The organism is Pseudomonas putida (assembly GCF_002025705.1).
GTDB classification, from domain to species: Bacteria; Pseudomonadota; Gammaproteobacteria; order Pseudomonadales; family Pseudomonadaceae; genus Aquipseudomonas; species Aquipseudomonas putida_J.
In genome coordinates, this window is the sequence record NZ_CP018846.1 from 599,510 (window position 1) to 656,526 (window position 57,017).

The window sequence follows — 57,017 nt, forward strand, 5'->3', positions numbered from 1 at the left end:
GCGGTGCTGTTGCTGCTGGGTAGCTACTGGCTGATGAGCGACTGGCCCAGCGGCGCCATGATGACCCTGATCGCCACCGTCACCGTGGGCCTTTCGGCCGCCTCGCCGAACCCCAAGCGCATGTCGTTCCAGATGGCTTGCGGCACGGCGATCGGTGCCTTCATCGGCTTCTTCGAAACCTTCTTCGTGTTCCCCTGGATCGACGGCTTCCCGCTGTTGTGCATGGTCCTGGCACCTGTCTTCGTGCTCGGTGCGTTCCTGTCGTCGCGGCCGGCGTACGCCGGTTACGGCATCGGCCTGCTGGTGTTCTTCGCCATCGGCTCGGTGCCGAACAACCTGACTGTCTACGACCCGTACAGCTTCATCAACGACTACATCGGCATGGTGATCGGCATGTTTGTCTGCGCGGCAGCGGGGGCGATCATCCTGCCGCCGAACAGCCGCTGGCTGTGGAGCCGTCTGGAGCAGGAGCTGCGCGAGCAGGTGCTGTTCGCCATTAGTGGGCGCCTGCGCGGCATCGGTTCGGCCTTCGAAAGCCGTACCCGTGACCTGCTGCACCAGGCCTATGGCCTGGCTGCCGGCAAGCCGCAGGTGCAGAGCCAGCTGATGGGCTGGATGTTCACTGTGCTGGAGGTTGGCCACGCCATCATCGAGCTGCGCAAGGAGCAGGCCCGCGCGCCAATCCACCCGGCCTACGCCGAGTCGCAGCCATGGCGCCAGGCCATTCGCGTCATGGGCCGCGCCTTGGCCCGCCTGTTCCTGCAGCCCAACGCCAGCAACCACGAGCGCGCCCTGGTCGCGGTGGACCACGCCATCGCCCGTGTACAGGCCACCGATGAGCCCTTTGCCCGGCACTTCGACACCTCGGTGCTGCGCCGCGCGCAGAGCTACCTGCACTTCATCCGTTCTTCCCTGCTGGACCCACAGTCGCCGCTGGCACCGGCGAAAGGATTGCACCATGTTCCGTGAAAGCATGCCCCGTGAGATCGCCTTCCATGGCGTTTACATGCCCACCATGACCCTGATGTTCCTGTTTGCCCTGGGCCTGGCCTGGGGCCTGGACCGGTTCATCGCCAGCCATGATGGCTACCGCTTCTTCTGGCACCCGGCGCTGCTGCGCCTGAGCCTGTTCGTCTGCCTGTTCGGCGCCCTGGCGCTGTCGCTCTACTGGTGAGAATCCTTCGATGAAAAAGTTCTTCAGCCTGATCGCCACCCTGCTGGTGCTGACCGCTGCCGTGGTGATCGGTCGCCAGTTGTGGTTGCACTACATGACCACGCCGTGGACCCGCGACGGCCGCGTGCGTGCCGACATCATCAACGTCGCCGCCGATGTGCCCGGTTATGTGGTGGACGTGCCGGTCAAGGACAACCAGCGGGTGAAGAAGGGCGACCTGCTGATCCAGATCGACCCCGAGCACTACCAGCTGGCGGTCGACCAGGCCAAGGCCCTGGTTGCTTCGCGCAAGGCCACCTGGGAAATGCGCAAGGTCAACGCCAAGCGCCGCGCCGATATGGACAACCTGGTGATCTCGAAGGAAAACCGCGATGACGCCAGCAACATCGCCAACTCCGCCCTGGCCGATTACCAGCAGGCCCAGGCAGAGCTGGCGGCGGCCGAGCTGAACCTCAAGCGCACCCATATCGTCGCTACGGTGGACGGTTACGTGACCAACCTGAACATCCACAAGGGTGACTATGCGCGCACCGGCGAAGCGGTGATGGCAGTGGTCGACGAGAACTCGTTCTGGGTGTACGGCTTCTTCGAGGAAACCAAGTTGCCGCACGTGAAAGTAGGCGACCAGGCCGAGCTGCAGATGATGAGCGGCGAACGCATCAAGGGGCACGTGGAGAGCATCGCCCGCGGTATCTACGACCGCGACAACCCACAGAGCCGCGAGCTGATCGCCGATGTGAACCCGACGTTCAACTGGGTGCGCCTGGCACAGCGGGTGCCGGTGCGGATTCATATCGATGAGGTGCCGGACGGGTTTCTGCTGGCGGCGGGGACGACCTGTACGGTGGTGGTAAAGCCAAATGAGAGCTAACCGGAACTGATGTTGGGCCTACCTCTGTCGTTAGGAATTGGACTACAGCGAGGTAGGAAGGGGATGTCATGAGCTGATTTAGCTCGCGCTGCACAATGCCTTTTCGTGTCGCCAGCAAGCGCGATGCGCAAAAGCAATGGCCCCGCAATGCGGGGCCATTGATACGTACCTAGCGTCATCACCAGCATGACCATCAGATCTTCTGGGAGAGGGCGACATAGGGCTGCACTGCGAATGCTAATACCGGATCGACGAGTTGACACACCAAGACTGGCTTAGCCGCTAGGATGCATTTCCTCAGGCAGGGTCGAACGGGTTGGCTGTTCCTTCGCTGGGTATTAGTAAGCCACCCCCACCAGCACCGGCACCTCGACCCGATCAATGACCTTGGCGCTGATGGACGGGTCCAGCAGCCGCCCCAACCGCGACAGGTGGCGGTGGCCCATGATGATCAACTCGCAGTTCAGTGCCTGTGCCTTGCTGACGATCGCCTCGACCGGCTGCCCGGCGACCATGCAGCCTTGGCTGCTGAAACCGGCCTGTTGCAACTGTTGTACGGCCTCGGCCACGGCGCGATCGCCCAGGCGTTGCTCCTCGCAGGCGGCGGGATACTCCTCCAGTTCTTCAACGGTGTAGGGCGCGGGTTTGTCGTGCACGGCGAAGGTGGAGTCGATGGCCAGCAACACGTGCAGTTCGTGTTCGCCCGGGCGGCAGTAGCGGCGGGCGAGGGTGAGCAGGGCAGCGGAAGCGGGGGAGGCGTCGATGGCGATCAGGACGGGGCTGGGCATCTGGGATCCTTGTTTGCAGCTGAGGGGTTGCCTGTCCGGGCCTCTTCGCGGGCAAGCCCGCTCCCACAGGGAGTGCACAAAGTTGTGAGAATGTGAGGCTCCTGTGGAAGCGGGCTTGCCCGCGAAAGGGCCGGACCTGCCAATGCTTCATTTAAGGCCGAACACGGCCAGTGAATAAATGCCCCGCCACGCACGAGCGCATTGCGTCTGGTGCAATCGGCCAACCTGCTACCATCGCCTTTCCCCACAGCTGTAACGGAAAACGGCCATGCAACTCCCGGACATGAACCTGCTCGTCGCCCTCGATGCCTTACTCGATGAAGGTAGCGTGGTGGGCGCCGCGCAGCGCATGAACCTGAGCCCGGCGGCGATGAGCCGCACCTTGGGGCGTATCCGTGATGCCCTGGGCGACCCGATCCTCGTGCGTGCCGGCCGTGGCCTGGTACCGACGCCACGGGCGCTGGCCCTGCGCGAGCAGGTGGCGGCGCTGGTGGAGCAGGCCGGTGAAGTGTTCCGCAGCGCCGACGAAGTCGACTTGTCCAGGCTCGATCGCGCTTGCAACATTCGCACCAATGACCTGTTCATCGCCTTGTATGGCGCCCAGCTGTTGCGGCGCATGCATGAGCAGGCACCACGCACGGTGCTGCGTTTCGTGCCGGAAAGCCCCGGCGGTGATGACGACAGCGTGCTGCGCGATGGGCGTACCGACCTGATCATCAGCTCGACCGTCGACCTGGGCCCGGAGATCAAGGTGCAGAGCCTGTTCCAGACTTACTATGTAGGGCTGGCGCGGCGCGATCATCCGATCTTCGACCAACCCATCACACCGGACAGCTTTGCCAGTTATCCACAGATCAGCGTGTCCCGCCGTGGCCGGGCCAACGGGCCGATCGATGTCGAGCTGGCCAATTTCAAGGTGCAGCGGCGGGTGGCGCTGATTACCCCGAGTTTTCACTCGGCATTGTTCTCGCTGCCCGATTCCGACCTGATCCTGCCGATGCCGGCCAACATCCTCAACAGCGTGCACAAGCTCGGCCTGCCGTTACGCTCGTTCGAGATCCCGGTGCCGCTGGAGCGGGTGACAGTACTGCAGGCCTGGCACCCGCGCTTCCATAACGACCCCGCCCACCGCTGGTTGCGGCAGACCTTGAAGGCTTGCTGCAGCGTCGATCCTTGATACCGAGTCGCTTGCTTCGCGGGTAAATCCGCTCCCTCAGGGTCAGTGCGATGCATCAGGCCTGCACGATACCTGTGGGAGCGGGTTTACCCGCGAAGCAGGCAACTCGCTATCGAGGCCGATTGCGTCAGGCGCAATATAAAACTGCCGAGAAGTCAGTTTTCGTCAGCATTCGACCTTCTTAGACTTGCTCCAGTCGCAAATTTGTTGCTGGAGATGTCTGCCCATGAGTTCCCTGTCCGCCCCTTCTGCCGCGATTGCCGCCGCCCCCGCGCCGGCCGCGCCTGTGCAGACGGCGTTCGGCCTGCGGGTGGTGGTCGGGCTGTTCGGCGTGTTGCTGGCAGTGCTGTGTGCCGGCCTCAACGAGTCGGTGACCAAGATTTCCCTCGCCGACATCCGCGGCGCCATGGGTATTGGTGCCGATGAAGGGGCGTGGCTGCTGGCGGTGTATAGCGCAGCTTCCGTCTCGGCCATGGCCTTTGCCCCTTGGCTGGCCACCACCTTCTCCCTGCGCCGCTTCACCATGAGTGCGGTCGGCCTGTTCGCCGTGCTGGGTTTGCTGCAACCGTTCGCCCCCAACCTGCACAGCCTGATGCTGCTGCGCGTGCTCCAGGGCTTTGCCTCGGGTGCATTGCCGCCGATGCTGATGAGTGTGGCGCTGCGCTTCCTGCCTCCTGGTATCAAGGTCTACGGCCTGGCCTGTTATGCACTGACCGCCACCTTCGGGCCCAACCTTGGCACACCGCTGGCTGGCCTGTGGACCGAGTACGTCGGTTGGCAGTGGGCGTTCTGGCAAATCATCCTGCCCTGCGCGCTGGCCATGTTCTGTGTCGGTTGGGGCCTGCCGCAGGACCCGCTGCGCCTGGAGCGCTTCAAGCAATTCGACTGGCGTGGCGTGTTGCTCGGCCTGCCGGCCATCAGTTGCATCGTCCTCGGCCTGTCGCTGGGAGACCGCTGGGGCTGGTTCGATTCGCCGCTGATCTGCTGGTTGCTGGGCGGTGGCGTGCTGTTGCTGGTGCTGTTCATGTACAACGAATGGTCCGAACCTCTGCCGTTCTTCCAGCTGCGCATGCTGCAACGGCGCAACCTCAGTTTCGCCCTGGTGACCTTGGCCGGTGTGCTGATCGTGTTGTCCGGTGTGAGCAGCATTCCGTCGGCGTACCTGGCGCAGATCCAGGGCTACCGCCCGGCGCAGACCAGCCCGCTGATGATGCTGGTGGCCATGCCGCAGCTGATCGCGCTGCCGCTGACCGCAGCGCTGTGCAACATCCGTGCGGTGGACTGCCGCTGGGTGCTGGCCATCGGCCTGGCCATGCTGGCGGTGTCGTGCGTGGGCAGCAGCCTGCTGACCAGCGAGTGGATCCGCGGTGATTTCTACCCGTTCTACCTGCTCCAGGTTTTTGGCCAGCCAATGGCCGTGCTGCCGCTGCTGATGCTCTCCACCAACGGCATGACCCCGCAGGAAGGCCCGTTCGCCTCCAGCTGGTTCAACACCGTCAAAGGCCTGGCCGCGGTGATTGCCGGAGGCCTGCTGGACGCCTTGGGCACCCTGCGCCGGCATTTCCATTCCAACCACCTGGTGGACAGCCTGGGCAACGCCCCGCTGATCGACGGCAACGCCGTGGGCCTCGCCAAGCGCATGCACGACCAGGCGCTGGTGCTGACCTCGGCCGACCTGTACCTGGTCATGGCCTGCATCGCCGTGGCGTTGATCTGCCTGATTCCTTTCGTGCCTACCCGGGTCTATCCGCCGCGCGCGGTGGCCTGAACCCTGGATGAATTCGAGACACTGAACATGACCAACAACCGCAAAACCCTTCTCATCGGCTCGGTGCTCGCCGTCGCCGTGCTGGCCGGTATCGTCGGCCCCTGGTTGTTCGGCAGCGACCACCGGCAGAGCACCAACGATGCCTATGTGATTGCCGACTACACCGTGGTTGCGCCCAAGGTCGCGGGCTTCATCAAGGAAGTGCTGGTCGAAGACAACCAGCAGGTGCAGGCCGGCCAGCTGCTGGCGACCATCGATGCCCGAGACTACCAGGCCGCGCTGGATGCCGCCCAGGCGCAGCTGCTGGTGGCCAAGGCGCAGAGCGCCGATGCCCGCGCCACGCTCGGGCGCCAGGCCGCACTGATTGCCCAGGCCCAGGCGGCGGTGACGGCGGCCCAGGCTGAAGCAGCGTTCGCCGACCACGAGGTCAACCGCTACAGCCGCCTGGCCGAGCAGGGCGCTGGCACCGTGCAGAACGCCCAGCAGGCGCGCAGCCGGGTCGACCAGGCCCGCGCACGGCTGGCCAACGCCCAGGCGGCGCTGGTGGCAACACGCAAGCAGGTGGATATCCTCACGGCCCAGGTGGCCAGTGCCGATGGCCAGTTGAAGCGTGCCGAAGCCGGCCTGGAAAAGGCCCAGCTGGACCTGTCCTACACCCGCATCACCGCACCGGTCGACGGCATGGTCGGTGAGCGGGCATTGCGCGTCGGTGCCTTCGTCAACCCGGGCGCGCGCCTGTTGTCGGTGGTGCCGCTGCAGCATGCCTATGTGGTCGGCAACTTCCAGGAGACCCAGCTGACCCATGTGCAGCCGGGCCAGCCGGTGAGCATCAGTGTCGATACCTTCTCTGGTGAAACCCTCAAGGGCCATGTCGAGAGCATCGCCCCGGCCACCGGCGTGACCTTTGCTGCGGTGAAACCGGACAACGCCACCGGCAACTTCACCAAGGTGGTACAACGCATTCCGGTGAAGATCGTCTTCGATGATGGCCAGCCACTGCTCGAACGCCTGCGTGTGGGCATGTCGGTAGAAGCGACCATCGACACCCAGGGCGACAAGCTGGCCGGCAAAGAGGTGAGCGCACGATGAAACCTGCCGTACGCTTGAGTCCGCTGCTGCTGGCCGTGTTGCTCGCCGGCTGCACCCTCGGGCCGGACTTCCAGCGCCCGGGCAGCCAGGCGCCGCAGCAATGGGCAGCGCTGCAAGGTGAAGCCGCTGCGAGCCAGCCACAGGCCGAGCCGCTGGAGCTGCGCTGGTGGGAAACCTTCCACGATGCGCGCCTGAGTGCGTTGATCCAGCGCGTGGCCGACAACAACCTCGACTTGCAGATGGCCAGTGCACGCTTGCTGCAAAGCCGCGCCCTACGTAGCACGGTGGCAGCTGATGAAACGCCGTCGGTCGATGCCAATGTCGGTTACAGCCGCGCCCGCAACAGCGCCGAAGGCCTGAGCGACCCCTCTGGCCACGCCGGTAAATCGGCCTTCAACCTGTGGCAAGGCGACCTGGTCGCCGGCTGGGAACTGGACCTGTGGGGCCGGGTGCGGCGCCAGGTGGAGGCAGCCGATGCCAGCGTGGAAGTGGCCGAGAACGACCGCCGCGGCGTGCTGCTGGCGCTGCTCTCGGAAACTGCCGGCAACTACATCCAATTGCGTGCGGTGCAGCACACCCTGGACGTGACCCGCGACAACCTCAAGGTCGCCGAGCATAGTCTGAAGCTTTCCCAGGATCGGCAGGCCGAAGGTGTCGCCACGCGTCTGGACGTGGCCCAGGCCAGTGCCCAGATGGCCTCCATCGAAGCGCGCCTGCCGAGCCTGGAAGCCAGGCGCGATGACCTGATCAATGCCCTCAGCCTGCTCGCGGCCGAGCCGCCGCGCAGCCTGCAGGCAGCGTTGCTGCAGGGCGGCGAGCTGCCCGCGCCGCAGCAGACGTTCGCCATCGGGCTGCCGTCCGAGCTGGCCGAACGGCGCCCGGACATCCGCCAGGCCGAAGCGCGCCTGCATGCAGCCACCGCGAGCATTGGTGTGGCCAAGGCCGACTTCTATCCAAGCATCCGTCTGTCTGGCAGCGTCGGCTTCCAGTCCATGCAGCTGGCCGATTTCGGCGGCTGGGATTCGCGTCGTTTCGCTTTCGGCCCGCAGTTGTCGCTGCCGATCTTCGAGGGTGGCCGGCTCAAGGGCACCCTGGAACTGCGCGAGGCGCAGCAGCAGGAAGCGGCGCTGAACTATCGCAAGGTGGTGCTCGGTGCCTGGCACGAAATCGACGATGTGCTACGCCTGTACAACGCCAGCCAGTTGCGTCGCGACCACCTGGCCGAAGCGGTGCGACAGAACCGCATCGCTCTGGAGACCGCCCAGCGCCAGTATGTGGAAGGGGCGGTGGACTTTCTCAACGTGCTGACCGTGCAGGCTGCCTTGCTGGCCAGCGAAGAGCAGTGGATCGACAGCTCGGCGGCGGTGTCGCAGGCGCTGGTCGGGCTGTACAAGGCCTTGGGCGGTGGCTGGCAGGCATTTGACGAGCTGCCAGCGAAGCACGTGTAAAAAGCGGGGGCCGCTTGGCGGCCCATCGCCGGCAAGCCAGCTCCCACAGGTGCAACGCTGGCTTGCCGGCGGTGGGCTGCGGAGCAGGCCCGGCGATTTCTCAGACAGATGAGGAGGCACAGATGCACATTTCCTTGAACGGTAAGCGCGCCATCGTCAGCGGCTCCACCGCCGGCATCGGCCTGGCCATCGCAACAGGCCTGGCCGAGGCGGGCGCCGAGGTGGTACTCAACGGCCGTACCCAGGCCCGTGTCGACGAGGCGCTCAAGGCCGTGCGCGAGCGTTTGCCGCAAGCGCGCATCATCGGTATCGCCGCCGACCTGAGCACCCAAGAGGGCGCACAGCAGCTGTTCGACCAAGTGCCGCACACCGACATTCTGGTCAACAACCTCGGCATCTTCGAGCCCAAGCCGTTCTTCGAGATCATTGATGCCGACTGGCAGCGCTTCTTCGACGTCAACGTGCTTAGCGCCGTGCGCCTGTCGCGTCATTACGCCCAGGGCATGGCCGAGCGCACGTGGGGGCGGGTGATCTTCCTGTCCAGCGAGTCGGCGTTGCAGATCCCGACCGAGATGATTCACTACGGAATGACCAAGACGGCGTTGCTGGCAGTGTCCCGTGGGCTGGCCGAGACCCTGGCCGGTACCGGGGTGACCGTGAACGCGGTGCTGCCAGGGCCGACCCGCTCGGAAGGTGTGGGCGACTTCTTCGCCAAGCTGGCGCAGGAGCAAGGTGTTTCCGCCGATGAACTGGAGGCCAACTTCCTTGCCGAGCACCGGCCGACTTCGCTGATCAAGCGGCTGGCGACGGTGGAGGAGGTGGCCAACATGGTGGTCTATCTGGCCTCCATGCAGGCCAGCGCCACGACCGGAGCGGCATTGCGGGTGGATGGCGGGGTGCTGCGCTCCATCGCCTGACCGGTAGTCGCCTGTACCGGCCCTTTCGCGGGCAAGCCCGCTCCCACAGCTTGTGCGAGCGGGCTTGCCCGCGAAGAGGCCGACACCGATATCAAAGCGGGCGCAGCAGTCCGAAGCGCTTGCGCAACGCCCAGTCCAGCAGCCGTCGCGGCAGCAAGCGGGCCATCAACGGCAGCGCTGTGCTGCCATTGCCCAACCGCACCACCGCCGGCACTGGCGACTTGCCAACTGCTGCCAACACGCCTTGAGCAAATTCAGCTGCTGACGTCGGCTTGTCCTGCGAGGCCCGCGCCCGTGCCTGCACATGTTCGCGCAGCGGCCACCACGCCGAGTCCGCCGCCAGCACCTGTTCAGCCTGGCGCTGTGCATTGCTGGCGAATTGCGAGGCAATTGCCCCGGGCTGCACTTCCATCACCTGAATCCCGAATGGCGCCAGCTCCAGGCGCATGGCATCACTCAAGGCATGCACGGCGGCCTTGGACGCGCAGTACGCGCCGGCGAATGGCGTGACCAGCACGCCCGAGACACTGCCGATATTCACCACCAACCCGCGTGCGCGACGCAGCAGCGGGAACAGTGCGCGGGTGACGCCGACCACGGCGAAGACGTTGGTCTCGAACTGCTGGCGCAGGGCATCGACGCCGCCGTCGAGCAGCGGGCCCATGGCGCCGTAGCCGGCGTTGTTAACCAGCATGTCGAGGCGCCCGTGTTGCGCTTCCAGCTCATCGGCCAGGCGCTTGAGCGCTTCGCCATCGTTGACGTCCAGTTGCCGTGCAGTGAAGCCGGCGGAGGACAGTTGCTCGACATCGTCGGGCTTGCGGGCCGTGGCCCAGACTTCATGGCCGGCATCGCGGAAGGCGTCGGCCAGGGCGCGGCCGATGCCGCTGGAACAACCGGTGATCAGGACGGTGGGCATGGATGGGCCTGTATTCTGGGGACTTGAGGTTGCCTGCGGCGGCCCATTCGCGGGCAAGCCCGCTCCCACTGGTAGTGCACAATGCCCGAGGTCTGTGCGAATCCTGTGGGAGCGGGCTTGCCCGCGAATGGGCCGGAACAGGCGCTGTATTAATTGGCAAATGTACCTTGCAAGTGTTCCGCGCGGAATTCCAAGGTCTGCGGCCGGTAGCCCGAGCGCAGCGGTGGCAACGGCAGGCAGTCTTTCCATTCGGCGCCCGGCTGCAGCTCACCCGGCCCACGGTAGCGCGGTGCGTTGTAGGTGTTTTCCGCCAGGTTCACGGTATCGCCCGGCGCATACGCTGCAACGCGCCAGCGCAGTTCGGTCAGTGGCACCTGGTTGCCGTTCTTCATGCGCACTTGCAGGGCGCGGTCGGCGGGGCAGTGTTGCGGGGCGTAGGTCAGGCGCAGGTCCAGGCGTGCCAGTTGCGAGGCTTCACGGCTGTCTTGCCAGAACACCATCAGGGCCACCAGGCCCAGGCCGCAGACGGCGGCTACGGAGATGGGCAGGGCCTTGGCGGGATAGCGCAGCAGCAACACCAGCCAGGTAAGGATCAGAGCAGCGCCGATCAACATGAGTCGGTGACCTCAGGTACTCAGGTTAAGCCATCGTAGCGTTAAATTGACCCCGCTTGAAGGACAGTAAAGGCCTGGGTTCCTTCAGGCCTGTGCATGCTACCTGACTGGTAATTTTGCTAGTATCGGAATTCCTGCTCCAGTCATAGCCTGACATGCAGCGGTCAACTGCTGACTCATGGCGCAGTTTGACAACGCTTCAATCAGCGCAGGAGAAGTGAAAAATGATGTTGAAGCACACGAATACCGCACAACAAGCCTTTACCGGAAACATGCAGGCGAAGTTGACGTCGGGCGCAGAATTCAATGCCAGTTCCATTGGTTATCAACCCGAGTTTGGCATCATCGCGATCGATGACAAGGCGTTGAACGACGAACCTTTTATCTATATCGGTTTTCCTGATGCAATTGGTGTTGGCAGCCACCCGATCAAGCCTCAAGGCCAGGGCAGTGTATGGGCGTTTCTTGGCGTCCAGGGCAAAGGGCAGGCAAACACCGGGACGCTGGTAATCAAAGAGAAACCAGCACCCGGCGTTATCTCGGCGGAGTTCACGTTCGAGGGGGTGGGAGAAGATGGGCAAGCGTTCGAGGTAACTCAAGGTACTTTCATCATCCGCCCTCACGCCAAGCCACAGGGCATCGTTCCGGCATTCGCCGCATCGGCCAAGATCAGCCCAGTGCTTTCGGGTAACGCCGGTTTTGACGCTGATACGATCTCTGCGCGAACCAACGATGCAGGGCGGCACAGTATTCTGGTTACCCAGCAAAGTGGCCTGGCGGGAGGGCTGTCAGGGCTAGGCACCTACTTCTATATCAATAGTAATGGGGAAGGGAACGTATTCGCGGTCGTCAATCAAGGCCTTTATGCCTCCAGGGACAAGACCATCACCAACTTTGAATTTGAAGAAAATGTCCGACTGTCCTTCGACTTCAGTTACTCGTTCACGTGTAACGGGACTGATTACAAGGTGAGTGGCGGTCATCTCGAAATCGACTGGCGTCCCAAGTAATACGGGTTGCAATGAAAAGCCCCGCACCTGAGAAGGTAGCGGGGCTTTTGCCTGAAGCAGTTTCTTTACTGCGCGATGGTCTTCACCGAAACGCCGCGCTCGATCGGCGTCGACGTACGCCCGTAGACATCCTCGAAGCGCTCGATGTCGTCTTCGCCCAGGTAGCTGCCGGACTGCACCTCGATGATCTCCAGCGGGATCTTGCCCGGGTTGCGCAGGCGGTGGATTGAGGCGATCGGGATGTAGGTCGACTGGTTCTCGGTGAGCAGGAACACGTTCTCGTCACAGGTCACCTCGGCGGTGCCGGACACCACGATCCAGTGCTCGGCACGGTGGTGGTGCATCTGCAGCGACAGGCTGGCACCCGGCTTGACGGTGATGTGCTTGACCTGGAAGCGGCCGCCCATGTCCACCGAGTCGTACGAGCCCCACGGGCGATACACTTCCAGGTGGTTCTGGGTTTCGCTGCGGCCCTGCTCGTCGAGGGTCTTGACCATCTGCTTGACGCCCTGGACCTTGTCCTTGTGGGCGATCATCATCGCGTCCTTGGTCTCGACCACGACAATGTTCTCCAGGCCGATCACCGACACCAGCTTGCCGTTGCCGTGGATCATGCAGTTGCGGCTGTCCTGCACCACCACGTCGCCTTTGGTGACGTTGCCGTTATCGTCCTTCTCGTGCACGTCCCACAACGACGACCAGCAGCCCACGTCGCTCCAGCCGGCCGACATCGGCACCACGCAGGCGCGCTGGGTCTTTTCCATCACGGCGTAGTCGATGGAGTTGTCCGGGCAGCATTCGAAGGTGGCTTCATCGATGCTCAGCACATCGCCGTCTTCAGCACTGCGCTCCAGCGCCAGCACGCAGGTGTCGTAGATGTCCGCGTCGTGTTTCTTCAGCTCTTCGAGGAAGCGGCTGGCGCGGAACAGGAACATGCCGCTGTTCCAGAAGTAGCCACCGGCGGCGACGAATTCGGCGGCGCGCTTCTCGTCGGGCTTCTCGACGAACTGGGCGACCCGCGCCACACCTTCAGGCAGCAGCGCGTCCTGGCTGGAGCGGATATAGCCATAGCCGGTTTCCGGCTTGGTCGCCGGCACGCCGAACAGCACCATCTCACCGCGCTCGGCGGCCACGGTGGCCAGGGCCAGGGCGCGTTGCAGGGCCTTCTGGTCATCGATCACGTGGTCGGCAGGCAGCACCAGCATGAGCTCGTCACGGCCTTCGTTGACCAGCTTCATGGCCGCCATGGCCACCGCTGGCGCGGTATTGCGGCCGAACGGCTCCATCAGGATGCCCTGGGTTTCCAGCTTCAGGGCAGCGAGCTGCTCCTGGACGATGAACTTGTGGTCCTTGTTGCAGACCACGATCGGGGTGTCCATGCCGTCGAAGCGCAGGCGCTCGATGGTTTGCTGGAACAGGGTGTGTTCACCGGTCAATGCCAGGAACTGCTTGGGGAACTGCTTGCGCGACAGAGGCCACAGACGGGAACCGCTACCACCAGAAAGAATTACCGGGATCATCTTGTTTCTCCAATAGTCGTTATGAGGCAGGGGGATCAGTTGCTAGTCACGGGGCGAGTTACCCACACCGGCGACAAGTTGCTGCCGGAACCCGTTACGTACAGCACGGCAGCTTCGCCACGCTCCAGGGCGACCGGTTTCAGGTCGCTGACTTTCTTGTTGCCTTCGAACAAGGCCAGGTTGACCTTGACCGGATTGATTTCACGCTCGCCGCGGCCCTTGGTGGCCACCGATGGCACCACTTCGGTCTTGCCGTCGGCGGTCTTCAGGGTCACCGCCTGGTCGCTGAGGTTCTGCACCCGCACCAGGGCTTTCTGCTTGTTCTTGAACGGTGGTTCTTCGATCAGCTGCGGGGTGCCGCCGGCGTTGTTGACCAGGGTGTAGTACTTGTCTGCAGCCAGCTTGACCGGCACGCTCTTGCCGCCGACCTGAGCGGTGTAGTCGCCGCCCGGCAGGAAGCTGAAGTCGCTGCTGGCCTGGGCGCCAACCTGCTTGATCTGGGTGTTGCCGACGCTGGCTGCAGCCGGGGCGCTGGCGGCGTTGTACAGGCGCACGAAGGTCGAGCCTTTCGGCGCGCTCGGGCCATACAACGCGGCGTCGGCGCCGGCGAATGCCTGCATCGAAGCAAGGGAAAGGCCGGCCGCGAGGGTGAGGGCTTTGGCAATGGAAGTCTTGGTAGTCATGTGCGTTTCCTCTCTTTCTATCAGTGGTTCGTCCGGGTGGACGACAAGGCCAGGTTTTCTTCGGATTTATGGGAGTTCTTCAGCTGCGCGATCCACTGCGGATCGAAGCTGCTGAGGTCGTTGGTCATTGGCAGATAACGTTCGGGGAATTCCCACACCACCACTTGTGGTGCGGCGTTCTTGAAGGCATCGCTTTGCAGGTACTTGAGCATCGGCAACAGCGGGCCGTGGCCGTCTTCGGCGTAGTTGGCGACGTCACTGTGCAGCGCCTGCTGCAGCGCACCGAGGAAGTTCCAGTGCGGGTTGGCGCTGTAGCTGGTGCCCACCAGCGCGACCGGGATCTGGTTGTCGGCGAACAGGGCGTCGCCGCCATCGCCTTGCGCCTCGGCCGGCCGGGTCGTGCGTTGCTGCAGGTTGTCCGGGGTCGGCAGCAGGTTGCTGAACAGAGGGTCCAGCGGCAGGAAGTTGGTCAGGTCGCCCTTGTAGGGGGCGGTGTTGCCAGCTTCGGTGATGAAAGTCTGCGGCTCGCCGTTGAGCATGCTTTGGCGGCTGACCGCTTCGCCCAGCGCCTGCGCTACCACTTCGGCGCCCATGGGCGTCCAGTGGGTGTCGGTACGCAGGAACACCTGGCCACGGGCCTTGGCCTGTTCCAGGGCGGCCATCAGGTCGGGGGCGAACACATTGGCCTGGCGCGCCTGGGCATGGAACTGGTTGTACAGATCGTCATGCAGGCTGGCCGGTTGCTCCTTGCCGATGTACTCGGAATACACCCGCGCCTTGGCCGGGATGATCGCCAGCACCAGCTGGCTGCCATGCTGCTGCAGGGTGTCGCGCACGCCACGGATAAGCGCCAGGTTGTCCTGCATCAGTTGCTCGGCACCGGCGGTGGGCTTGAACTCTTCGTCGCTGAACAGCCACTGGTCGCGGCCCAGCACCACGCCCGGGCGGCCTTCGTTGAAAAGCTTGAAGTCCAGCGCGGCCCAGAGGTTGGTGCCCAGGCGCTTGATCGGGAACTGGTCGTCGTAGTGGGTCTCGGCGGCCTTGGCCAGCTTGCCGTTGAGCAAGGTCATCTGCTCGGTACGGTGGAAGCTGTCGAAGCCACCGGTGGACCAGGCGCCCATGCCCACCAGCAGGCCGAGGAACGACAAGGAATAGGTAATGCGTAATGTCCGGTTCATGTCATCCGCCTCAGAACTGGAAGTACAGGAACGGCGAGTAGCTCTGCGCCGAAAGCTTGAGGATCGAGGCCGCGAACAGCAGCAGGATCAGGGCGCGGCTCATCACCCGGGTCCAGTCCAGGCCAATCGAGCCATCGGCGTTGACCTGCACCGGGGTAGCGTTCGCCGTTGGCCTGGCGTTGCGGTAGAAGTCGCGCAGGCCGAAGAACGCCAGGGTGATGTAGGCGATCACCAGGGTCGCCACCTGCAGGCCGGTGAGCTGGGCGCGGTTGAGTTCCGACAGCTGCCACTCGCCGAAGCTGAACATGGCGCCGTACATGCGCGCGGCGACGTGCAGGTTCTCGGCACGGAAGATCACCCAACCGACCACCACCAGCAGGAAGGTGAAGGCCCACTTGACCGGGTTGAAGCGCTGCGGGTTGGTGTCGATGCCCAGCGCCCGCTCGATTGCCAGCCACATGCCGTGCCAGGCGCCCCAGATGATGTAGGTGAAGTTGGCACCGTGCCACAGGCCGCCCAGCAGCATGGTCAGGAACAGGTTGCGGTAGGTGTTGAAGGTGCCTTTGCGGTTGCCGCCCAGGGTGATGTACAGGTAGTCGCGCAGCCAGGTCGACAGGCTGATGTGCCAGCGCCGCCAGAACTCGGTGATCGACTGGCTGATGTACGGCTGCTTGAAGTTCTCCATGAAGCGGAAGCCCATCATCAGGCCCAGGCCGATGGCCATGTCGCTGTAGCCGCTGAAGTCGAAGTACAGCTGTGCGGTGTAGGCCAGGGCGCCCAGCCAGGCATCACCTGTGGTCGGGTTCTGCAGGGCGAAGCAGTGGTCGGCTACCACCGCCAGGGTGTCGGCGATGAACACCTTCTTGATGAAGCCCTGCATGAAGCGGGTGCAGCCTTCGGAGAACTTGTCCAGGGTGTGGGTGCGGTTGTTGAACTGGTCGACCAGGTCCTTGAAGCGCAGCACGGGGCCTGCGATCAGGTGCGGGAAGATCGCCACGAACGCCGCGAAGTCGATCAGGTTGCGGGTGGCCGGGGTGTCGCCGCGGTACACGTCGATGATGTAGCTGATCGACTCGAAGATGTAGAACGAGATACCGATCGGCAGCAGCACGTGGGTGAGGATGAACGGCTCCAGGCCGAACGAGGTGATGATCGCGTTGAGGCTCTCGACACCGAAGTTGGCGTACTTGAAGTAGCCGAGGATCGCCAGGTCCACACCGACGCCGAGCAGCAACCAGCGCTGGGCCGGTTTGGTGCGCACGCCGGCGGCGCCGACTTTCAGGCCGATCCAGTAGTTCCACAGGGTCACGCCGGCGAACAGGGCGAGGAAGTCGACCCGCCACCAGGCGTAGAAGATGTAGCTGGCGACCAGCAGCAGCAGGTTGCGATAGCGTTGCCCGCTCAAGTAGTACAGGCCGAGGAAGATCGGCAAGAACAGGAACAGGAACACGTTGGACGAGAAGACCATCCCGGTTCTCCTTGTTGTTCACAGCATCCGGGGCAAAGCGCCCCCCAAACCCCCCAGCAAAAAACTGGAGGGAACCGTTGTCACTTCATTCCTGTTGGCAAGGGCTTCGCCCTCGTTTCGCGACACAAGGCCGCTCCCACAGGTACCGCGTTTCCCTTGTGGGAGCGGCCTTGTGTCGCGATGGGCCGCACAGCGGCCCCTGATCCAGGCGACACCTATTTCTTGCTTTCAGCGTTCGGGTCGTAAACCCGGGTCACATCGCCACCCAGCCTGAAGCTGTTGAACGGCTGCATGTGCTGCTTACGCTGCAGGGTGTCGCCGACGCAGTGATAGAGCGCACACCACGGTTCGAGCCAGGAGTACTTGCTGTCGACCTTGAGGTCTTTCATGTCCTGCTTCTCGCCGGTTCGGGACTTGAACTGACTCGGGTCGCGGGCACCAGCCAGCACGCCTTCACCCAGGCGCTGCAGGGCAAAGTTGTTCTCGCTGCGCAGGTCGACGTTGTTGGCCTGGGCGAAGCTGGCAATCATCGCCAGCGGTGGCAGGGCGTAGTTGTGGTAGGCCAGGGCACGCTGGCGGCGCTTGAGTTCGTTGGGCAGGAAACCCTGGTCGTCGACCTGGTTGGCGCCGACTTTGTATTCCTTCACGGCCCAGTCGAAAAGGTCGCGGCGGTCGGTGGCCACGGCAGTGGCCATTACCGACCAGGCCGCCCAGTAGCTGTGGTTGTTGATCTTCTCCAGCGGCAGGTCGCTCCAGTCGCGCACGGTCTGCTCGGCGAGGCGGGCAAACCACTTCTCGATCAGTTCGGCCTCGGCCTGGTGCGCGGCCAGCGGCTGCGAGTTGGAGAACTTCAGGCGCAGCCACGACCCGCTCATGCTGCCCAGCGCCCATTTGCGCATGGACTTGCCGGTGTGGTTGTAGTCGGTGGACAACAGCGCATCGGCGCGTGCCCAGGTACCGAGCCAGGTCAGGGTGCAGTCGAGTTGCGCCGGGCGGCCGTCACGCATGTACTGGCCGACCATCTTGCTCACGCCCTTCTCGAGTGTGGTGATGTCTTCGGTGGACTTGCGGAAGGCCTTTTCCGAGGCGACGTTGAGCGTCGCCCGGGCCTTGTCTGAACCTTCGTACTTGCTGCGGAACTGCAGTGCACCGGTGTAGGGCTTGGGTGCCGGCGCGCAGCGGAAGTTGCCGTCGCTGGTCTTGAGCTTCTCGATGCCCTCGTAGTAACCCTGCGGGGGCACCAGCGCGGCCTGCGCGGCGCCGCCGCACAGGGCGAGGGCGAGCAGGGCAGGGCTGGACAGTCGCTTGAGCTTGTTCATGATCGCCTCACTGGCCGGCCTGCGCAGTCTGCGCGGGCACGGCGAAGTTATTGCGTTTGCAGAGCTTGGCCTCGACTTTCTGGGTGCCGCTTTCCGGCCCCTGAACCTCGAAGGCCAACAGGTTCTGGCTGGCCCAGTCCTCGTCTTCGCGCATCTGGAAGACGAAACGGCCATCGGTGTCAGAGGTTTCAGGTTTCTCCAGTTTGATGTCCTCGTGGCGGCCATTGAGGTACCACAGGGTGGCCTGCAGTACCTTCACCGAAGGGTCCTCGAACTTGATGTCCATCTGCAGGTTGCGGTTGACCAGGTCCTTGATCACACCGCCCTTGCCGTTGACCATCAGTTCGTTCTTGCCAGGCTTGAGCGTGGTGCTGGCGCTCATCAGTGCCGGGCGCGCGTCGCAGCCGTCGTCGAGCAGGCCGAGGATCTGCCGCCAGATGGTTTCCTGGTCCAGGCGGTACAGCGGCGAGAATTCCCACACCAGAATCTTCGGCGGGTTCTTCTGAAACTCTTCGCTGCCCAGGTACTGGATCATCGAGCCCTCCAGGCCGCCACCGGGGAAGGCGACGTTGAGCACGTCGGCGCCGATGTACTGCTCGAGGAAGCCGGAGAAGTTGTAGTTCTTGCCACTGTGGCTAGTGCCGACCAGGGTGATCTGGGCGTTGCCGCTGTCACCGAACAGATCGTCGCCACCGCCGTCCGAGCCCTTCGGCTCGGTGGCGAACTGGTCCATGTACTGCACTGCGTAGCTGGTGCCGCAGAGCTGGCCGGCAACGTTGTGCAAGGTGCCGGTCTTGCCCATGCGCCCGGACTTGTGGGTTTCGAATTCCTTGCGCGGGATGCCTTCGAAGGCCGGCATCTGGTGCACGGTGTCGGCCACGATTTTCGCTGCACGCTCGGCGCCGTACGGCGTCCAGTGCTGGTCACCACGGAAGTAGAAATCCTTGCCCTGGTCGGCGGCGGCCAGTTGCTCGTTGGTCAGCGGCGACAGGTCGGGCACGTTGTAGCCCATGCTGGCGAAGCGCTTGAGCATGGCCTGGTAGTTGCCCAGTGCCTTCTGGTAGTCGAAGGCAGCTTTTTCTTCGGGCTTGAGCATGTTGCGGTTCACCAGGCCGCGGGTCGGCTGGTAGACCACGACCAGCTCCACACCGCGCTTCTTGAACGCGTCATGCACCTGCTGCAGGCGTTTGTAGCCGGCCGGCGTGGTGTTGAATTCGGTGCGCAGGTCTTCGCGGGTACGGAACAGCCAGTCGCCCTGGGCCTGCACCAGCGTGGTGAAGTTCTGCTGGTAACGCGTGGTGTAGCGGCTGGCGTCATGCGCCTCGGGGCACAGCTGGCAGCAAGGCTCGGCGGTGAAGGTTGGGGCCTTCACCTCGTCGGCGCGCACGCCCTGGCTGATGGCCAGGAGGGCGGCGGACAGGCCCAGCAGTTTCATCAGGTGTGGAGTCATGGTCTGGGCTTCCTTAATCGATCATTTCGGTCTGGCGTTCGACCGGGTCGATCAGCACGGCCTTCTGCTGGCGCACCAGCAGGTCGAGGATTTCGTCCTGGCGCTCGCCGAGCACACCGTTGAGGCTGATGCCGCTGGCTTTGCGCGGGGCGAGCATGGACACCTTGTACAGCTCGACCGACAGCGGCGAGTCGATCGACAGCGGGCCAGAGCCGTTGGCCGCCAGCTCGCCGCCGACCACGATCAGCGACACCTTGGTATCGAACGGGTCGAGGGCGATGTCACGGTCGGTGTCGGACAGGTCCTTGATGTGCCCGTACACACCCACCAGGCCGTTGGCCATGGCGATGTTCTCGTACAGGCGGATATTCACGCTGTTGCGCACACGGATGCCGTGGCGGCGGTTGTTGATCAGCTTGTTGCCCCAGATCAGGTTGTCGCCGCTTTCGTACAGGGTGATGCCGTCGGTGTGGTTGCGGTAGATCTCGTTGTAGGCCACCAGGTTGTTGACGCTGTTACGGTCGATCACAACGCCCGAGAGCTTGTTGTCGTAGCTCTTGTTGTTGATGATCCAGCTGTCGTTGACCTCGCGGGACACGATGATGCCGTGCTTCTTCTTGGTGCCGTACACGGTGTTGCCGGCGATGATCAGGCGGTGTGAACGGTCGTGCGGGTCGATGCCGTAGACGATGTTGTCGTGGTAGGTGTTGTCCTTCACCACGAAGTCCTGGGTCTCGTAGCAGTAGAAGCCGTACCACATGTCGCTGAACGTCGAGCCGATGATCCAGCCGGTCGGCTCCGGGCGGCCCATGCGCTGGGACATGTTCGGCGTGTATTGCGAAATGCTCACGCCGTACGACTTGGACTTGGCATAGCCGAAGCTGGCCATTTTCGTGTTGACGATGTAGGTCTCGGTACCGCCCCACGACAGCAGGAACGGGCGGAATTCCTTAGGCGAGCGGAAGGTCGCCGGGCCGTTGTCCTTCTCGCGCCAGCCGGTCACCTGGGTGTCGGTGACGAACAGCTTGCCGTCGTTGACCAGGAACGAGCCGCCTTCCTGGGACAGGCGCAGCTGCTTGACCTTGCCGTCGATCTCGAGAATGCCCTTCTGCCCGATCACGATCGGCAGGCGCGCCAGGTACACGCCTGGTTCGACTTCGCTGAGGTACTGCTTGGGCACCTTCTTGCTCAGCTCGACCAGGTCGACATGGCCGTCATCGATGAAGATTGCCTGGGGGATGCCGTGCTGGCGCTGCACCCACTCGGCGGCCTTGTTGTCGCCGCCGACGAATTCCTTGAGGGTGTCCTCCTGGAACATGCGGCGCACGCTGACCTTGCCCTTGTGGCGGCGGTCGATTTTCTTCTGCACCGCTTCGGCGGTGTAGCCGGTCAGGTCGGGCAGCTTCGGCGGGTCCATCTGCAGCGGTTCGATAGGTGCGCTGGCCACGGTGTAGGTCTTGGCCTGCTGCAGCTCCTTGGCGATCACCTGGGGCTCTGCGGCGGCGGCCATACCGCTGGCCAGCAGCAAAGCGCTGGCCAGGAGGCTGTGACGGATGTGCGGGTGAAGGTTCATTGCTAAGGTCCTCTCCCGGCCTCAGAAGCGCCAGATCACGTCGACGAAGGCACGGTGCATGTACGAGTCCGCTTCCTTGCCGTAGGCATCGCCCGGCTTGAACACACCGGCGCGCAGGCGCACCAGGGCGGAAGGCTCGTCGATCGCCTGGCTCATCGAGGCCGGCAGCAGGCCTTGCTTGAAGTACTTGGTGACGACCACGTCCATTTCCTGGCCGAGGTCTTTTTCGCCATCGACCAGCGGGCGGTTCACGCCGTCGTCGTTGACCACTGCGTTGATGCCGCTGGAACCGATGTTCTGGTTGCCGTCGACGCGCCAGAACTTGTGGTAGATGAGGCTGGCGTCGTAGTCATCGCGCAGCTGCCACGAGGCGAACAGGGTGGCCGCCTGCAGGTTGCCCAGCTCGCCACGGAAGGCTTCGCCGAAGCGGTGCACGCGCGAACGGGTGCCGGTGAAGTTGGAGCGGTTGCTCTCAAGGCCGGTCTGCTCGAAGTTGTTCGAACCGTCGTCGCCACCGCCGCCGCTGCCACGGGCATAGGCGGCACCGACTTGCCATTGCGGGTCCAGGCGCAGGCGGATGCCGAGGTCGGTGGCCCAGGCGTTGACGTTACCGCTCTGCTTGCCGGTCGCCACGGTGTCGTTGCCGACGGTCTGGCTGCTCAGGGTATCGCGGTCACCGGTCAGCCAGGTGACGCTGCCCCAGTAGTTGACAGTGTGGTCGTTGCGCCAGTTATAGGCGTCGCTGTTGGCTTCAAGGCCCAGCCAGGTGAGGTCGCCGGTGCGGGTCTTGTCCAGAGCGTCGACGGTCTCGCCCGGGTTCTTCAGGCTGCCGCTGTCATGGGTGTGGTGGGCGCGCAGGCCAACCCAGTGGCCAGGGGTCCACTGCGTGGCGACGTTACCGTAGATGTGCGTGCGGTCCTTGTCTTCCGGGGCCAGTTCGGTGAGGTCGGTGCGGTACTCGCTGAAGCGCTGGGCCACGCCCAGGTCGGCCTTGAGCAGGGTGGTGTCGAAGGTCCAGTTCAGCGCTTCGATGTTGGTGTCGCGCCACATGCCGTCGTCGCTGCGCAGGCGCTGGCGGCCCAGGCGCAGCTGCTCGCCCGGGTAGGCGGTGAGGCCGCTGTAGCCGACCCAGAACTCGCGCATGGCCAGGTAGCTCTTGTCCTGCTTGCGGCCGTCGGCGGCGGTGTCGGTGCTGGTGCCGTCGTCGTTCTGGCGCAGGGTGTCGGTTTCGATGGTGTCGGTGGCGGTGACCGCCTGGCCCATGGCATAGGCGCTCCAGTTGCCGCGCTCGCCGTACACCCAGGGGCGCAGGTCGAGGCCCAGACCGTTGACGTCGCCGCCTGGGCGGGTACCGAGGTCACGGTCGTCTTCCGACTGGCCGGTGATTTTCACATCCAGGCCGAAGTTCTTTTCAGCGGTCATATCCGCCAGGGTCGGGCAGGACCACAGCAGGGCGAAGCTCAGGCCGATGCCGGCTTTCACGAATGGATTGAGCGTCATAGCGAGTCCTCACCTTCTACTTCTTTTTCGTCGTCTTGCAGGGCTTCGAGGGCCAGGGTGCTGTTGGCGCCCTGAACCATGCTGCCGCGGGCCTGTTTCTCCTGCGCCAGCAGGCTCTGCGCCTGGCTGCGCTGGTCAGGCGTGAGTTGCTGGTCGAGCTGTTGCAGCAGTTCGCTGGACTGAGGCGTCGGGTTGGCCTGGGCGAGCTGGGCGAACACCCAGGCGTTGCCAGGTTGCGGGCGAATGCCGTGGCCTTCGCTGAAGAGTTGGGCGAGGGCGTAGTCGGCGCTGTTCTGGCCGCCGCGGGCCGCGGTCAGCAGGTGGTCGACGGCCTTCTGCGGTGCGACGTTGCCCAGGTAACCACGGCGGTACAGCTGGCCAAGGTAGTAATGGGCGCTGACTTCGCCAGCCTCGGCGGCAGCCTGCAGGTGTTGCTCGGCCTTCACCGCATCGGCGGGCAAGGTCTTGCCTTCGTAGTACAGGCGGCCCAGCAGCAGCTCGGCGCGTGGCTGTTCGGCTTCGCGGCCCTTGTCGATGTAGGCCATCAGCTGGTCGGTGTCGCCCAGCTCGGGGAAGTCGTACAGCAGCTGGGCCAGGCTGACCCAGGACGCCGGGTTGGCCGGGGCGACCTGCTCGAGCAGGTCCTTGGCAGTTTTCTCGTCGGTCTGGCCGAGGCTGCGGTCAGCCAGCACGCGGGCGACACTGTCAACTCGGGTGGCCGGCACCGCGCCACGGGCATAGGCGGACTTGAGCTGGCCGAGCAAGGCGGCCTGTTGATCGGCCTGGCCGCGCTTCTGGTACACGGTGGCCAGCTCGACGTAGCAGATGTCGGTGGTGTTCAGCGCCGCCTTGCAGATTTTCTCGACCTCACCCAGGTGCTGGTCGTAGGTGCCCTGGGTGCGGTACAGCAGCACCTGGGCCAGGCCCGCTTCCGGGTTGCCGGCGGCGCGCCACTGGTCGATCTGCTGCTGGGCGTTGACCTTGGGGAAGCTCTGCGGGTAGGTCAGGTAGAGCATCGCCAGTGGAATCAGGGTATTGCTCTCACCTTGCTTGGCGGCGAGCTTTAGCAGGCTTTCGGCTTCTTCGCGCTCGGCCTGGGTGCTGTCGGGCTTGGCCACCAGCAGGCGGCCGAGGCGCGCCTGGGCACGCGGCGAAGTGGCGGCGGCCGCGCGGTAGGTGGCTTCGGCTTCCTTGATTTTCGCCGGGTCGCGAGTGGATACCTTGATGTCGGCCAGGCCTACCTGGGCATCGCTGTAGCCGAGGTCGGCCAGTGCCTTGTAATTGCGCTCGGCCAGCGCGGTGTCGCCACGCTTGAGGGCTTCGTTGGCCAGGCGCTGGTCGGGCAGGCCCGCACAGCCGGCCAGGGCGACCGCCGCAGCCAGGGCACAAAGGCCCAGGCTTGCGCTTTTCTTGTGGGGAATCATCACGGTGTCCTCTTACAGGCCACGAGCAACGGCTTTGTCGATCAGCCAGTTCAGCGAAGGGCCACGGTCGCTGTTGACCGAGGCAGGGCGCCCGGCCAGTTCAGCCGGCATGGCACTGTCGGGCTTGATCTGCACGCGGATGTCGGAGGCCAGGTCATCGCTGTTGAGGCTGGCGCTGCTGACGATCTGGCCAGTGCGCACTTCGTCTTCGCCGGCCACCTGGAAGTTGACCCGGGTGCCTGGCTTGACCTCGTCGAACTGGCGGTAGCTGAAGCGTGCCTCGACCATCGGCGTCGTGGTGCGCGGCACCAGCTGGAAGATCGGCTGGCCCTTGGCGGCGTATTGGCCGTCGTCCACCAGCTGGCGGGCGACCACGCAATCGCAAGGGCTGGTGAGGGTGCCGGAGAGCTGCTTGCCGAACAGCTCCTCGATTTTCGCCGGCTCCAACTGCGAGTCGTCCAGGTTGCCCTTGAGCATGTCCAGCATGCTGGTGGTGAAGCTTGCCAGCGGCGCGCCCTTGACGATCTGCCCACCGGTTTCGGCCAGGCTGTTCACGGTGCCGTCGCGCGGCATGGTGACGGTGGTGGTCGGCACGGCGACCACGCCGGCTTCGGCATGGCTGACGAAGTACATGCCGTACAGCGACTTGGCGACAAAGCCGAAGGCGGCCACGCCGACCACGAACACGCCGAGGGTCACGGTCACCGCCTTGAGCCGGCCGAAGGCAGACAGGCCGGAGCCACTGTCCTTCTGCTTGCGGGCCTTGGTGAAGTTGTCGCGCTGCAGGGTGCTGAGCACATCGCCCACGGTGATCAGCTCACCCGACAGGTGGGTAGTGATGATGTGGCGCAGGGTGGCAATGTCGCGCGGCTCGAGGTTCTGGAACTGCGCGCCGGTACGGCCGCTGCCGCTGTTGTAGGCGCGTACCTGGAACTCGATGTCCATCGACAGGCCGAGGTTGTCGACCGTGAACTGCAGGCGACCACGCAGCACTTCACCGACCGACAGTGGCTGTTTGGTATGGAAGCTCAGGCCACCGGCGGAGAGGTCGTCGACCTTCACATCGTGGGCCTGGCGCTCTTTGTCGAGGAAGCGCAGCTTGGCGGGAATGCGCACCCGGGCGTGTTGGCGCTGGGCTTCGGACTCATGCACGACGTTGACGTTCACGGCGGTATTCATCTGGTTTTGTTCCTGTTAGTTCCGATCCGGGTTGGGCTCACACGACCATGAACAGCACAGCGACGAAGATGCTGGCAGCCGAGAAGGTCATGGTCCGCGAGGACCAGGTGTTGAACCATTGTTGAAAACTGGCGAGGTCACGCTTGAGGGCAGTCGGCTGGCGGGTCCAGGACTGCTTGTCGAGGCGGAAGAACACGTAGATCTTCATCAGCGCGCCGACGATCTGGTTGTAATAGAGAATCAGCGGGTAGGCCGGGCCTACGTTGTGGCCGGAGCACAGCAGCATGATGGTGAGGATCAGGCGGGTGATGCCGATCCACAGCAGGTACACCAGCAGGTAGGCCATGCCGAACTTGAGGCTGGCGATCACCGCCACGGTCAGGCCGAGCAGGCTGGTCCACATCGACACGCGCTGGTCGAACAGCACGATGCTGGTGAACAGGCCCAGGCGGCGCAGGCCAAGGCCCAGGGCGCGGGAGTTCTGCCGCAGGTTGTTGCCGTACCAGCGGTACATCAGCTTGCGGCTGGCCTTGAGGAAGCTTTTTTCCGGCGGGTGCTCGACCGTGTTGATCGCCGCATCCGGTACGTAGAAGGTGTCGTAGCCAAGGCGCATCAGGCTGAACCAGCTGGACTTGTCGTCACCGGTGAGAAACTTGAAGCGGCCCAGGCGCCAGTGCATCAGCGAGTCGCTTTCGACGTCGGCGATGAACTCGGGGTTGGTCACCACGCTTGCGCGGAACATCGACATGCGCCCGGTCATGGTCAGCACGCGCTTGGACAGGGCCATCGAGCACATGTTGATGTGGCGCTGGGCGAAGCGCAGCTTGTGCCACTCGCTCATGATGTAGCCGCCGCGCACTTCGCAGAATTCGTTGGTGGTCAGGCCGCCGACGTTGGGGAACAGCTTGAACCACGGCACGGTCTTGCGCACCACGCCTTCGCCGAGCACGGTGTCGCCGTCGATCACCGCGACCACGGCGTTTTCGTCCGGCAGCATTCGCGAGATGGCGCGGAAGCCATAGGCCAGGCCGTCACGCTTGCCGGTACCGGCGATGCGCACGATGTCCAGGGTGACGTGTGCGGGCGGGTTGTACTTGGCCCACAGGCTCTTCACCAGCAGTTCATCGGACATCTCCACCAGCGAGCAGACCACGGTGGTGGGGTAGCCGCATTCGATCGCTTCGCGGATCACCGAGCTGTACACCTGGGCGGTGGTCAGCGCTTCGATGCGGAAGCTGGTGACCATCAGGTACACGTGCGACGGCGCGGTGGAGTCGCCCATCTTCTGTACCTTGCGGCGCAGGTAGGGGTAGACGCCGTAGAGGAAGATCATGCCGCGGATGAAATGGGTGGCGCCCATGGAATAGCGCCAGATGCCGACTGCGCCGACCAGGAAGATGAAGTGCTTCGACTGCGAGTCGAAGATATCGGCTGGCAGGGCCAGGGCGATCAGCATGAGCAGGCTCATGTAGAGCAGCCACCCGGCGCACTGCAACAGCACTGTCTGGAGCCTTTGCATGTTCAGCATCCGTCGAGAATTCGGGAAAGGGTGGGCAGCGGGGGCTCTTGCGCGAGCACTCCGCTGCCCGGCCGGGCACTTACCAGCAGATGCCTTCGGTGCGGCTGGTGGTGCAGGTCGGTTTGCTCATGAAGCCGACCAGGTCGATCACCTGCTTGCCTGCCGGCGCTTGCTCGGCAAGGGCGCGGAACTGCTCGTCACGGTTGCCCAGGACGATGATGTCGGCGTTGGCGATGACCTTCTGGAAGTCGGCGTTGAGCAACGACGAGACGTGCGGGATCTTCGACTCGATGTACTCTTTGTTCGCCCCGTGGACGCGGGCGTACTCGACGTTCTCGTCGTAGATGTCCAGCTGGTAGCCCTTGCCGATCAGGCGCTCGGCCAGTTCTACCAGCGGGCTTTCGCGCAGGTCATCGGTGCCGGCCTTGAAGCTCAGGCCGAGCAGGGCGACCTTGCGCTTGTCGTGGGCTTCGATCAGCTCGAAGGCGTTCTGCACCTGCGACTCGTTGCTGCGCATGAGCGAATCGAGCAGCGGTGCACGCACGTCAAGGGAGGCGGCGCGGTAGGTGAGGGCCCGCACGTCCTTGGGCAGGCACGAACCACCGAAGGCGAAGCCTGGGCGCATGTAGTACTGCGACAGGTTCAGCACCTTGTCCTGGCAGACCACGTCCATCACGTCACGGCCATCGACACCGACGGCTTTGGCGATGTTGCCGATCTCGTTGGCGAAGGTAACCTTGGTGGCGTGCCACACGTTGCAGGTGTACTTGATCATCTCGGCCACTTCGATCGGCTTGCGGATGACCGGCGCATCGAGTTCTTCGTACAGGGCTTGCAGTACATCACCGCTGGCCTTGTCCAGTTCACCGATGACGGTCATCGGCGGCTGGTCGTAGTCCTTGATCGCGGTGCTTTCACGCAGGAACTCCGGGTTCACTGCCACGCCGAAGTCGACGCCGGCCTTCTTGCCCGAGCAATCTTCCAGAATCGGGATCACCACGTTCTTCACGGTGCCCGGCAGCACGGTGCTGCGAACCACGATGGTGTGGCGGCGTTCGCTATCGCGCAGGACGTAGCCGATCTCGCGGCAAACCGACTCGATGTATTCCAGGCCCAGGTCGCCGTTTTTCTTGCTCGGGGTGCCGACGCAGATCATCGATACATCGCTGGCACGGATGGCCTCGGCGAAGTCGGTGGTGCCACGCAGGCGGCCATTGGCGATGCCTTGCTGCAGCAGTGCTTCCAGGCCAGGTTCGACAATGGGCGACTTGCCCTGATTGATCAGGTCGATCTTGGTCTTGGACACGTCCACACCAATCACGTCATGGCCTCGCGCCGTCAGGCAGCCTGCACAGACCGCACCCACATAACCCAAACCAAAGATGCTGATACGCATCGCTATCACCTCGTGTGTTTATCACGCCAGCTCCTCCGGGAAGAGCCGGACTGGGTTGATTAACAACAGTTTTCGGGCGCACGGGTCCATGGCGAAAGCTCACTTCGCCGAGCGCAGGCATGAATAAATCCGTCGCGCACAAAGTTGTGCACTAAAACTTGGCAGTCATAAGCCAGTATTTAAATGGCGTGCCCTGTCATGCAGCCGTCTTTATTGCAAGGCGCTACTTGGCGCTTTGCTGTGCTTGTTCTTTCAAGTGGAAAAATCCTTTGAAATCAACCACTAGGACGATTTGTAAGGGCGCGTCAGTCCTCCATGAATCGGGTTCTAAAACGAGCCCGTTGCACCTTCCTAAGTTAACAAGGTGGTAGTAGATACCTGCTGCTTGTCATCTGTAAGTCATCTCTCACAACCCGAGGGCATGAAATTCGTTACGGCAGTATGAGCGGTTGCTCGCAGGAGAAGTTCCGGGGTGGGTTTCGCATCCATGAAAGATTTCTAAATAATTTTTCAGTGGCAAATACTTTCAATTTGATAGCACGTCGCAGTTTCACCCCCGGTTATAAAGGACGGGACTGGAACGCGGTGTTGTTATGCCAGCATGCAAAAATATTTTTCAAAATTCGTCAAAAAAGTACGAACGGTCTTATGGCGTTTCGCGATAAGGGTATGGGTGATGGTTTTTTGGCGTCGAAATAATGACTTGATGGCAATTTGAAGCCTGCCCCGTTGCAGGGCGGAAGGGATGTATCAGGGCCAAGGGCCTCTTCGCGGGTAAACCCGCTCCTACAGGTAACGCACAGTCCCTGAAGCGGGTGCCGAACCAGTGGGAGCGGGTGCACCCGCGAAAGGGGCAGGGCAGGGCTACTCGGCAGGGTGGTCGCGCAGGAACACCAGGTGATCCGGCTTGGACTGCTCGGCACTGTAGTAGTAACCCTGCACATCGAACTGCTTGAGCTGCTCCGGGTCGTTGACCCGTTCCTGGATCACGAAGCGGCTCATCATGCCGCGGGCTTTCTTGGCGTAGAAGCTGATGATCTTGTACTGGCCGTTTTTCAGGTCCTTGAAGTCGACGTTGATCACCCGGGCTTTCAGGGCGCTGCGTTTCACTGCGCTGAAGTACTCGTTGCTGGCCAGGTTCAGCAGCAGGTCGTCACCCTGGTCGGCCAGCGCCTGGTTCAGCCATTCACTGATGCGCGTGCCCCAGAAGGCATACAGGTCCTTGCCGCGGGCGTTGGCCAGCTTGGTGCCCATCTCCAGGCGGTAGGGCTGCATCAGGTCGAGCGGGCGCAGCAGGCCGTACAGGCCGGATAGCATACGCAGGTGCTGTTGGGCGTAGCTGAAGTCATCCTCGCCGAGGGTTTCGGCGTCCAGGCCGGTGTACACGTCACCTTTGAACGCCAGCAGCGCCTGCTTGGCGTTGGCCGGGGTGAAGTCCGGTGTCCAGCTGCCGAAGCGCGCGGCATTGAGGCCGGCGAGCTTGTCGGACAGGTGCATCAGCTCGCTGATCTGCGCTGGCGACAGTTCGCGCAACTGCAGGATCAGTTCCTGGGAATCGTCCAGGTATTGCGGCAGGGTGAAGCGCTCGGTCACCGGCGCGGTGTCGTAGTCGAGGGTCTTGGCGGGGGAAATCACCGTCAGCATCGGGTCGGCTCCTGGAATCGTTGCGGTGAATTCTACGGATAGCTGCCGGTAACGCCAAACTATGGCGACAATAGTCACAGACCATCGCCGAAGCAGGCGCTATAGTGCGCGTTTTGGCCGTCACGGAGAGTCCGATCGTGCGCATTGCCGGGGCCTTGCTGGCCACCTTGTTGAGCTTGGCCGCCCAGGCCGCCCCCATGCCCCCGGCCAGCCTGGACCGCAGCCTGTGGCCTGAGCAGCTGGACAGCCCGGTGCTGTTCGACGTCGCCTCACGGGCCGAGATCCTGTCTTTTGCCCAGGTGCTGCATGAAAGCGAGCTGCTCGATGATGGCGCGCTGGCGGCTCGGTTGGGTTTGCGACAGATAAACCTGCAGAAGATCCGCGCCGTGCGCGCACAGATGTGGCAGCGTTTGTGGCAGGGTTACCAGCAGGCTCAGCGCAGTTGCGAGCAGGATGCGTCGTTCTGCTATCTGCTTGAGTCAATGGCTGACTTGCGCACCAAAGCAGCGACATTCGCCACTGATGTCGGCACGTTCTACACAGGTTGGGTTGAGCCCAGTCATCAGTTCCATGTTCGTTATCTGGATGAGCAACTGCGCAAGGCAGCGTTGCTGCCGCAGACCAGCAGCGAGGTCGAACGGCTGTCCAGCCGCGAGCGCAATGGCGATGAACTGAACGACCGCATGTTCCTGCTGACCTTTGTCGGTGGGCCGGCGCCCGACGGCGGTAGCACCGATGCGCTCACCGAATACCTGCGCAAGCAGAAACTGCCAGGCACCTTCTTTGTATTGGGCAATCGCCTGCAGCAACGGCGCGATACCGGCGCGGCCAATGCGCTGAACCACCTCTACGCCGGCCAATGCGTGGGCATCCAGGGTTGGGAGTACCGCTCGCACGCCCAGTGGCAGGGCTGGCAGGACTCGATCAGGCGCGCCCAGGTCCGGGTCCAGGCCGACCTGCCGGCGCAATACGTGCCGCTGTTCCGCCCGCCCTACGGCCAGCGCCGTGCCGACGGCGAAGCGTTCATGGCCAGCCAGCAGTTGCGGGTATCGCTATGGGATATCGATGCTCAGGATGATGGCCCGCTGACTGCCGAAGCGTCGGCCCAGCGTGTGATGACCTTGATGCTGCTGTGGCGCAAAGGGGTGATCCAGTTCCATGACAGCCTGCCCAAGGCCCAGCCGGCGGTCGAGTGGCTGCTGCACAGCACGGCGCAAAGCGGCATCGGCTGGGAGGACTGCCGTGATTACGCTTATCGCGAATAGAGGGTATGACTTCTGACTGTAGACCCGTGCGGCCTTGCCGCCAAGCGCTCTTCGTCAATCGGAAAAATAAACTTCAAAATCTCGTAAAAATGCTTTTTTTGGTCATCGTTTTTGCGGTATGAAGAAACCAGACAGCCGATTCCTGCAGCACAGGTGGCGTCATCCAGGCCCACCTTGCCAGGTACGCTTCCCGCCCGTAGCAACGCGGATACGGGGAGAACGGCGGTCACTCTGCGGCGCACTACAGAGCGTGCCGTGTGGCTTCGACATAAGGTGACCGAGTATGGATGACCAAGGACGCAACCCTTCCTCCAGCAAGCCAATCCTCTATGTGCTCGATACCAACGTCCTGATTCACGACCCCAATGCATTGCTCAACTTCGAGGAGCACCACGTCGCCATACCGATGACGGTGCTGGAGGAACTCGACAAGCTCAAGACCGGTAAACAGACCATCGCCGCCGAATGTCGCCAGGCCATCCGCCTGATCGACCAGACCCTTGGTGACGCTTCGCCCAGCGATGTCGAGCAGGGCGTGCCGATCCAGCGTGGCAAGAGCGGGCCCAAGGGTTATCTGTCGATCCTGATGAGCCCGCGCAACGAACCCAGCAAGTTGCTGCCGGAAAACCTCAACGACAATATCATCATCAACACCCTGCTCGACGTACGCAGCCGGCGCACCGACCTGGACGTGGTGCTGGTCACCAAAGACATCAACATGCGCCTGAAGGCGCGCGCCTGCGGGATCGCGGCCGAAGACTACAGCACTGACCAGTTGGTCGATGACGTGTCCTTGCTGTCCAAGGGCTATCATTCGGTCACCGGTTCGTTCTGGGACCGCGTCAGCAAGGTCGATACCCGTCAGGAACGTGGCCGCACCTGGCATCGGGTGCAGATGATCGACAACCTGCCAGCGGTGCACATCAACGAGTTCATCATTGACGAGCAAGGTTTTGTCGGCTGGGTAAAAGGCATCCGTAACGACGAACTGCTATTGCTCGACCTGCACCAGGAGCCATTGCTGCACCAGGAGGCCTGGGGCCTGAAGCCGCGGGACATTCATCAGAGCCTGGCGCTGTTCGCCTTGCTCGACCCGGATATCCACCTGGTCAACCTGACCGGCGCTGCCGGCTCCGGCAAGACCATCCTGGCCCTGGCTGCGGCCATCGAGCAGACCATGGTCAGCAAGCGCTACCGGCGCATCATCGCCACCCGCAGCGTGCAGGGGCTGGACCAGGAAATCGGCTTCCTGCCGGGCACCGAGGCGGAGAAGATGGAGCCTTGGCTGGGCGCCATCACCGACAACCTCGAAGCCTTGCACATGGACGACGAAAGCACCCATGGCAGCGTCGAGTACATCCTCGAACGCGTGCCGCTGCAGTTCAAGTCGCTGAACTACATCCGTGGGCGCAGCTTCCAGCAGAGCCTGATCCTGATCGACGAGTGCCAGAACCTCACGCCGCACCAGATGAAAACCATCATCACCCGGGCCGGCTCGGGTTCCAAGGTGGTGTGCCTGGGCAACCTGGCGCAGATCGACACGCCTTACCTGTCCGCGACCAGCTCGGGCCTGACCTACCTGACCGAGCGCTTCAAGGACTTCCCCCATGGTGTGCACATCACCCTGCAGGGTGTGCCACGCTCGGTGCTGGCCGAGTACGCCGAGTCTCACCTGTAACCGGGTGCAGCCGGGGTGTGGGAGCGGCCTTGCGTCGCGAAGGGGCTGCGCAGCAGCCCCAGCAATCTGCGCATCACTGCTGAGATCCTGGGGCCGCTTTGCGGCCCTTTCGCGACGCAAGGCCGCTCCCACAAATGGAGCAGGTATCCACGTCGGATACATTCCTCTGCTCAAACCTGACCCACAGGTTTACACTCTCTGTTCCCTTCACAGGAGCAGAGCAGTGCTGACACATCTTGATTCCCAGGGTCGCGCCAACATGGTCGACGTCACTGAAAAGGCCGTGACCGAGCGCGAGGCCGTGGCCGAGGCGCGGGTGCGCATGTTGCCGCAGACCTTGCAGATGATCGTCGATGGCGAACATCCCAAGGGCGATGTGTTTGCCGTGGCGCGCATTGCCGGCATTCAGGCGGCGAAGAAGACCAGTGACCTGATCCCGCTGTGCCACCCGCTGATGCTGACCAGCGTCAAGGTCGAACTGAATGCTGAAGGCCAGGACGCGGTGCGCATTGTCGCGCGCTGCAAGCTGGCCGGGCAGACCGGTGTCGAGATGGAAGCGCTGACCGCCGCCAGCGTCGCGGCGCTGACGATCTACGACATGTGCAAGGCCGTGGACAAGGGCATGGTCATCGAGCAGGTGCGCCTGCTGGAAAAGGTCGGTGGCAAGAGCGGGCACTACAAGGTGGACGCATGATGAAGGTCAAGGTGATGTACTTCGCCCGTTACCGCGAGCTGCTGGGCGTCGATGCCGAGCGCCTGGAAGGCGAGTTCAAGGTGCTCGACGACGTGCGCCAGGCGTTGGTGGCCAAAGGCGGGCAGTATGCAGTGCTGGCCGAGCAAAACCTGATGTGCGCGCGCAACGAAGAGCTGTGCCGGCTCGACGAGCCGCTGGAAGAGGGTGATGACGTGGCGTTCTTCCCACCGGTGACCGGAGGCTGAACATGGCAGTGCGAGTGCAGCAAGGGGCGTTCGATCCGGGGGCCGAGGTCAATGCCATGCATGCGGCCAATGTCGGCGTCGGTGCCGTGGTCGGCTTCGTTGGTTATGTACGCGATTTCAATGACGGCCGGGAAGTGGCGGGGATGTTCCTCGAACATTACCCGGGCATGACCGAAAAGGCGCTGGCCAAGATCGTGGTCGAGGCCGAGCAGCGCTGGCCGTTGCTCAAGGTCGAAGTGCTGCACCGCATCGGTGCGCTAGAGCCAGGCGAGCCGATCGTGTTCGTTGGCGTGGCCAGTGCCCATCGGCAGGCGGCGTTCGATGCCTGCAACTTCATCATGGACTACCTGAAGACCCGGGCGCCGTTCTGGAAGAAGGAAAATACCCAGGAAGGACCGCGCTGGGTGGAAGGCAAGCAGAGTGACCAGGATGCCGCTGGGCGCTGGTAAGGCAGCCCGCAGATCGCCGTTGTAGGAGCGGCCTCGCCGGGGCGCCGGACCGGTCGGAAAGGGCCGCAAAGCGGCCCCGGGATTTCAGCATGAACGCAGAGATCGCTGGGGCCGCTTTGCGGCCTTTTCGCGACACGAGGCCGCTCCTACAGGGGCGAGACCGGCGCTGATAAATCAGTGATTCTTGCGCGGCACCGGCTTCAACAGCTCATCCGGCGGCATCTCGCACTTGATCTTGCGCCCCAGCAGCTCTTCGATCGCCGGCAGCTGGTAGGAATCATCCTCACCGGCAAAGCTGATCGACACACCGCTGGTGCCAGCACGGCCAGTACGGCCAATGCGGTGCACGTAATCGTCCGGGTCTTCCGGCAGGGTGAAGTTGATCACGTGGCTGATGCCGTCGATGTGAATCCCGCGCCCGGCCACGTCGGTGGCCACCAGCACAGTGATGCGCCCTTCACGGAAGCTTTCGAGGGTACGAATACGCTTGTGCTGCGGAACGTCACCCGACAACTGCGCGGCATTGATACCGTCGCGCACGAGTTTTTCCTCGATGCGCCGCACCTCGTCCTTGCGGTTGGCGAACACCATCACCCGTTCCCACTTGTTCTGGGTCACCAGGTTGTACAGCAGCTTGTACTTGTCGCTGCCGGCCACCGCATACACGTGTTGCTCGACCGTTTCGCTGGCGACGTTCTCCGGCTCGATCTCGACGATCGCCGGGTTGGTGGTCCACTGCTTGGCCAGGTTCATCACGTCTTCGGTGAAGGTGGCGGAGAACAGCAGGGTCTGGCGTTCGCTCTTCGGCGGGGTCTGGCGGATGATCTGCCGTACCTGGGGGATGAAGCCCATGTCGAGCATGCGGTCGGCTTCGTCCAGTACCATCACCTCGACCATGTCCAGGTGCACTTCGCCGCGCTGGTTGAAGTCCAGCAGACGGCCCGGTGTGGCCACCAGAATGTCGCAGTGACGGGCTTCCAGGGCCTTGAGCTGCTTGTCGAAGTCCATGCCACCGACGAAGCTCATCACGTTCAGGCCGGTGTACTTGGTCAGGGCAACGGCGTCCTTGGCGATCTGCACCACCAGCTCGCGGGTGGGGGCGATGATCAGTGCGCGTGGCTCGCCCATGTAGCGTTCTTTCGGCGGCGGCGTCTGCTGCAGCTGGGAAATGATCGAAATCAGGAATGCCGCAGTCTTGCCAGTACCGGTCTGGGCGCGACCGATCGCGTCCTGGCCAGCCAAGGTGTAACCCAGTACCTGCGCTTGGATCGGCGTGCAGTAAGGGAAGCCGAGGTCGTGGATGGCATGCATCAGCTCGTTGGAGAGCTTGAAGTCGTGGAAACGGGTCTTGCCTTCCTGCGGCTCGACCACGAAATCTTCCGGCTTCCACAGGCTCGCCTGGGGCTTGGGCTTGCGTTCACGACGTGGTTTGTCCTTGGCCGGCTTGTCGGCGGGCACTGGAGCATCGGTGGGGGCTTCTGCCATAGCGGCGGCCTTGGCGGCGGGCTTGGCGCGGGGCGCGGCCGGTTTGGGCTCGGGCCGGGCCTCTGCAGTGGGGGCGGGCGCCGTTGGCGTCACGCTGGCAGCAGGAGCGACGGCCTCTGGCGCGGCGTCTCCTTTGCCGAATATTTTCTTGAGTGCCTTGAGCACGATCGTCTCATCAACTGGTTAAGGAATGTACGCCGGGCAGTGTAATGCAAGATCTGAGTGCGGCGTAGCGGAAAACTCCCACAACTACAAATGGGGTTGGCTTATTGCAATTGCTTGCTCAGCCAGTCGTGGATATCGCTCAGTTCCTCGACCGCCACTTCGTGTTCCATCGGGTATTCGTGCCAGCGTGCGGCAACGCCCCAGGTATTGAGGTATTCGAACGCGGTACGGCCCATGGACGGGATCACCACCGGGTCGTGCACGCCATGCAGGCAAAGGGCCGGGGTGCGTTGCTGGCAAGCGCTCAGCTCATGGCTATCGGTGAAGGTCGGGGCGTAAGTGGACAGGGCAATCACGCCGCCCAGCGCCTCTTGCCACTTTATATAGGCAGTGTGCAGCACCACCGCGCCGCCCTGGGAGAAACCGGCGAGGATGATCCGCGACAGATTGATGCCCTTGGCCTGTTCGGCCTTGATCAGGCCAATGATCTGTTCAGCCGACTCTTCCAGCTGCGCTTCGTCGATGGCGCGGGCCGGGGTCATGGCCTTGATGTCGTACCAGCTGGGCATGGCATAGCCGCCATTGATGGTCACCGGGCGGGTCGGCGCCTGGGGCATGACGAAGCGAGTGCTGAGCAGGCGCTCTTGCATGAATTCGGCAACAGGTAGGAAGTCGTAACGGTCGGCACCCAAACCGTGCAACCAGATCACACAGGCGTCGGCGGTTTTCTGGGGTTCGAGAATCAGCGGGTTGGTCATGACTGCTCCGAAAGAGTGCGGGTGTTGTTATCGCGTGCGTGAAAAGAAGGCGCTGGAATTGATTGTCAGAAAAAGAATGTCGCAACGATACAACTTTCCCTACTTGACGATCGCTTAAACGCTACAGCCAACAAATCTGGTACGCGCTTTGCAATTCTTCATTCGATGCAAAGGGCAGGCCGTGACGGTAACACCCTTTGCACGCGAAGGCTGTCACAGAACAGCCCATTGCGCCAATTGACCCAATAACAAGCCAACAAGGGTCGGATGCGCCTCAAAAGGGTGCGGTGCAATTCCGGCTCGTACAACAAGAGCGATTTGGAGGTTGTGAATGAAGATGTTGAAAACCACCCTGGCAGTCCTGACCGCTGCCGCCGCGCTGGGCGCCGTGAGCACTGCCCAGGCCGGCGCCACCCTCGATGCGGTAAAGAAGAAGGGCTTCGTCCAGTGTGGCGTGAGCGACGGTCTTCCGGGCTTCTCGGTACCTGATGCGCAGGGCAAGATCGTCGGTATCGACGCCGATGTGTGCCGCGCCGTGGCCGCCGCCGTGTTCGGCGACGCGACCAAGGTCAAGTTCAGCCAGCTCAACGCCAAGGAACGCTTCACTGCGCTGCAATCGGGCGAAGTCGACGTGCTGTCGCGCAACACCACCTGGACCAGCTCGCGCGATGCCGGCATGGGCCTGGTGTTCGCTGGCGTCACCTACTATGACGGCGTTGGCTTCCTGGTCAACAAGAAGCTGGGCGTTTCCAGCGCCAAGGAGCTCGACGGCGCGACCATCTGCATCCAGGCCGGTACCACCACCGAACTGAACGTGTCGGACTTCTTCCGTGCCAATGGCCTGAAGTACACCCCGATCACCTTCGACACCTCTGACGAGAGCGCCAAGTCGCTTGAATCCGGCCGTTGCGACGTGCTGACCTCGGACAAGTCGCAGCTGTTCGCCCAGCGCTCCAAACTGGCCGCGCCGACCGACTACGTGGTACTGCCGGAAACCATCTCCAAGGAGCCGCTGGGCCCGGTGGTGCGTAAAGGCGACGAAGACTGGTTCAGCATCGTCAAGTGGACCCTGTTCGCCATGCTCAATGCCGAAGAGGCCGGCATCACCTCGAAGAACGTCGAGGCCGAGGCCAAGTCCACCAAGAACCCGGACGTTGCCCGCCTGCTGGGCGCGGATGGTGAGTACGGCAAGGACCTCAAGCTGCCCAAGGACTGGGTAGTGCAGATCGTCAAGCAGGTCGGCAACTACGGCGAAGTGTTCGAGAAGAACCTTGGCCAGAGCACCGACCTGAAGATCGACCGTGGCATGAACGCCCTGTGGAACAACGGCGGCATCCAGTACGCGCCACCTGTGCGCTGATGGCTGCACCCTGCGGCGGCATCCCGCCGCCGCAGGTTGTTCGAATCCCTATTTTTCGGGGCACTTCATGCAAAATCAAATTGGCGCACCCAAGGGGCTTTCCCTGAACGACCCGCGTGTGCGCGCCTGGCTGTTCCAGATTCTCACGATCGTCTTCGTGGTGGGGCTGGGCTGGTACCTGTTCCACAACACCCAGACCAACCTGCAACACCGGGGCATCACCTCGGGTTTCGACTTTCTTGAGCGCAGCGCCGGTTTCGGCATCGCCCAGCACCTGATTCCCTACGTGGAATCCGACAGCTATGCGCGGGTGTTCGTCATCGGCCTGCTCAATACCCTGCTGGTGACCTTCATCGGCGTCATCCTGGCGACGATACTGGGCTTCATTATCGGTGTGGCGCGGCTTTCGCCGAACTGGATGATCAACAAACTGGCGACCGTGTATGTGGAGACGTTTCGCAACATCCCGCCGTTGCTGCAGATCCTGTTCTGGTATTTCGCGGTGTTCCTGACCCTGCCGGGGCCACGGGGCAGCATCAACATCGACGACACCTTCTTCATCAGCAACCGTGGCCTGAACATGCCCGGCGCCTCCATGGCTGAAGGCTTCTGGCCGTTTGTCGTTGCCGTGGTGCTGGCGATCGTGGCCATCGTGGCGATGGTGCGTTTCGCCAACAAGCGCTTCAACGAAACCGGCAAACCGTTCCACAAGTTCTGGGTGGGGCTGGCACTGTTCATTGCCATCCCGGGCCTGTGCGCGATGCTGTTTGGCAGCCCGGTGCAGTGGGAAGTGCCGCAACTGAAGGGCTTCAACTTCGTTGGTGGCTGGGTGCTGATCCCTGAGCTGCTGGCCCTGACCTTGGCACTGACTATCTATACGGCCGCGTTCATCGCTGAAATCGTGCGCTCGGGTATTCGTTCGGTCAGCCATGGCCAGACCGAAGCCGCCCGTTCGCTCGGCCTGCGCGAGGGCCCGACCCTGCGCAAGGTAATCATCCCCCAGGCACTGCGGGTGATCATTCCACCGCTGACCAGCCAGTACCTGAACCTGGCGAAGAACTCGTCGCTGGCAGCCGGCATCGGCTACCCGGAGATGGTCTCGCTGTTCGCCGGTACCGTGCTCAACCAGACCGGCCAGGCCATCGAGGTGATCGCCATCACCATGAGTGTCTATCTCGCCATCAGCATCAGCATTTCGCTGTTGATGAACTGGTACAACAAGCGCATTGCGCTGATCGAGCGGTGAGGATACGCACGTGAATGCACATGTTTTCAAACCCGACATGCCGCCACCGGTGAAAACCGTCGGCGTGCTCGCATGGATGCGTGCCAACCTGTTTTCCAGCTGGCTCAACACCCTGCTGACCCTGTTCGCCGTGTACCTGATATGGCTGATCGTGCCACCGCTGGTGCAATGGGCGCTGATCGACGCCAACTGGGTCGGCACCACCCGCGCCGACTGCACCAAGGACGGCGCCTGCTGGGTGTTCGTGCAACAGCGCTTTGGCCAGTTCATGTATGGCTACTACCCGGTCGAGCTGCGCTGGCGCGTGGACCTCACCGTGTGGCTGGCCGTGCTCGGCGCTGCACCGCTGTTCATCAAGCGCTTCCCGCGCAAGGCCATCTACGGCCTGGGCTTTCTGGTGCTGTATCCGGTCATTGCCTACACCTTGCTGCACGGCGGCCTGCTGGGCCTGACCAACGTCGCCACCAGCCAGTGGGGCGGGCTGATGCTGACCCTGGTGATTGCCACCGTGGGCATCGTCGGTGCCTTGCCGCTGGGCATTCTGCTGGCCCTCGGGCGGCGTTCGCGGATGCCGGCGGTGAAGGTGGTCTGCGTCACGTTCATCGAGTTCTGGCGGGGCGTGCCGCTGATCACCGTGCTGTTCATGTCGTCGGTGATGCTGCCGTTGTTCCTGCCTGAAGGCATGAGCTTCGACAAGCTGCTGCGGGCGATGATCGGGGTGATCCTGTTCCAGTCGGCGTACGTCGCCGAGGTGGTGCGCGGTGGCTTGCAGGCCATTCCCAAGGGCCAGTACGAAGCTGCCGCCGCCATGGGCCTGGGCTACTGGCGCGCCATGGGCCTGGTGATTCTGCCGCAAGCGCTCAAGCTGGTGATCCCCGGCATCGTCAACACCTTCATCGCCCTGTTCAAGGACACCAGCCTGGTGATCATCATCGGCCTTTTCGACCTGCTCAACAGCGTCAAGCAAGCTGCTGCCGATCCGGCCTGGCTGGGCATGGCCACCGAGGGCTATGTGTTCGCCGCCCTGGTGTTCTGGATTTTCTGTTTCGGTATGTCCCGCTACTCCATGCACCTGGAGCGCAAGCTGGACACTGGCCACAAGCGTTAGGAGTTTCGAAATGAGTGAAGCGATCAAGCAGCCTGCCGGCCCCGAAGGCATCATCCAGATGCAGGGCGTGAACAAGTGGTACGGCCAGTTCCATGTGCTCAAGGACATCAACCTGAACGTGCGCCAGGGCGAGCGTATCGTGCTGTGCGGCCCGTCCGGCTCGGGCAAGTCGACCACCATCCGTTGCCTCAACCGCCTGGAAGAACACCAACAGGGCCGCATCGTGGTCGATGGCGTGGAGCTGACCAACGACCTCAAGCAGATCGAGGCGATCCGCCGCGAGGTGGGCATGGTGTTCCAGCACTTCAACCTGTTCCCACACCTGAGCATTCTGGAAAACTGCACCCTGGCGCCGATGTGGGTGCGCAAGATGCCGCGGCGCAAGGCCGAGGAAATCGCCATGCACTATCTGGAGCGGGTGCGTATTCCGGAGCAGGCGCACAAGTTTCCGGGGCAGTTGTCCGGTGGCCAGCAGCAGCGCGTGGCGATTGCCCGGGCGCTGTGCATGAAGCCGAAGATCATGCTGTTCGACGAGCCGACGTCGGCGCTGGACCCGGAAATGGTCAAGGAAGTGCTCGACACCATGGTCGGCCTGGCGGAGGACGGCATGACCATGCTCTGTGTGACCCACGAAATGGGCTTTGCCCGCACCGTGGCGAACCGGGTGATCTTCATGGACAAAGGGGAGATCGTCGAGCAGGCGGCGCCGGATGACTTCTTCGACCGACCGCGCAGTGACCGGACCAAGCTGTTCCTCAGCCAGATCCTGCACTGATGCAACCTGGGCCGCTTTGCGGCCCTTCGCGGGCAAGCCCGCTCCCACAGGTACGGCACCGACTTTGAGTCCAGTGCAGTACCTGTGGGAGCGGGCTTGCCCGCGAAGGGCTGCAAAGCAGCCCCAATTTGCCCTTACTTCTCTTCCGAGTTGGTGGCCGGTGCAGGAGGCGGGCGCAGCCCCACCTCGGCAATCAGCTTCAACTGCTGACCATTGCGCATCACCTCGATGGTGATCTTGTCGGTCGGCTTGATCCGCGCGACCTGGTTCATCGACTTGCGCCCGTCGCCGGCGGGTTCACCGTTGATGCTCAGGATCACGTCACCCAGCTGCAACCCGGCCTTCTGTGCCGGGCCGTCGCGGAAGATGCCGGCCACCACGATGCCAGGGCGGCCCTGCATGCCGAACGATTCGGCCAGTTCCTGGCTCAACGGCTGCACCTCGATGCCCAGCCAGCCACGGATCACCTGGCCGTGTTCGACGATCGATTTCATCACTTCAAGCGCCAGCTTGATCGGGATGGCGAAGCCGATGCCCTGGGAGCCGCCGGACTTGGAGAAGATTGCCGTGTTGATACCGACCAGGTTGCCATTGGCGTCGACCAGCGCACCACCGGAGTTGCCCGGGTTGATCGCCGCGTCGGTCTGAATGAAGTCTTCGTAGTTGTTCAGGCCCAGCTGGTTGCGGCCGGTGGCGCTGATGATGCCCATGGTCACGGTCTGGCCAACGCCGAATGGGTTGCCGATGGCCAGCACCACATCACCGATGTGGATGTTGTCGGAGCGGCCAATGGTGATGGCTGGCAGGTTCTTCAGGTCGATCTTCAATACCGCCAGGTCGGTTTCCGGGTCGCTACCGATCACCCGTGCCAGGGTTTCGCGGCCGTCCTTCAGGGCCACGACGATCTGGTCGGCGCCGCTGGTGACGTGGTTGTTGGTCAGCAGGTAGCCCTCGGGGCTCATGATCACCGCCGAACCCAGGCTCGACTCCCAGCGGCGCTGCTTGGGCAGGTTGTCACCGAAGAAGCGGCGGAACTGCGGGTCCTCGAACAGCGGGTGAGCGGTCTTGTTCACCACCTTGGTGGTGTACAGGTTGACCACTGCCGGGGCGGCGAGGGTCACGGCGTCAGCGTAGGACACCGGGCCCTGCATGATCCGCGTGGTTTGCGGGGCTTGCTGCAGGTTGACGTCCTGGCTGGGCAGGCCGACCCACTCTGGGTAGCGCTGGATGATCAGTACGGCGATCAGAATGCCGGTGAGCAGGGGCCAGCCAAAGTAACGCAAAGCCTTGAACATGAACGAGTCCTGGAAAGAGCGGGGGGCCGTCGGCCGCGCAGTGGGGCATGAGCGCGCGCGATCATACACCGGTTCCCCCGATGCCGGCGACGGCCCATAATGGCCGGCATTATACGGGCGTTCTCCAGGCGTTGCGCCCGGGAAAAGCGCAGATTTCGAGGAGATTTTCATGGCCGTCGCACTCAACACCCTCGTCGAGGAAGCCGAACGCTACCTGGGCAGCGCGAAGATCCAGGATTATTGCCCCAACGGCCTGCAGGTCGAGGGGCGGCCGCAGGTCATCCGCATCGTCAGCGGCGTCACTGCCAGCCAGGCGCTGCTGGATGCTGCGGTCGAGGCCGAGGCCGACCTGATCCTGGTGCACCACGGTTACTTCTGGAAGGGCGAGAACCCGTGCGTTACCGGGATCCGTCAGCGCCGCCTGAAGACATTGCTGAAGCACGACATCAGCCTGCTGGCGTTTCATCTGCCGTTGGATGTGCACCCCGAGGTTGGCAACAACGTGCAGCTGGCGCGGCAACTGGATATCACCGTCGAAGGCCCGCTGGATCCGGCAAACCCCAAGGTGGTCGGGCTGGTCGGCTCGCTGAGCGAACCGGTGACCGCGCGCGATTTTGCCCGCCGGGTGCAGGAAGTGCTCGGGCGCGAGCCGTTGCTGGTGGAAGGCGACCAGATGATTCGTCGGGTCGGCTGGTGCACCGGGGGCGGGCAGGGCTATATCGATACCGCGATCGCTGCCGGAGTGGACCTGTATCTCACCGGCGAGGCGTCGGAGCAGACCTATCACAGCGCCCGGGAGAACGGGGTGAGCTTCATCGCCGCCGGGCACCATGCAACCGAGCGGTACGGCGTGCAGGCGCTGGGCGATTACCTGGCGCGGCGGTTTGCCCTGGAGCATCTGTTCGTCGACTGCCCAAATCCGATCTGATATCGGCGTCGCCTGCTTCGCGGGTAAACCCGCTCCCACAGGGATAGCGCCAGTCTTCATGAGTTGAGCAATTCAGCTGCTCCCACAGGGATAGGGCCAGGCCTGAGGCTGTGCATCACCTGTGGGAGCGGGTTTACCCGCGAAAGCGCCAGGCCGGCCAGCCCCAAACCCTCAGTCATATCGTTAGACTTTTTCGATCTAGCCCGCCTCCTAAATAGAAGCAGCCGCTGTGATAAAGTGGCTCGCTCGAACACGGCCCGCTGGCCGTCCATAAGATCGTTTTTCGTGTTTTTTCGTGAGTAGCCATGGTCGACAAACTGACGCACTTGAAACAGCTGGAGGCGGAAAGCATCCACATCATCCGCGAGGTGGCCGCCGAGTTCGATAACCCGGTGATGCTGTACTCGATCGGCAAGGATTCCGCCGTGATGCTGCACCTGGCGCGCAAGGCCTTCTTCCCGGGCAAGCTGCCGTTCCCGGTGATGCACGTCGACACCCAGTGGAAATTCCAGGAGATGTACAGCTTCCGCGACAAGATGGTCGAGGAAATGGGCCTGGAGCTGATCACCCACGTCAACCCCGAGGGTGTGGCGCAGGGCATCAACCCATTCACCCATGGCAGCTCCAAGCACACCGACATCATGAAGACCCAGGGCCTCAAGCAGGCGCTGGACAAGCATGGTTTCGATGCCGCCTTCGGTGGCGCGCGCCGTGACGAAGAGAAGTCGCGGGCCAAGGAGCGTGTCTACTCGTTCCGTGACAGCAAGCACCGCTGGGACCCGAAGAACCAGCGCCCAGAGCTGTGGAACGTCTACAACGGCAAGGTCAACAAGGGCGAGTCGATCCGCGTCTTCCCGCTGTCGAACTGGACCGAGCTGGACATCTGGCAGTACATCTACCTCGAAGGCATCCCAATCGTGCCGCTGTACTTCGCCGCCGAGCGTGAAGTCATCGAGAAGAACGGCACCCTGATCATGATCGACGACGAGCGCATCCTCGAGCACCTCTCCGAGGAAGAGAAGGCGCGCATCGTCAAGAAGAAGGTGCGTTTCCGTACCCTCGGCTGCTACCCGCTGACGGGCGCTGTCGAGTCGGAAGCCGAGACCCTGACGGACATCATTCAGGAAATGCTCCTGACCCGTACGTCCGAACGCCAGGGCCGTGTCATCGACCACGATGGCGCCGGTTCCATGGAAGACAAGAAACGCCAAGGCTACTTCTAATTTCAGGGTTACTCCATGTCGCACCAATCTGATCTGATCAGCGAGGACATCCTCGCCTACCTGGCCCAGCACGAGCGCAAGGAACTGCTGCGCTTCCTGACCTGCGGCAACGTCGACGATGGCAAGAGCACCCTGATCGGGCGCCTGCTGCACGACTCCAAGATGATCTACGAGGACCACCTCGAGGCCATCACCCGTGATTCGAAGAAAGTCGGCACCACCGGCGAAGAAGTCGACCTGGCGCTGCTGGTCGACGGCCTGCAGGCCGAGCGTGAGCAGGGCATCACCATCGATGTCGCCTACCGCTACTTCTCCACCGCCAAGCGCAAGTTCATCATCGCCGACACCCCGGGCCACGAGCAGTACACCCGCAACATGGCCACCGGTGCGTCGACCTGTGACCTGGCGATCATCCTGGTCGATGCCCGCTACGGCGTGCAGACCCAGACCCGCCGCCACAGCTACATCGCATCCTTGCTGGGCATCAAGCACATCGTGGTTGCGGTCAACAAGATGGACCTCAAGGGCTTCGATGAAGAAATCTTCGAGTCCATCAAGGCCGACTACCTGAAGTTCGCCGACGCCATCAACCTGACCCCGAGCAGCCTGCACTTCGTGCCGATGTCGGCGCTCAAGGGCGACAACGTGGTCAACCACAGCGATCGCTCGCCGTGGTACGCCGGCCCGACGCTGATGGAAATCCTCGAAACCGTCGAAGTGTCGGCAGACCGCAACTTCACCGACCTGCGTTTCCCGGTGCAGTACGTCAACCGCCCGAACCTGAACTTCCGCGGCTTCGCCGGCACCCTCGCCAGTGGCGTGGTGCACAAGGGCGACGAAATCGTCGTGCTGCCTTCGGGCAAGAGCAGCCGGGTCAAGTCCATCGTCACCTACGAAGGTGAACTGGAAAGCGCCGGCCCAGGCCAGGCCGTGACCCTGACCATGGAAGACGAGATCGATATCTCCCGTGGCGACTTGCTGGTGCACGCCGATAACGTGCCACCGGTGACCGACCAGTTCGACGCCATGCTGGTGTGGATGGCCGAAGAGCCGATGCTCCCAGGCAAGAAATACGACATCAAGCGCGCCACCAGCTATGTGCCGGGCTCGATTGCCAGCATCACCCACAAGGTCGATGTGAATACGTTGGAGCAGGGTGCTGCCAGCGCTCTGCAGCTGAACGAGATCGGCCGCGTCAAGGTAGCCCTGGACGCCTCGATCGCCCTGGACGGTTACGACAGCAACCGCACCACTGGCGCGTTCATCGTCATCGACCGCCTGACCAACGGCACCGTCGGCGCCGGCATGATCATCGCGCCGCCAGTTCTGCCGCACGGCAGCACCGGCCAGCATGGCAAGCAGGCTCACGTGGCTACCGAAGAGCGCGCCCTGCGCTTCGGCCAGCAACCGGCCACCGTGCTGTTCAGCGGCCTGTCCGGGGCTGGCAAGAGCACTCTGGCCTATGCCGTCGAGCGCAAGCTGTTCGACATGGGCCGTGCGGTGTACGTGCTCGATGGCCAGAACCTGCGCCATGATCTGAACAAGGGCCTGCCACAGGACCGCGCCGGCCGCACCGAGAACTGGCGTCGCGCCGCCCACGTGGCGCGCCAGTTCAACGAAGCCGGCCTGCTGACCCTGGCTGCGTTCGTTGCCCCGGATGCCGAAGGCCGCGAACAGGCCAAGGCGCTGATCGGCAAGGACCGCCTGGTGACCGTTTACGTTCAGGCCTCGCCGCTGGCGTGCCGCGAGCGTGATCCGCAAGGCCTGTACGCTGCGGGTGGCGACAACATCCCGGGCGAAAGCTTCCCGTTCGATGTGCCGCTGGATGCGGACCTGGTGATTGATACCCAGAGCACCAGTGTTGAAGAAGGCGTGAAGCAGGTGCTGGATGTGCTGCGTCAGCGTGGCGCTATCTAAACGCAGGTGCTGAATGAAAAACCCCGCTTCGGCGGGGTTTTTTGTTTTTTGGGGTTTCTATGATTGCTTTATATTTTGACAACTTGACAAGTTGACAGATTTTTCTCGGGGCTCTAGCCTATGGGCACACGGGCAACCCAGGCTCTGAGGAGGTTTCATGAGTGTGGTCTCCCACGATGCGATTCATCCCGCGCTCGCAAGCATCGAGGCCGCCAAGGCTGCATTGCGGGAGCGCTTCGAGGAGCATCTTGCTCGAGCGTCGGCGGCGGTAGTGCTGAAAGCCGTGGCGCTTGCAGACGAGAAGGCTTTTGCTGCGCTCGCCAAGGTCGAGGTTGAGGCGAAGCGTAGTATTGCAACGCGCAACCAGGAGGCGGTGGCCAGGATGAAGGCGCGCGCCTTTGAACGGGTAGACACTCGCTGTGAGCTGCTCGACGCTAAAGCAGCGTGCGAAATTCTGGGCATTACCAAACAAGCACTAAGTCAGAAGACCAAGGCGGGGAAGCTCCTGGCCTACACCAATACCGGCAATCGCAGAAAGTTCTACCCGTCGTTTCAGTTTGTCGAAAACAAGCCAAGGTCGATCATTGAGGCATTGATTACATCGCTTGATGTTGATCCTGCTGATACGGAAGCAATGAACACGCTCGTTCAGCACCTGGTCGGCAGAATGGATTACTCCGACCCAGGCGAGCCGAGCAACGAAGTGCCCCGGTTTGAAGTACTGGATGATTCAGCTGCTCTGGAAATTATCAAGCGTGACTACCGGAATGCGTTCATGGCGGGACAGTGAAGGCGGGCCTCGTGAGAGGTCCGCTTTTTTGTGCTCACTCCAGCACTACACCCAGACTCTCCAGGAATTCCACAGCCGTCTCCCCATTCGGTAACAGTGCTTCCATACACAGTTGGTGGCTGATCGCCTCGACTTGGCGCCTACGGCCCTCGAACAGCACCAGGTTGCACCCGTCCATGGACCCGGTCACGGTGTAAACCGCTGACTGATAGAGCAGGCCATCGACCTCACCGACATTCATGCATGCTTGGCTGATTTTTTGGGTGAGTGCATATCCCTCTCGTCCCTGTCCCTTGGCCTGCACGATATCGCGCACTTTGTGGTGGGTGGCTCTATTCGCCAATGCGGCCACGTCAACCACGTTCAATACACGCGCCGCCTTGAGTCGATGCAGTGATGTTTGCTCTAGTCGCCAGAGACTCACTGACTGGTCATCAACACCCTGGCCAGGCTGGAAGGACTCGGCCACGGCAACCTCCTCGGTGAGACCGAGGTAATAGACGCCGATCTGTTTGGCGGGATCGGCATAGCGGGTGTCGGAGTCTGCACAATAGTTGACGGGGTTGGCATCTTATAAGGAAGGCTGGACGCGGTGCAGCGCTGTACCCACTGGTATGTGGCGTATCAGCTCCGGATAACGCCTCAGTGTCTCTAGCACTTGCCTGGCAATGGTATTTTCGGGCTGTTTCGCCATACCACTCATGAAAAGCCTCCGAGCAACTGCCGTGGTGTTTGCAGGTGCCGCCAAATGAACGGCAGGAGCTACTTAGCCTTTCTTGTCCTAGATGGACTTGAAGTGCCGGTCATAGTCACTTGGGTGTTCACATCCTTGCTTGTAAGGATCCATATCGCAGGCGAATTTCTGGTTCTGCCGATCAGACAAAAGAAGGATTCTGCCATTGGCGCAACCGGATAGAAGCAGCATCAGCATCCATACACATTTGTTCATTGCATGTCTTTGAACAGGGAAAGTTCCTTTGATTTTCGCCAAGCAATGATCCGTGCGATCACCCCTTCGGCGCAGCCCTCGAGGTCGTTTGCCGGGTAGTAGAGGAGGTCAGAGCCATCCGGGTGTCCGGCCATCTCGATAAAGTGTTCGAGCAAGCGATCCTGCCAAGCCGAGGTACCGGAAGCCTGTAGCAATTCCTCAACCACAGTCCTGAATTCGGCGCACGTGTAATCTGTAAGGGAGAGTTTTTGACTAATCACCACTTTACCTCCGATGACAGCGCGTACTGCAGGGCACTCATGATCCGCAGGTTCTCGGCGTCGTACATCGCACCGCCAAAGGCGGGTGAGTCGAGGTGGCAGATCTCAAAGTTGCGCACGCCTTTTGCGGTTTCACCGAAAGGCGCGCGGGGTGGCCAGCCTTGCTTGATGCGGTTGAGTTGCGAGGTAACGAATTGTTGGGAGTAGATCGGATCTTCTGCGATTGCCAGCCAGAAAGCCTGAGAGAAATCGTCGAAGTCGTTGAAGGTTTGTTCAGCAAGTTTGTTTGCTATATGCCCGGGGAGTGGGAATGCCATGTCAGCGTTTCTCTCTTGAAGTGATGTCGAGATCATGGCTGTGTTTTTTTGGGATGGAAATATTCACCGTGCTACATTGGATGTAGGTTCATTTTGAAGAGATTGTAGGAGTGTTCTCACTCCAAAGGGAGGTACCCCGCCGGAGCGGGGCTTAGGGCTCAAGGGGCTTTTAATCCGGTTTTTTGGTTGGAGGCGCGCCACTCTTTAATAATTCGTAAAATTTCTTCAGGGGTGTCCAACCCATCGGCTTCAGGCCAATAGATAAGGTCAGATCCGCTGGGGTGCTCAGAGATTTCTTTGAATTTCAAGATGCGCAAATCCAGTTCTTTTTCGCTTACATCATCCGCCGGATCGGTGATGGAGGTAATGAACTCAAGGAATTCAGCCTCGGTGAAGTCGGAAAATATCTTGTTGTCTTTCATTGCGATGTCCCGTAGTGGATTCGGTTATGAGCCTCTGGTGTCACCACTCTTATATTGTCTACGTCGTATACGGCTCCACCTTCCGAAATTGGAATGACATGGTGAAGTATAAAGGTAGCATTACCTTTGTAGTGGTCGATGTCGCGCGCCTTAGGGGCGTAGCCTTTGCTCATGAGCTTATTGTTTGTGGTGTTGAATTGCTTTGAGAGCTCTAGTGTATTGGCGACAATTTTCCAGAATTCACTTCTGAACGCATCAAAGTCTCGAAATTCTCTGCCTCTCAGCAAGTCTGCAATTACAGCGGGAATTGCGGCGCCAGCTTTCCGGGTTTCCTCTGAAAGCCAGACACCTTCGACCATTGATCCTTGACCTGTGACGGTTCCCGGTTCATACCGTGGACTCTTGAAAACCACCAGGATAGGCGGCAATCCCGAGTCGATCGGGAAGGTGATGATCAGCCGTTCCTGATCGAGAAGATCCAGTGCAGGATAGCTTTCCGTTGTGTTGCTTACAGGGTTGAGGCTGCTGCCGGTGTAAACAACCGTGCCCGGCGGAGCGGGTGGCAGGCTAGTGGAGCTACCTTCACCACCTCCGGGCGGGCTGGCGGGTGTCCAGGTCAGGATGCGCTGTGGGTTCTCCAGTGCGAGGCTGTATACCTGCCGTTCAGCATCAAGTGTTGCGGCCCTTACCGGCACTGCCTTACCGCCGGGAACCAGGTACAAGCTGATGTCGTTTGCGTCTTCACTACCGGCAAGTAAATAAGGCACGTCCACGCTGGCTGTTGAAAGGGCGAGGGCGGCCAGGTCAGGTCCGTCTGGTGGAGAAAGGCTGGAAAGAGGAGTGCTGATCAGGTACCGCCTTTCCGAATTACCCAGCGTTGCAGGCCAGGCTGCCGAAAGTATGGCTACAGCCAAGGGGGCCTTTGTGGTAGCCAATCGACCTACCGCTGCGATGATTGCTTCGCGAATAGCAACCGACGCGACATCCGCAGCAAAGGTCGCCAACCCGATCGGAATGACGGTCGTCGCAGAGGCAGCGGAGTGGGTGTCGTTGATGTAACTGATGCGTTGGCGTGCTGCCTCGGCTTGCTGCCGGGCCGCTTCTTCGGCAGCTATCCGTTCAGCTTCTGCTTGCTGACGTGCAGCTTCTTCGCTAGCTATCCGCGCTGCTTCTGCTTGCTGACGTGCAGCCTCTTCGGCAGCTGCATGTTCGGCTGCAATCCTTACCTGCAGTTGTTCCATTTCCATCGCACGCTGGGTGAGGTTCGCCATGGACGCGCTGAATTGCTGCAAATAGCGAATGGACTCTGTGAGCGCCAGTGCCCGGTGATAATCTGCCCAAAGCACGCCGGCCCGGCGGGTGGCCTGTTCGTCGACGAGGTCTTGCAGTGCCTCGGTTTGAGGCTTGGAAAGTGGCGAGACGATGTTCGGGTTGGAGTCACTGAAAGCGGGTATCTCGGTTTGCTTCGCGGTGATCAGCGCATTGGCAGTGTTTACATAGGCCGAAAAGCGCTGGATGAGGGTATCGGTTTCCTGGGTTGGTGTGGATTGAGCCACTTGGTGCTGCAGGAAGCTGGGCAGGCAGTCGAAGCAGATCTGCTGTTCATGAAGAATTTGCCCATACCGCCGTTCGATGGCTTTGGGGAGGTCGACAGCAGGTTGCGCAATTTCTGCCTCGTCGACCTGGCGAGCCATTTCAGGCAGGTCCACCGCCAACGCCTGAAACTTCTGCGCTGCGATGTGCAAGCGGTAGGCGGCATCGACAGAAGCGTTGAAAGTCTCCCAGACTTGTCGGCCCCATACCTCGCCAGAGGTGCCCATCGGGAATGCGCCATCGTCATTCAAACGGGTGGCGAAGGAGTCGTAGCGTTTATAAAAAGGAATGGCACCGTAGAAGCTGATTGCCACGGGTGCGATTTGAAGATACTCGGCGCGCCTTTGTTGCAAGCTCGTAGTGGCCAGTTGTTGGCGTAGCTCCAGATGCTGGACAGGCTGACCCGCAGCTCCCGCGATTGCCTGTTGTTCGATGGCAGCGCGTTCAGCACTGATTTGCGCGGGAAGTTGCTCAAGAGCGGGTGCATATTGTTCGGCGTGGATATTGTTGACGGCAGTAAACTCCTCGCCGAAAACCGTTCGCCAGCCTTTTTCCTGGGCGAAAGGGCTAGGCCCTCCAGTACCTCGAGGCCGCCCTACATCCAGCCCCCAGCCGCCATAGCCGGTCCCAGACAACGGGGGCAACGGGCTGAGAGGCACTCGATCTGGGGCTTGCGCGCGCGTCAAGACGCCCTCATTCAGATTCAGCGCACCGCGGGAATCACGGAAGGGTTCACCAAATTTGACGGTTTCATTTTGAGCCATGTAGACATCCTCCTGGTCGCTACATGGCAAGCGTGCTTCAGGCAGTGTTTCTCGTATGTCAGGCGCTGCTCGTCAATCAGTAGGAGGATTCCTACTGACTGGAAAGATCTGTTTTAGATGTGTTTTTCAGCAACAGGAATAACGCGTTTTTCCTTAACCGCCTTGTAGGAAAAACTCGAATAGATCTCTTTCACCCCCGGCAACCGCTGCAGCACTTCCCGAGTAAACTCCCCGAACGACTCCAGATCCCTCGCCAGAATCTCCAGCAAAAAGTCATACCGTCCGGATATGTTGTGGCAGGACACTATTTCGGGAATCTCCATCAGCCTTTGCTCGAACGCCAAAGCCATGTCCTTGGTATGCGAATCCATCATGATGCTGACAAACGCCGTCACCCCAAACCCCAGCGATTTGGGCGAAAGAATGGCCTGATAACCGGTGATGTAGCCGTTGTCCTCCAACAACTTGACCCGTCGCCAACAAGGCGAGGTGGTCAGCGCGACCTGGTCGGCCAGTTCAGAGACGGTGAGGCGGGCGTTATCCTGCAAGGCCGCGAGCAGGGCGCGGTCGGTGCGGTCGAGGCTTGAAGGCATGTTTTGCCCTCCTGGTGTTGTATTTATTGTTTTCTTTCCAAAACATGCACAGATACGTGGGTAATTTTGGAAAAATTCAGGCAGCTCGGTGGCATAAGCTTATAGCAAACCACCAGAGGCTGTTGCCATGCGCGACTCCCATAACAACATCGGTTTTTCCACCCGCGCCATCCACTATGGCTACGACCCGCTTTCCCACGGCGGTGCCTTGGTGCCGCCGGTTTATCAGACTGCAACCTATGCTTTCCCCAGCGTCGAATACGGCGCAGCATGCTTTGCCGGGGAGGAGGGCGGCCACTTCTACAGCCGCATCTCCAACCCGACCCTGGCCTTGCTGGAGCAGCGCATGGCGTCGCTGGAAGGGGGCGAGGCAGGCCTGGCGCTGGCCTCGGGCATGGGCGCGATCACATCGACCTTGTGGACCCTGCTGCGCCCCGGTGACGAACTGATCGTGGGGCGCACGGTGTATGGCTGCACCTTTGCCTTCATGCACCATGGCATCGGCGAGTTCGGGGTGAAAATCCGCCATGTCGACCTCAACGACACCAGCGCGCTGAAAGCAGCGATCACCCACAAGACTCGGATGATCTACTTCGAAACCCCGGCCAATCCGAACATGCAACTGGTCGATATCGCGGCGGTGGCCGAAGCGGCGCGGGGGCATGACCTGCATATCGTGGTCGACAATACCTATTGCACGCCGTATCTGCAGCGGCCTCTGGAGTTGGGCGCCGACCTGGTGGTGCATTCGGCGACCAAGTACCTCAGTGGCCACGGTGATATCACGGCTGGCCTGGTGATCGGGCGCAAGGCGCTGGTGGACCGGATTCGCCTTGAAGGCCTCAAGGACATGACTGGCGCGGTACTGTCGCCGCACGATGCCTCACTTTTGATGCGTGGCATCAAGACCCTCGCGTTGCGCATGGACCGTCACTGCGCGAATGCCCTGCAAGTTGCTGAATTCCTTGCGTGTCAGCCGCAGGTGGAGCTGATCCAGTATCCGGGGCTGCCCTCGTTCGCTCAATACGAACTGGCGCAGCGGCAGATGCGCTTGCCGGGCGGCATGATCGCTTTCGAGCTCAAGGGCGGTATCGAAGCCGGGCGGCGCTTCATGAATGCGCTGCAACTGTTTGCCCGGGCGGTGAGCCTGGGCGATGCCGAGTCGCTGGCGCAGCACCCTGCGAGCATGACCCATTCCAGCTATACGCCCGAAGAGCGGGCGCATCACGGGATTTCCGAGGGCCTGGTGCGGTTGTCGGTGGGGCTGGAAGATGTCGAGGATCTGCTGGCGGATGTCGAGCAGGCTTTGAAGGCTTGCAGCTAGATTGCTTGCTCGGGCCTCTTCGCGGGTTTACCCACGAAGAGGCCAGTGAATCCAGCCCAAGAAAAAGGCCTCATGCGAGGCCTTGTTCGTTTAAGCGGTTCAGCGCTTGAGCCCGTAGCTCTCGTCGAGCATGCCCGGCGAGTTCGGCGACTTCGGTGCATAGTCGCGCGGCACTTCGGCGGTGTCCTTCGGCGGGGTCAGGCGGTCACGCGGACCCTGGGTACCCTCGGAGTGCAGGGCGGCGAGCAGACGCTGGCGGGTCAGCTCGTCGAGTGCCAGGTGGTTGGCGCCGTCGGCCAGGTGATCTTGCACGTCCTGGTAGCTCTGGGTCAGCTTCTTGACCAGTACCGCGGTGCTGTTGAAGTGGGTAACCACCTGGTTCTGGTAGCTGTCGAAACGCTGCTGGATATCGTCCAGCTGACGTTGGGTGCTGCTTGGCGCCGCATTGGGCAACAGGCGGGCCACGATGAAACCGACCGCCACACCGATGACCAGGGCCAGGGTTGGCAACAACCAAACAAGGAGCGAGAGTTCCACGAGTCCTTCCTCTATAAACGGCTTTGCTTTACGTTAACGGCTCAGACCTGCGCTGTATACCGCGAGCGATCGCAAATCAGAACAGAATTCCTCACCTAGACGAAACGACCCCCCTTGAGGTCACGGAGTAGTGCCTTGCTTGTTCGCGAAACCCCCTTGTTCATCGATGGCCCGATCGGCCAGCTGGAAGCCTTGTACCTGGATGTGGCCGATGCCCGCGGTGCGGTGCTGATCTGCCACCCCAACCCGGTCCAGGGCGGCACCATGCTCAACAAGGTGGTTTCGACCCTGCAGCGCACCGCCCGCGACGCCGGCTATGTGACCTTGCGCTTCAACTACCGCGGTGTCGGCCAAAGTGCCGGCAGCCATGACATGGGTGCTGGCGAGGTGGCCGATGCCGAGGCCGCCGCAGCGTGGTTGCGCGCGAAGCACCCCGAGCTGCCGCTGGTGCTGATGGGCTTCTCGTTCGGCGGCTTTGTCGCCACCAGCCTGGCCGGGCGCCTTGAAGCGCAAGGTGTGGCGCTGCAACAGCTGTTCATGATCGCCCCGGCGGTGATGCGCCTGACCGCCGACTTCCCGTTGCCACAGCGCTGCCCGATCGCCGTCGTGCAGCCGGACGCCGACGAAGTCGTCGATCCGCAACTGGTTTACGAATGGTCCGACGCACTGGGGCGCCCCCATGAGCTGCTGAAAGTGGCAGAATGCGGACACTTCTTCCATGGCAAGCTGACCGATCTGAAGGATCTGCTGCTGCCGCGCCTTTCGAACTGAGCCAAGCCTGAATAAGCGAACACCCATGACCACGCGCATCCTCACCGGTATCACCACCACCGGCACCCCGCACCTGGGCAACTACGCCGGCGCCATCCGCCCGGCGATCGTCGCCAGCCAGCAGCCCGGTGTCGACTCGTTCTACTTCCTGGCCGACTACCACGCCCTGATCAAGTGCGACGACCCGCTGCGCATCCAGCGTTCGCGCCTGGAAATCGCCGCCACCTGGCTGGCCGGTGGCCTGGACCCGGCGAAGGTAACCTTCTACCGCCAGTCCGACATCCCCGAGATCCCGGAACTGACCTGGCTGCTGACTTGCGTCGCGGCCAAGGGCCTGCTCAACCGCGCCCACGCCTACAAGGCCTCGGTGGACAAGAACCTGGAAACCGGCGAAGACCCGGACGCCGGCGTGACCATGGGTCTGTACAGCTACCCCGTGCTGATGGCCGCAGACATCCTGATGTTCAATGCCAACAAGGTGCCGGTCGGCCGTGACCAGATCCAGCACGTGGAAATGGCCCGTGACATCGGCCAGCGCTTCAACCACCTGTTCGGCCAGGGCAACGACTTCTTCGCCCTGCCGGAAGCGGTGATCGAGGAGAGCGTGGCGACCCTGCCGGGCCTGGACGGGCGCAAGATGTCGAAAAGCTACGACAACACCATCCCGTTGTTCACCAGCGCCAAGGACATGAAAGACGCCATCTCGCGCATCGTCACCGACTCGCGTGCGCCTGGCGAAGCCAAGGACCCGGACAATTCGCACCTGTTCACCCTGTTCCAGGCCTTCTCGACGCCAGCGCAGTGCGCAGCGTTCCGCGAAGAGCTGCTGCAGGGCCTGGGCTGGGGCGAGGCCAAGCAGCGCCTGTTCCAGCTGCTCGACGGCCAATTGGCCGAGAAGCGCGAGCACTATCACCAGCTGATCTCGCGCCCGGCAGACCTGGAGGACATCCTCCTTGCCGGCGCCGCCAAGGCCCGCAAGATCGCCACCCCGTTCCTCGAGCAGCTGCGTGAGGCCGTTGGCCTGCGTTCGTTCCGCAGCAGCGTGCAGGCCACCACCGAAGTGAAGAAGAAAGCCGCCAAGAGCGCGCGCTTTGTCAGCTTCCGTGACGAAGATGGCAGCTTCCGCTTTCGCCTGCTGGCCGCCGATGGCGAGCAATTGCTGCTGTCGCGCAGCTTCGCCGACGGCAAGAGCGCCGGTGCCGTGAGCAAGCAGCTGCAGCAGGGCGGCGAAGCCGACGTGCGTGTCGAAGGCCTGGGCTTCAGCCTGTGGCTCAACGGCGAGCAGGTTGCCGACGGGCCGCAGTTCGACAGCGCCGAAGCCCGTGATTCGGCTGTCGAAAGCCTTCGTGTAGCGCTTCAGCCGTTGTAGGAGCGGATTTATCCGCGAACACCGGCATAGCCGGTGCCAGGCACCGCGTTGTCTGCTTCGCGGGTAAATCGGGGCGCCGAACCGCCGCTCCCACAGGAATGCGAACCGCCTGAGGCATTTCGCCGCAAGTCTGATTGCCATTAAGCGGGCCTGTCGCTACAGTGACGGCCCGTTTTTTGTTGCCTCGCTAACGAAATCATGACGCCCCTAGAACGATATCAAGCAGATCTGAAACGTCCCGACTTCTTCCATGACGCGGCGCAGGAAACTGCGGTACGTCACCTGCAGCGTCTATACGACGACCTGGTGCACGCGCAGAACAAAAAGCCGGGCGTGTTCGGCAAGCTGTTCGGCAAGAAGGAGCAGACGCCGGTCAAAGGCCTGTACTTCTGGGGTGGAGTAGGGCGCGGCAAGACCTATCTGGTCGACACCTTCTACGAAGCGCTGCCGTTCAAGCAGAAGATGCGCACGCACTTCCACCGCTTCATGAAGCGCGTCCACGAGGAAATGAAAACCCTCAAGGGCGAAAAGAACCCGCTGACCATCATTGCCAAGCGCTTCAGCGACGAAGCCAAGGTGATCTGCTTCGACGAATTCTTCGTTTCCGACATCACCGATGCCATGATCCTTGGCACTTTGATGGAAGAGCTGTTCAAGAACGGTGTCTCGCTGGTGGCGACCTCCAACATCGTCCCTGACGGCCTGTACAAGGACGGCCTGCAGCGCGCGCGCTTCCTGCCGGCCATCGCCATGATCAAGCAGTACACCGACGTGGTGAACGTCGACAGCGGCGTCGACTACCGTTTGCGTCACCTGGAGCAGGCCGAACTGTTCCACTTCCCGCTCAACGATGCGGCGCACCAGAGCATGCGCGCCAGCTTCAAGGCGCTGACGCCCGAGTGCACCCAGGCCGTCGAGAACGACGTGCTGATGATCGAAAACCGCCCGATCAACGCCTTGCGCACCTGCGACGACGTCGCCTGGTTCGACTTCCGTGCCCTGTGTGACGGGCCGCGCAGCCAGAACGACTACATCGAGCTGGGCAAGATCTTCCATGCCGTGTTGCTGAGCAACGTGGAGCAGATGGGCGTCACTACCGATGACATCGCTCG

General features: G+C 62.3%; 52 protein-coding genes (2 of these 52 running past the window's edge). 26 read left to right on the forward strand and 26 right to left on the reverse strand.

The annotated features are described in order from the left end of the window. The 3 genes in view from BUQ73_RS02815 to BUQ73_RS02825 are tightly spaced (at most 10 nt apart) and all read left to right on the forward strand, a layout consistent with a single transcriptional unit that may run on beyond the window. Positions 1-969: the 3' portion of an FUSC family protein gene (locus tag BUQ73_RS02815; RefSeq protein ID WP_079226586.1), read on the forward strand. It extends 1,209 nt beyond the left edge of the window; 969 of the gene's 2,178 nt are visible here — the last part of the coding sequence; its start codon lies off the left edge, out of view; its stop codon occupies positions 967-969. Between the two features lie 4 nt (positions 970-973). Next, positions 974-1,174, forward strand: coding sequence for a DUF1656 domain-containing protein (locus BUQ73_RS02820; protein WP_008097766.1), 201 nt, complete (start codon positions 974-976; stop codon positions 1,172-1,174). Between the two features lie 10 nt (positions 1,175-1,184). Continuing rightward, on the forward strand, positions 1,185-2,045 hold the full coding sequence (locus BUQ73_RS02825; protein ID WP_079226587.1) for an HlyD family secretion protein: 861 nt from the start codon (positions 1,185-1,187) through the stop codon (positions 2,043-2,045). Positions 2,046-2,383: 338 nt separating this feature from the next. Here BUQ73_RS02825 and BUQ73_RS02830 read toward each other — a convergent pair whose 3' ends face one another. Next, the gene (locus tag BUQ73_RS02830; RefSeq protein ID WP_027918467.1) at positions 2,384-2,833 is read right to left on the reverse strand and encodes a universal stress protein; all 450 of its coding nucleotides are present in this window, start codon (positions 2,831-2,833) and stop codon (positions 2,384-2,386) included. Between the two features lie 268 nt (positions 2,834-3,101). Here BUQ73_RS02830 and BUQ73_RS02835 point away from each other — a divergent pair, with 268 nt between their 5' ends. The 5 genes from BUQ73_RS02835 to BUQ73_RS02855 all read left to right on the forward strand — a co-directional run bounded on the left by BUQ73_RS02835 (position 3,102) and on the right by BUQ73_RS02855 (position 9,232). Continuing rightward, positions 3,102-4,010: a LysR family transcriptional regulator gene (locus tag BUQ73_RS02835; protein WP_079226588.1), complete on the forward strand. Its 909-nt coding sequence runs from the start codon at positions 3,102-3,104 to the stop codon at positions 4,008-4,010. 226 nt (positions 4,011-4,236) lie between these two features. Then, complete coding sequence (locus tag BUQ73_RS02840; RefSeq protein ID WP_079226589.1) at positions 4,237-5,778, forward strand: MFS transporter; 1,542 nt, start codon at positions 4,237-4,239, stop codon at positions 5,776-5,778. 27 nt (positions 5,779-5,805) lie between these two features. After that, positions 5,806-6,867: an HlyD family secretion protein gene (locus BUQ73_RS02845; protein WP_079226590.1), complete on the forward strand. Its 1,062-nt coding sequence runs from the start codon at positions 5,806-5,808 to the stop codon at positions 6,865-6,867. Beyond that, on the forward strand, positions 6,864-8,315 hold the full coding sequence (locus BUQ73_RS02850) for an efflux transporter outer membrane subunit (RefSeq protein ID WP_079226591.1): 1,452 nt from the start codon (positions 6,864-6,866) through the stop codon (positions 8,313-8,315). Before BUQ73_RS02845 ends, BUQ73_RS02850 begins: the two co-directional genes overlap by 4 nt. Positions 8,316-8,437: 122 nt before the next feature. Next, complete coding sequence (locus BUQ73_RS02855) at positions 8,438-9,232, forward strand: SDR family NAD(P)-dependent oxidoreductase (protein ID WP_079226592.1); 795 nt, start codon at positions 8,438-8,440, stop codon at positions 9,230-9,232. Positions 9,233-9,323: 91 nt separating this feature from the next. On the opposite strand, the gene BUQ73_RS02860 is transcribed toward BUQ73_RS02855, so the two are convergent. Together BUQ73_RS02860 and BUQ73_RS02865 are read right to left on the reverse strand one after the other, a co-directional pair. After that, positions 9,324-10,148, reverse strand: a complete 825-nt coding sequence (locus BUQ73_RS02860; RefSeq protein ID WP_079226593.1) for an SDR family oxidoreductase — start codon at positions 10,146-10,148, stop codon at positions 9,324-9,326. A 149-nt stretch (positions 10,149-10,297) separates the two neighbouring features. After that, a complete protein-coding gene (locus tag BUQ73_RS02865; RefSeq protein ID WP_079226594.1) occupies positions 10,298-10,762 on the reverse strand; it encodes a multidrug transporter in 465 nt (154 codons plus the stop codon). Positions 10,763-10,986: 224 nt separating this feature from the next. Between BUQ73_RS02865 and BUQ73_RS02870 the strand changes: the two genes are divergently transcribed. Continuing rightward, positions 10,987-11,772, forward strand: a complete 786-nt coding sequence (locus BUQ73_RS02870) for a hypothetical protein (protein WP_079226595.1) — start codon at positions 10,987-10,989, stop codon at positions 11,770-11,772. Between the two features lie 65 nt (positions 11,773-11,837). On the opposite strand, the gene BUQ73_RS02875 is transcribed toward BUQ73_RS02870, so the two are convergent. The 13 genes from BUQ73_RS02875 to yaaA form a co-directional block, all read right to left on the reverse strand. Further along, positions 11,838-13,292 (reverse strand): mannose-1-phosphate guanylyltransferase/mannose-6-phosphate isomerase, encoded by a 1,455-nt coding sequence (locus BUQ73_RS02875; RefSeq protein WP_079226596.1) that lies wholly within the window; start codon positions 13,290-13,292, stop codon positions 11,838-11,840. A gap of 35 nt (positions 13,293-13,327) precedes the next feature. Beyond that, on the reverse strand, positions 13,328-13,975 hold the full coding sequence (locus BUQ73_RS02880) for an alginate O-acetyltransferase AlgF (RefSeq protein ID WP_079226597.1): 648 nt from the start codon (positions 13,973-13,975) through the stop codon (positions 13,328-13,330). A gap of 20 nt (positions 13,976-13,995) precedes the next feature. Beyond that, positions 13,996-15,153, reverse strand: a complete 1,158-nt coding sequence (locus BUQ73_RS02885) for an alginate O-acetyltransferase (protein WP_079226598.1) — start codon at positions 15,151-15,153, stop codon at positions 13,996-13,998. A gap of 10 nt (positions 15,154-15,163) precedes the next feature. Further along, entirely contained in the window at positions 15,164-16,621 is a 1,458-nt protein-coding gene (locus tag BUQ73_RS02890; RefSeq protein ID WP_079226599.1) for an MBOAT family O-acyltransferase, read from the reverse strand. A gap of 215 nt (positions 16,622-16,836) precedes the next feature. Next, on the reverse strand, positions 16,837-17,940 hold the full coding sequence (locus BUQ73_RS02895) for a mannuronate-specific alginate lyase (RefSeq protein WP_079226600.1): 1,104 nt from the start codon (positions 17,938-17,940) through the stop codon (positions 16,837-16,839). A gap of 7 nt (positions 17,941-17,947) precedes the next feature. After that, positions 17,948-19,390 (reverse strand): alginate O-acetyltransferase, encoded by a 1,443-nt coding sequence (locus BUQ73_RS02900; RefSeq protein ID WP_079226601.1) that lies wholly within the window; start codon positions 19,388-19,390, stop codon positions 17,948-17,950. Positions 19,391-19,403: 13 nt separating this feature from the next. After that, positions 19,404-20,963 (reverse strand): mannuronan 5-epimerase AlgG, encoded by a 1,560-nt coding sequence (gene algG, locus BUQ73_RS02905; protein ID WP_079226602.1) that lies wholly within the window; start codon positions 20,961-20,963, stop codon positions 19,404-19,406. A gap of 21 nt (positions 20,964-20,984) precedes the next feature. Further along, positions 20,985-22,463: an alginate export family protein gene (locus tag BUQ73_RS02910; protein ID WP_079226603.1), complete on the reverse strand. Its 1,479-nt coding sequence runs from the start codon at positions 22,461-22,463 to the stop codon at positions 20,985-20,987. Next, entirely contained in the window at positions 22,460-23,887 is a 1,428-nt protein-coding gene (algK, locus tag BUQ73_RS02915) for an alginate biosynthesis TPR repeat lipoprotein AlgK (protein WP_079226604.1), read from the reverse strand. The genes BUQ73_RS02910 and algK overlap by 4 nt, the downstream gene beginning before the upstream one ends. A 12-nt stretch (positions 23,888-23,899) precedes the next feature. Continuing rightward, complete coding sequence (locus BUQ73_RS02920; RefSeq protein ID WP_079226605.1) at positions 23,900-25,066, reverse strand: alginate biosynthesis protein Alg44; 1,167 nt, start codon at positions 25,064-25,066, stop codon at positions 23,900-23,902. A 37-nt stretch (positions 25,067-25,103) separates the two neighbouring features. Further along, positions 25,104-26,585 (reverse strand): glycosyltransferase family 2 protein, encoded by a 1,482-nt coding sequence (locus BUQ73_RS02925; RefSeq protein WP_079226606.1) that lies wholly within the window; start codon positions 26,583-26,585, stop codon positions 25,104-25,106. A gap of 79 nt (positions 26,586-26,664) precedes the next feature. Next, positions 26,665-27,981 (reverse strand): nucleotide sugar dehydrogenase, encoded by a 1,317-nt coding sequence (locus BUQ73_RS02930; protein ID WP_079226607.1) that lies wholly within the window; start codon positions 27,979-27,981, stop codon positions 26,665-26,667. Between the two features lie 864 nt (positions 27,982-28,845). Further along, positions 28,846-29,625 (reverse strand): peroxide stress protein YaaA, encoded by a 780-nt coding sequence (gene yaaA, locus BUQ73_RS02935; RefSeq protein ID WP_079226608.1) that lies wholly within the window; start codon positions 29,623-29,625, stop codon positions 28,846-28,848. A gap of 137 nt (positions 29,626-29,762) precedes the next feature. Between yaaA and BUQ73_RS02940 the strand changes: the two genes are divergently transcribed. From BUQ73_RS02940 to moaE, 5 genes are all read left to right on the forward strand, one after another. Beyond that, complete coding sequence (locus BUQ73_RS02940; protein ID WP_079226609.1) at positions 29,763-30,890, forward strand: polysaccharide deacetylase family protein; 1,128 nt, start codon at positions 29,763-29,765, stop codon at positions 30,888-30,890. 283 nt (positions 30,891-31,173) lie between these two features. Continuing rightward, positions 31,174-32,568: a PhoH family protein gene (locus tag BUQ73_RS02945; protein WP_079226610.1), complete on the forward strand. Its 1,395-nt coding sequence runs from the start codon at positions 31,174-31,176 to the stop codon at positions 32,566-32,568. 223 nt (positions 32,569-32,791) lie between these two features. Further along, on the forward strand, positions 32,792-33,262 hold the full coding sequence (moaC, locus tag BUQ73_RS02950; RefSeq protein WP_079226611.1) for a cyclic pyranopterin monophosphate synthase MoaC: 471 nt from the start codon (positions 32,792-32,794) through the stop codon (positions 33,260-33,262). Then, positions 33,262-33,507 carry a molybdopterin converting factor subunit 1 gene (gene moaD, locus BUQ73_RS02955; RefSeq protein ID WP_079226612.1) on the forward strand — a complete coding sequence of 82 codons (246 nt, stop codon included), beginning with the start codon at positions 33,262-33,264 and terminating at the stop codon, positions 33,505-33,507. The genes moaC and moaD overlap by 1 nt, the downstream gene beginning before the upstream one ends. A gap of 2 nt (positions 33,508-33,509) precedes the next feature. Beyond that, on the forward strand, positions 33,510-33,956 hold the full coding sequence (gene moaE / locus BUQ73_RS02960; protein WP_079226613.1) for a molybdopterin synthase catalytic subunit MoaE: 447 nt from the start codon (positions 33,510-33,512) through the stop codon (positions 33,954-33,956). Between the two features lie 174 nt (positions 33,957-34,130). On the opposite strand, the gene rhlB is transcribed toward moaE, so the two are convergent. Beyond that, on the reverse strand, positions 34,131-35,606 hold the full coding sequence (gene rhlB / locus BUQ73_RS02965) for an ATP-dependent RNA helicase RhlB (protein WP_079226614.1): 1,476 nt from the start codon (positions 35,604-35,606) through the stop codon (positions 34,131-34,133). 101 nt (positions 35,607-35,707) lie between these two features. Next, positions 35,708-36,364 (reverse strand): alpha/beta hydrolase, encoded by a 657-nt coding sequence (locus tag BUQ73_RS02970; RefSeq protein ID WP_079226615.1) that lies wholly within the window; start codon positions 36,362-36,364, stop codon positions 35,708-35,710. A 331-nt stretch (positions 36,365-36,695) separates the two neighbouring features. Between BUQ73_RS02970 and BUQ73_RS02975 the strand changes: the two genes are divergently transcribed. The 4 genes from BUQ73_RS02975 to BUQ73_RS02990 all read left to right on the forward strand — a co-directional run bounded on the left by BUQ73_RS02975 (position 36,696) and on the right by BUQ73_RS02990 (position 40,853). Then, complete coding sequence (locus BUQ73_RS02975) at positions 36,696-37,724, forward strand: amino acid ABC transporter substrate-binding protein (RefSeq protein ID WP_027918032.1); 1,029 nt, start codon at positions 36,696-36,698, stop codon at positions 37,722-37,724. A 67-nt stretch (positions 37,725-37,791) separates the two neighbouring features. After that, entirely contained in the window at positions 37,792-38,970 is a 1,179-nt protein-coding gene (locus tag BUQ73_RS02980; protein WP_079226616.1) for an amino acid ABC transporter permease, read from the forward strand. 10 nt (positions 38,971-38,980) lie between these two features. After that, entirely contained in the window at positions 38,981-40,078 is a 1,098-nt protein-coding gene (locus BUQ73_RS02985; protein ID WP_079226617.1) for an amino acid ABC transporter permease, read from the forward strand. A gap of 10 nt (positions 40,079-40,088) precedes the next feature. Further along, positions 40,089-40,853, forward strand: a complete 765-nt coding sequence (locus BUQ73_RS02990; protein ID WP_027918029.1) for an amino acid ABC transporter ATP-binding protein — start codon at positions 40,089-40,091, stop codon at positions 40,851-40,853. Positions 40,854-40,987: 134 nt separating this feature from the next. On the opposite strand, the gene algW is transcribed toward BUQ73_RS02990, so the two are convergent. Next, positions 40,988-42,148, reverse strand: a complete 1,161-nt coding sequence (gene algW, locus BUQ73_RS02995) for a Do family serine endopeptidase AlgW (RefSeq protein ID WP_027918028.1) — start codon at positions 42,146-42,148, stop codon at positions 40,988-40,990. 169 nt (positions 42,149-42,317) lie between these two features. Here algW and BUQ73_RS03000 point away from each other — a divergent pair, with 169 nt between their 5' ends. From BUQ73_RS03000 to BUQ73_RS03015, 4 genes are all read left to right on the forward strand, one after another. Continuing rightward, positions 42,318-43,076, forward strand: coding sequence for a Nif3-like dinuclear metal center hexameric protein (locus tag BUQ73_RS03000; protein ID WP_079226618.1), 759 nt, complete (start codon positions 42,318-42,320; stop codon positions 43,074-43,076). 305 nt (positions 43,077-43,381) lie between these two features. Next, complete coding sequence (gene cysD, locus BUQ73_RS03005) at positions 43,382-44,299, forward strand: sulfate adenylyltransferase subunit CysD (RefSeq protein WP_003251799.1); 918 nt, start codon at positions 43,382-43,384, stop codon at positions 44,297-44,299. Positions 44,300-44,314: 15 nt separating this feature from the next. Next, complete coding sequence (cysN, locus tag BUQ73_RS03010; RefSeq protein WP_079226619.1) at positions 44,315-46,216, forward strand: sulfate adenylyltransferase subunit CysN; 1,902 nt, start codon at positions 44,315-44,317, stop codon at positions 46,214-46,216. A gap of 157 nt (positions 46,217-46,373) precedes the next feature. After that, the gene (locus BUQ73_RS03015; protein WP_192858680.1) at positions 46,374-47,006 is read left to right on the forward strand and encodes a hypothetical protein; all 633 of its coding nucleotides are present in this window, start codon (positions 46,374-46,376) and stop codon (positions 47,004-47,006) included. Positions 47,007-47,040: 34 nt separating this feature from the next. Here BUQ73_RS03015 and BUQ73_RS03020 read toward each other — a convergent pair whose 3' ends face one another. The 6 genes from BUQ73_RS03020 to BUQ73_RS03045 form a co-directional block, all read right to left on the reverse strand. Continuing rightward, a complete protein-coding gene (locus tag BUQ73_RS03020; RefSeq protein WP_237772775.1) occupies positions 47,041-47,514 on the reverse strand; it encodes an RES domain-containing protein in 474 nt (157 codons plus the stop codon). 437 nt (positions 47,515-47,951) lie between these two features. Then, the gene (locus BUQ73_RS03025; RefSeq protein ID WP_079230472.1) at positions 47,952-48,215 is read right to left on the reverse strand and encodes a bacteriocin immunity protein; all 264 of its coding nucleotides are present in this window, start codon (positions 48,213-48,215) and stop codon (positions 47,952-47,954) included. After that, entirely contained in the window at positions 48,212-48,532 is a 321-nt protein-coding gene (locus BUQ73_RS03030; protein ID WP_079226620.1) for an S-type pyocin, read from the reverse strand. Before BUQ73_RS03030 ends, BUQ73_RS03025 begins: the two co-directional genes overlap by 4 nt. A gap of 158 nt (positions 48,533-48,690) precedes the next feature. Then, a complete protein-coding gene (locus BUQ73_RS03035; protein ID WP_079226621.1) occupies positions 48,691-48,954 on the reverse strand; it encodes a bacteriocin immunity protein in 264 nt (87 codons plus the stop codon). After that, positions 48,951-51,311, reverse strand: a complete 2,361-nt coding sequence (locus BUQ73_RS03040) for an S-type pyocin domain-containing protein (protein ID WP_079226622.1) — start codon at positions 51,309-51,311, stop codon at positions 48,951-48,953. The genes BUQ73_RS03035 and BUQ73_RS03040 overlap by 4 nt, the downstream gene beginning before the upstream one ends. Before the next feature lie 113 nt (positions 51,312-51,424). After that, positions 51,425-51,904, reverse strand: coding sequence for an Lrp/AsnC family transcriptional regulator (locus BUQ73_RS03045; RefSeq protein ID WP_079226623.1), 480 nt, complete (start codon positions 51,902-51,904; stop codon positions 51,425-51,427). A gap of 127 nt (positions 51,905-52,031) precedes the next feature. Here BUQ73_RS03045 and BUQ73_RS03050 point away from each other — a divergent pair, with 127 nt between their 5' ends. Further along, the gene (locus BUQ73_RS03050) at positions 52,032-53,228 is read left to right on the forward strand and encodes a methionine gamma-lyase (protein WP_079226624.1); all 1,197 of its coding nucleotides are present in this window, start codon (positions 52,032-52,034) and stop codon (positions 53,226-53,228) included. A 99-nt stretch (positions 53,229-53,327) separates the two neighbouring features. Here BUQ73_RS03050 and BUQ73_RS03055 read toward each other — a convergent pair whose 3' ends face one another. Further along, positions 53,328-53,765 carry a YhcB family protein gene (locus BUQ73_RS03055; protein ID WP_027918018.1) on the reverse strand — a complete coding sequence of 146 codons (438 nt, stop codon included), beginning with the start codon at positions 53,763-53,765 and terminating at the stop codon, positions 53,328-53,330. Positions 53,766-53,900: 135 nt separating this feature from the next. Between BUQ73_RS03055 and BUQ73_RS03060 the strand changes: the two genes are divergently transcribed. The 3 genes from BUQ73_RS03060 to zapE all read left to right on the forward strand — a co-directional run. Then, on the forward strand, positions 53,901-54,536 hold the full coding sequence (locus BUQ73_RS03060; protein WP_079226625.1) for an alpha/beta hydrolase: 636 nt from the start codon (positions 53,901-53,903) through the stop codon (positions 54,534-54,536). A 25-nt stretch (positions 54,537-54,561) separates the two neighbouring features. Continuing rightward, entirely contained in the window at positions 54,562-55,905 is a 1,344-nt protein-coding gene (locus BUQ73_RS03065; protein ID WP_079226626.1) for a tryptophan--tRNA ligase, read from the forward strand. Between the two features lie 198 nt (positions 55,906-56,103). Beyond that, positions 56,104-57,017, forward strand: the 5' portion of a protein-coding gene (zapE, locus tag BUQ73_RS03070) for a cell division protein ZapE (protein ID WP_079226627.1). Its footprint extends 181 nt past the window's final position; only the first 914 of its 1,095 coding nucleotides appear in the window; it begins with the start codon at positions 56,104-56,106; its stop codon lies beyond the right edge, outside the window.

Coding starts and splice junctions, on each gene's coding strand:
- BUQ73_RS03045 (WP_079226623.1), bottom strand. CDS start 51,904: ATGCCTTCAAGCCTCGACCGCACCGACCGCGCCCTGCTCGCGGCCTTG.
- BUQ73_RS02910 (WP_079226603.1), bottom strand. CDS start 22,463: ATGACGCTCAATCCATTCGTGAAAGCCGGCATCGGCCTGAGCTTCGCC.
- BUQ73_RS02925 (WP_079226606.1), bottom strand. CDS start 26,585: ATGCAAAGGCTCCAGACAGTGCTGTTGCAGTGCGCCGGGTGGCTGCTC.
- BUQ73_RS02945 (WP_079226610.1), top strand. CDS start 31,174: ATGGATGACCAAGGACGCAACCCTTCCTCCAGCAAGCCAATCCTCTAT.
- BUQ73_RS03040 (WP_079226622.1), bottom strand. CDS start 51,311: ATGGCTCAAAATGAAACCGTCAAATTTGGTGAACCCTTCCGTGATTCC.
- moaD (WP_079226612.1), top strand. CDS start 33,262: ATGAAGGTCAAGGTGATGTACTTCGCCCGTTACCGCGAGCTGCTGGGC.
- moaE (WP_079226613.1), top strand. CDS start 33,510: ATGGCAGTGCGAGTGCAGCAAGGGGCGTTCGATCCGGGGGCCGAGGTC.
- BUQ73_RS03000 (WP_079226618.1), top strand. CDS start 42,318: ATGGCCGTCGCACTCAACACCCTCGTCGAGGAAGCCGAACGCTACCTG.
- BUQ73_RS03050 (WP_079226624.1), top strand. CDS start 52,032: ATGCGCGACTCCCATAACAACATCGGTTTTTCCACCCGCGCCATCCAC.
- BUQ73_RS02920 (WP_079226605.1), bottom strand. CDS start 25,066: ATGAATACCGCCGTGAACGTCAACGTCGTGCATGAGTCCGAAGCCCAG.
- cysD (WP_003251799.1), top strand. CDS start 43,382: ATGGTCGACAAACTGACGCACTTGAAACAGCTGGAGGCGGAAAGCATC.
- BUQ73_RS03035 (WP_079226621.1), bottom strand. CDS start 48,954: ATGAAAGACAACAAGATATTTTCCGACTTCACCGAGGCTGAATTCCTT.
- BUQ73_RS02840 (WP_079226589.1), top strand. CDS start 4,237: ATGAGTTCCCTGTCCGCCCCTTCTGCCGCGATTGCCGCCGCCCCCGCG.
- BUQ73_RS02885 (WP_079226598.1), bottom strand. CDS start 15,153: ATGAACCGGACATTACGCATTACCTATTCCTTGTCGTTCCTCGGCCTG.
- BUQ73_RS02970 (WP_079226615.1), bottom strand. CDS start 36,364: ATGACCAACCCGCTGATTCTCGAACCCCAGAAAACCGCCGACGCCTGT.
- algG (WP_079226602.1), bottom strand. CDS start 20,963: ATGAACCTTCACCCGCACATCCGTCACAGCCTCCTGGCCAGCGCTTTG.
- BUQ73_RS02850 (WP_079226591.1), top strand. CDS start 6,864: ATGAAACCTGCCGTACGCTTGAGTCCGCTGCTGCTGGCCGTGTTGCTC.
- cysN (WP_079226619.1), top strand. CDS start 44,315: ATGTCGCACCAATCTGATCTGATCAGCGAGGACATCCTCGCCTACCTG.
- BUQ73_RS02975 (WP_027918032.1), top strand. CDS start 36,696: ATGAAGATGTTGAAAACCACCCTGGCAGTCCTGACCGCTGCCGCCGCG.
- yaaA (WP_079226608.1), bottom strand. CDS start 29,625: ATGCTGACGGTGATTTCCCCCGCCAAGACCCTCGACTACGACACCGCG.
- BUQ73_RS02820 (WP_008097766.1), top strand. CDS start 974: ATGCCCCGTGAGATCGCCTTCCATGGCGTTTACATGCCCACCATGACC.
- BUQ73_RS02980 (WP_079226616.1), top strand. CDS start 37,792: ATGCAAAATCAAATTGGCGCACCCAAGGGGCTTTCCCTGAACGACCCG.
- BUQ73_RS02870 (WP_079226595.1), top strand. CDS start 10,987: ATGATGTTGAAGCACACGAATACCGCACAACAAGCCTTTACCGGAAAC.
- BUQ73_RS02875 (WP_079226596.1), bottom strand. CDS start 13,292: ATGATCCCGGTAATTCTTTCTGGTGGTAGCGGTTCCCGTCTGTGGCCT.
- BUQ73_RS02830 (WP_027918467.1), bottom strand. CDS start 2,833: ATGCCCAGCCCCGTCCTGATCGCCATCGACGCCTCCCCCGCTTCCGCT.
- BUQ73_RS02880 (WP_079226597.1), bottom strand. CDS start 13,975: ATGACTACCAAGACTTCCATTGCCAAAGCCCTCACCCTCGCGGCCGGC.
- algK (WP_079226604.1), bottom strand. CDS start 23,887: ATGATTCCCCACAAGAAAAGCGCAAGCCTGGGCCTTTGTGCCCTGGCT.
- BUQ73_RS02825 (WP_079226587.1), top strand. CDS start 1,185: ATGAAAAAGTTCTTCAGCCTGATCGCCACCCTGCTGGTGCTGACCGCT.
- BUQ73_RS02990 (WP_027918029.1), top strand. CDS start 40,089: ATGAGTGAAGCGATCAAGCAGCCTGCCGGCCCCGAAGGCATCATCCAG.
- BUQ73_RS02845 (WP_079226590.1), top strand. CDS start 5,806: ATGACCAACAACCGCAAAACCCTTCTCATCGGCTCGGTGCTCGCCGTC.
- BUQ73_RS03030 (WP_079226620.1), bottom strand. CDS start 48,532: ATGGCATTCCCACTCCCCGGGCATATAGCAAACAAACTTGCTGAACAA.
- BUQ73_RS02900 (WP_079226601.1), bottom strand. CDS start 19,390: ATGACTCCACACCTGATGAAACTGCTGGGCCTGTCCGCCGCCCTCCTG.
- BUQ73_RS02895 (WP_079226600.1), bottom strand. CDS start 17,940: ATGAACAAGCTCAAGCGACTGTCCAGCCCTGCCCTGCTCGCCCTCGCC.
- BUQ73_RS02890 (WP_079226599.1), bottom strand. CDS start 16,621: ATGGTCTTCTCGTCCAACGTGTTCCTGTTCCTGTTCTTGCCGATCTTC.
- algW (WP_027918028.1), bottom strand. CDS start 42,148: ATGTTCAAGGCTTTGCGTTACTTTGGCTGGCCCCTGCTCACCGGCATT.
- BUQ73_RS02860 (WP_079226593.1), bottom strand. CDS start 10,148: ATGCCCACCGTCCTGATCACCGGTTGTTCCAGCGGCATCGGCCGCGCC.
- BUQ73_RS03015 (WP_192858680.1), top strand. CDS start 46,374: ATGAGTGTGGTCTCCCACGATGCGATTCATCCCGCGCTCGCAAGCATC.
- BUQ73_RS02865 (WP_079226594.1), bottom strand. CDS start 10,762: ATGTTGATCGGCGCTGCTCTGATCCTTACCTGGCTGGTGTTGCTGCTG.
- BUQ73_RS02855 (WP_079226592.1), top strand. CDS start 8,438: ATGCACATTTCCTTGAACGGTAAGCGCGCCATCGTCAGCGGCTCCACC.
- BUQ73_RS02835 (WP_079226588.1), top strand. CDS start 3,102: ATGCAACTCCCGGACATGAACCTGCTCGTCGCCCTCGATGCCTTACTC.
- BUQ73_RS03065 (WP_079226626.1), top strand. CDS start 54,562: ATGACCACGCGCATCCTCACCGGTATCACCACCACCGGCACCCCGCAC.
- BUQ73_RS02930 (WP_079226607.1), bottom strand. CDS start 27,981: ATGCGTATCAGCATCTTTGGTTTGGGTTATGTGGGTGCGGTCTGTGCA.